Here is a 55,756-nt window from a genome sequence, read left to right as displayed (position 1 = left end):
CCAGAAGATGCCCGGAATGAACGACAGGAATTCGAACGGTGCGTCCCAGCCGCCGAGGAACAGCGTCGCGGCCAGCGCCGAGATCACGATCATGTTGATGTACTCGGCGAGGAAGAACAGCGCGAACGCCATGCCCGAGTAATCGATCATGTGACCTGCGACGATCTCCGACTCCCCTTCCACCACGTCGAACGGGTGACGGTTCGTTTCGGCGATGCCGGACACGAAGTAGACCACGAAGGCCGGCAGCAGCGGCAGCCAGTTCCACGACAGGAAGTTCACGCCGTGGCCGGCGAAGAAGCCGTGCTGTTGCGAGCCGACGATTTCCGACAGGTTCAGGCTGCCGGCCGTCATCAGCACGAGCACCAGCGCGAAGCCCATCGAGATTTCGTACGACACCATCTGCGCCGCAGCGCGCATCGCGCCGAGAAACGCGTACTTCGAGTTCGACGCCCAGCCGGCGAGAATCACTGCGTACACGCCGATCGACGAGATCGCCATCGCATACAGCAGGCCTGCGTTCACGTTGGCGAGCACGGCTTCGGCCTGGAACGGGATCACCGCCCACACGGCGAACGCCGGCACGACGGTCATGACCGGTGCGATCAGGTACAGCCAACGGCTGGCGGCGCTCGGCTGAATCACTTCCTTCAGCAGCAGCTTCAGCACGTCGGCGATCGGCTGCAGCAGGCCGCCGGGGCCGACGCGGTTCGGGCCGAGACGCACGTGCATCCAGCCGATCAGCTTGCGTTCCCACAGAATCAGGTACGCGACGCACAGCAGGATCACGACGGCGACGACGAGGATGCGCACGACGGCCCACACCGTCGGCCACGCGACGCCGAGAAGCTGGGCTCCGCCCGCGTTGATCGTATCGAACAAGCTCATTTACGCCTTCTCCACCACCAGTTCACCGGACAGGCTGCCGAGCGCTGCGCCGGCAGGCGTCGCCGCCGACACGCGAACGACCGTCTCCGCAAGATTCGCGTCGCGCACGGCCGGCAACTGCACCGCACGCTCGCCCTGGCGCACGCGCACAGCGTCGCCTTCCTTCAAGCCCAGCTTGTCGAACAGCGCGGCCGGCAGGGCTGCGGCATTCGCTGCCTTCGCGGCAGCCGTCAGGTGCAGCGCACCTGCGCGGCGCACCAGCGCGTCGGCGTGATAGATCGGCACATCGGCCAGGCGCTCGAAGCCGCCATTCGCGGCATTCGCCGCGACGCGCGCCGGAGCGACCGACGTCTGGTTCGACAGGCGGCCCGCGACGCCTGCGTCGCCGAGCGCCGCGAGACGCACTTCTTCCGCCGTCTCGTATTCGAAGTTCGGCAGGCCGAGCAGGCTGCCGAGCACGCGCAGCACCTTCCATGCCGGACGCGTGTCGCCGAGCGGGCGCACGACACCGTTGAAGCTCTGCACGGTGCCTTCCGCGTTGACGAACGTGCCGGACGTTTCCGTGAACGGCGCGATCGGCAGCAGCACGTCGGCGTAATCGAGGCCGTGCTTGAACGGCGACATCACGACGACCATTTCAGCCTGGTTCAGCGCGGCAAGCGCCTGCGCCGGATCGGCGGTGTCGAATTCCGGTTCGACGTTCAGCAGCACGTAACCCTTGCGCGGCTGTGCGAACGCTTCGCGTGCATTCAGGCCGCCTTCGCCCGGCAGCGCGCCGACGACGTGCGCACCGACCGTGTTCGCCGCTTCCGTGAGGAAACCGAACGTCGCGCCGGTGTTGTCGGCGATCCACTGGGCGACCGCGTGCAGCTTCGCGAATTCCGGATGGCGGACCGCGACGTTGCCGAGCAGCACCGCGCGGCGTTCGCCGTTCGCGAGCGACTGGGCGACCGCTTGCGCAGCCGGCGATGCCGTGACGCCCGCGAGCGTGTCGGGCAGCGCGACGCCGCGCAGTTGCGCGACGGCCGCGGCGATGCCGGCCAGCTCGTCGAGCCATGCCGACGGCGCGGCGACGATGCGCTGCGCCGTCGGGATCAGCGAGTCGTCGGCGGTCGCGTGCAGGAAGTGCAGCTTCGCGCCGTTCTTCGCGGCCTGGCGCAGGCGTGCGGCGAACAGCGGGTGGTCGCGGCGCAGGAACGAACCGACGACGAACGCGGCATCCACGCTCGACAGGTCGGTGATCGGCATGCCGAGCCACGGTGCGCCCTGGACCGGCGCCGAGAAATCCTGCTGCCGCAGACGGAAGTCGACGTTCGGCGTTTTCAGTTCGCTGGCGAGCTGCTTAACGAGGAACAGCTCTTCAGCGGTGCTGTGCGCGCTCGCGAGCATCGCCAGCGCGTTCGCGCCGTGATCCGCGGCGATGCCCTTCAGGCCCTTCGCGACATATTCGAGCGCGGTCTGCCAGTCGGTCTCGATCCACTGGCCGCCCTGCTTCAGCATCGGCTTCGTCAGGCGCTCTTCACTGTTCAGGCCTTCGTACGAGAATCGATCCTTGTCCGAGATCCAGCATTCGTTGATCGCTTCGTTCTCGAACGGCAACACGCGCATCACGCGGTTGTTCTTCACCTGCACGACGAGGTTCGCGCCGACTGAATCGTGCGGGCTCACCGACTTGCGGCGCGACAGTTCCCACGTACGGGCGCTGTAGCGGAACGGCTTGCTGGTCAGCGCGCCGACCGGGCACAGGTCGATCATGTTGCCCGACAGTTCGGAGTCGACCGTCTTGCCGACGAACGTCGTGATTTCCGAGTGCTCGCCGCGACCCAGCATGCCGAGCTCCATCACGCCGGCGATTTCCTGGCCGAAGCGGACGCAGCGCGTGCAGTGGATGCAGCGCGACATTTCTTCCATCGAGATCAGCGGGCCCACGTTCTTGTGGAACACCACGCGCTTTTCTTCCGAGTAGCGCGACGACGACTTGCCGTAACCGACCGCCAGATCCTGCAGCTGGCATTCGCCGCCCTGATCGCAGATCGGGCAATCGAGCGGATGGTTGATGAGGAGGAATTCCATCACCGACTGCTGCGCCTTCACGGCCTTGTCGGACTGCGTGCGCACGATCATGCCTGCCGACACGGGCGTCGCGCAGGCAGGCACGGCCTTCGGCATCTTCTCGACTTCGACGAGACACATCCGGCAGTTGGCCGCGACCGACAGTTTCTTGTGATAGCAGAAGTGAGGAATGTACGTATCCGCCTTGTGCGCAGCCTGGATCACCATGCTGCCTTCGGGCACCTCGACCTTCTTGCCGTCTATTTCAAGTTCAACCATGATGGTGAATGGTCCTTAACCTATTTCCGCCCGTTCGCGCCTTCGCCCGACCGTGCGCTCAAATTCCGCAACCGGTGCTTCGCTTCAGGCCGCCGCCGCGTGCGCGTGGCCGCCGACCATGCAGTGCTTATGCTCGACGTGGTACGCGAATTCGTCCCAGTAATGCTTCAGCATCCCGCGTACCGGCATCGCCGCCGCATCGCCGAGCGCGCAGATCGTGCGGCCCATGATGTTCTCGGCAACCGAGTTCAGCAGGTCCAGATCTTCCTGGCGGCCTTCGCCGTGCTCGATACGATTCACGACGCGATACAGCCAGCCGGTGCCTTCACGGCACGGCGTGCACTGGCCGCACGATTCCTCGTAGTAGAAGTACGACAGGCGCAACAGCGAACGCACCATGCAACGCGTCTCGTCCATCACGATCACCGCGCCGGAGCCGAGCATCGAGCCCGCCTTCGCGATCGAGTCGTAATCGAGATCGGTCTGCATCATGATGTCGCCCGGGATCACCGGTGCCGACGAACCGCCCGGAATCACGGCCTTGATCTTGCGACCGCCGCGCATCCCGCCGGCGAGCTCCATCAGCGTCGCGAACGGCGTGCCGAGCGGCACTTCATAGTTGCCCGGACGCTCGACGTCACCCGACACCGAGAAGATCTTCGTGCCGCCATTGTTCGGCTTGCCGATCTCGAGGTAATTCTGCGGCCCGATGGACAGCAGGAACGGCACCGCCGCGAACGTCTCGGTGTTGTTGATCGTGGTCGGCTTGCCGTACACACCGAAGCTCGCCGGGAACGGCGGCTTGAAGCGCGGCTGGCCCTTCTTGCCTTCGAGCGACTCGAGCAGCGCCGTTTCCTCGCCGCAGATGTACGCGCCGTAACCGTGGTGCGCGTGCAGCTGGAACGAGAATTCCGAGCCCATGATGTTGTCGCCGAGGAAACCCGCGGCACGCGCTTCATCGAGCGCGGCCTCGAAGCGTCGATACACTTCGAAGATTTCCCCGTGGATGTAGTTGTAGCCGACGGTGATGCCCATCGCGTACGCGCCGATGGCCATGCCTTCGATCAGTGCATGCGGGTTCCAGCGCAGGATGTCGCGATCCTTGAACGTGCCCGGCTCGCCTTCGTCCGAGTTGCAGACGAGGTACTTCTGCCCCGGGAACTGGCGCGGCATGAAGCTCCACTTCAGGCCGGTCGGGAAGCCCGCACCGCCACGGCCACGCAGGCCCGACGCCTTCACGTCGGCGATCACCTGCTCCGGCGGAATCTTTTCTTCGAGAATGCGGCGCAGCTGCTTGTAGCCGCCGCGCGCGACGTAGTCTTCGAGATGCCAGTTCTCGCCGTTCAGACCAGCGAGGATCAGCGGTTTGATGTGACGGTCGTGGAGGGACGTCATTTCGAGAGCTCCTCAAGCAGCTGGTCGATCTTCTCGCGGCTCATGAAGCTGCACATTCTGTGATTGTTCACCAGCAGCACCGGCGCATCACCGCAAGAGCCCATGCATTCGCCTTCCTTCAGCGTGAACTTGCCGTCGGGCGTGGTCTCGCCGAAGCCGATGCCCAGCTTCTGTTTCAGGTAGTCGGCAGTCGCTTCCGCGCCGCCGTGCGGGCCAAGCTGGCACGGCAGGTTCGTGCAGAGCGTGATCTTGTGCTTGCCGACCGGTTTGAGCTCGTACATCGTGTAGAACGTCGCGACTTCCTGCACGGCAACGGCCGGCATGCCGAGATAGTCCGCGACGAACTGCATCAGTTCGGGCGACAGCCAGCCGTGCTCTTCCTGAGCAACGGCCAACGCCGACATCACGGCGGACTGTTTCTGATCGGCGGGATACTTCGTCAACGCTCGATCGATTTCCTTCAGGCCTTCAGCTGAGATCATTTTCAGACACGACTCTTTCAATTCCTACCGAACGAACAACCTGCCGCACTGCTGTGCAAGGACGGCAGACCTGGCGCTCACTGTTGACAGCTTGCGAAGCCGCGCCGGTTCAGCGCGCATCGCGTGTGACTTACTGCTCGCCGCCCGCTCGCGCAGGCGGCGCAACCATTAGCGATCGATCTCGCCGAACACGATGTCCTGCGTACCGATGATCGTGACGGCGTCGGCAATCATGTGGCCGCGCGCCATTTCGTCGAGCGACGCGAGGTGCGCGAAGCCCGGTGCGCGGATCTTGAGGCGATACGGCTTGTTGGCACCGTCTGACACGAGGTAGATGCCGAATTCACCCTTCGGATGCTCGACCGCCGCGTACGCTTCGCCTTCCGGCACGTGAAAACCTTCGGTGAAGAGCTTGAAGTGGTGAATCAAGTCTTCCATGTTGGTCTTCATGCCGACGCGCGACGGCGGTGCAACCTTGTGATTGTCCGTCATCACCGGGCCCGGATTCTTGCGGAGCCACTCAATACACTGTTTCGCGATGCGGATCGACTGGCGCATTTCCTCGACGCGCACCAGATAGCGGTCGTAGCAATCGCCGTTCACGCCGACCGGCACGTCGAAATCCATGCGGTCGTACACTTCGTACGGCTGCTTCTTGCGCAGGTCCCACGCGATACCCGAGCCGCGCAGCATCGGACCCGTCAGGCCCATCTGCAGCGCACGCTCCGGGCTGACGACGCCGATCCCGACCAGACGCTGTTTCCAGATCCGGTTGTCGGTCAGCAGCGTTTCGTATTCGTCGACGCACTTCGGGAAGCGCGTGAAGAAGTCGTCGATGAAGTCGAGCACCGAGCCGCTGCGCGCTTCGTTCATCTTCGCGAGCGCCTTCTCGTTGCGAATCTTCGACGCCTTGTATTGCGGCATTGCGTCAGGCAGGTCGCGGTAGACGCCGCCCGGACGGTAGTACGCCGCGTGCATCCGGGCACCGGACACCGCTTCGTACACGTCCATCAGGTCTTCACGCTCGCGGAATGCGTACAGGAACACCGCCATCGCGCCGACGTCGAGTGCGTGCGCGCCGATCCACATCAGGTGGTTCAGTACGCGCGTGATCTCGTCGAACAGCACGCGGATGTACTGCGCGCGCTCAGGCACGTCGATGCCGAGCAGACGCTCGATTGCGAGCACGTAGCCGTGCTCGTTGACCATCATCGACACGTAGTCGAGACGGTCCATGTACGGCACGGACTGGATGAAGGTCTTGCTTTCCGCGAGCTTTTCAGTCGCGCGATGCAGCAAGCCGATGTGCGGATCGGCGCGCTGGATGACTTCGCCGTCGAGCTCGAGCACGAGACGCAGCACGCCGTGCGCTGCCGGGTGCTGCGGGCCGAAGTTGAGGGTGTAGTTCTTGATTTCTGCCATGACGCCCCCTTAATGTTTCAGACCGCCATAGCGATCCTCGCGGATCACGCGCGGCGTGATTTCGCGCGGCTCGATCGTCACCGGCTGGTAGACGACCCGTTTCTCTTCCGGGTCGTAACGCATTTCGACATAACCCGACACCGGGAAGTCCTTTCGGAACGGATGGCCGATGAAGCCGTAGTCGGTGAGGATGCGACGCAGATCGGGGTGACCCTCGAACACGAGGCCGTACAGGTCGAACGCCTCGCGCTCGTACCAGTTTGCGGAGGCCCAGATGTCGACGAGCGATGCCACGATCGGCAGATCGTCGTCCGGAGCGAACACGCGCAGACGCAGGCGCCAGTTGTTCGTGACCGACAGCAGCTGCGACACGGCCGCGAAACGCGGGCCGTCGTAGGCGCCGTCGCCGTAGGTCTGGTAATCGACGCCGCAGAGGTCGATCAGTTGCTCGAAACGGAGCTTCGGATCGTCGCGCAGCATCTTTGCGACTTCGAGGTAATCGCTCGCCTTCACGACGAGCGTCAGTTCACCGATCGCTTCGGTGAGGCTCACCACGCGCGCGCCGAGCGCTGCTTCGAGGTTTGCCTTGAGGGTCTCGATTTTGCTTGCCATATTGAGGGGGACGCTCGGGACTTTATTGACGGGCGATGGTGTTGGTGCGGCGGATCTTCGCCTGAAGCTGGATCACGCCGTAGACCAGCGCCTCGGCCGTGGGCGGACAGCCCGGTACGTAGACGTCGACCGGCACGATCCGGTCGCAACCGCGAACCACCGAGTACGAGTAGTGGTAGTAACCGCCACCGTTCGCGCACGACCCCATCGAGATCACCCAGCGCGGCTCGGCCATCTGGTCGTACACGCGGCGCAGTGCGGGCGCCATCTTGTTGCACAGTGTGCCGGCGACGATCATCACGTCCGATTGACGCGGGCTCGGACGGAACACGACCCCGAACCGGTCCAGGTCATAACGGGCCGCGCCCGCATGCATCATCTCGACGGCGCAACACGCGAGCCCGAACGTCATCGGCCACAGCGAGCCGGTACGCGTCCAGTTGATCAGCTTGTCAGCCGTCGTGGTGACAAACCCTTCCTTCAAGACCCCTTCGATACTCATTTGCTTTCCACTCCAGACGAGCGGCCCAGCGTGGCCGCCCATGCAAACCGGCGATTAACCCATCACTCCCAGTCGAGGCCGCCTTTCTTCCAGATATAGGCAAAGCCCAGCAGGAATTCGAGCAGAAAAATCATCATTGCGATGAAACCCGGCCAGCCGATGTCCCGGAGCGCGACGCCCCACGGAAACAGGAATGCGGTTTCGAGATCGAAGATGATGAACAGGATGGCGACGAGGTAGTACCGGACGTCGAATTTCATCCGGGCGTCTTCAAAGGCTTCGAAGCCGCACTCGTACGGTGCGTTCTTCTCGACGTCCGGCTTGTTGGGACCAAGGAGCTTGCCGATGCTGACCAGCGCTATACCTAAACCAGTGCCCACGAGGAGGAACAACAAGACGGGGTAATAGGCTGCGAGGTTCAAGGCAATCCTCTATCGGTTGGTTCTGAGCGTCCGGAGAATACCACTTCCGGCGGAAGGAATCATTTCGGAGTGCTCGCGATCACAAGACAATCGCAAGGCACACCCCAGAAATGAAAAATGCCAGCCACTAGAAGCGGCTGGCATTGAGTAACTTTGGTGCCGACGGCGAGACTCGAACTCGCACAGCTTTCGCCACTACCCCCTCAAGATAGCGTGTCTACCAATTTCACCACGTCGGCACTGCATGCAACTCGGGTTGTGCTGCTTGTTTCCCGCGAATCGCTTCAAGAATTAAATTCTAACCCGAGTTCCAGATTTGTTCAACGCACAAACGCAAAAATTTTGACCTTTTATTTCGGGACATCCTGGCCAGGCGCGCTTGCTGCCGAACCTGCAGCAGCGGACGCCGCGACGGCCGGCGCCGACGCTGCGGGCGCCGATGCCGGCGCGGTCGCGGCGGCACCGAGCACGCCCGCCGACGGCGTCGACTTGTACGAACCGAGGTACGTCAGCGCGAGCGTCGCGACGAAGAAGATCGTCGCGAGAATGCCCGTCGTGCGCGACAGGAAGTTGGCGGAGCCCGTTGCACCGAACAGGCTGCCCGACGCGCCGCTGCCGAATGCAGCGCCCATGTCCGCGCCCTTGCCGTGCTGCAGCAGCACGAGTCCGATCACACCGAGTGCAGACAGCACCTGCACGACAATAATCAGCGTCTTGAATAACAGCATCACACCCACCCGATTGGATCAGGCAACCGGACCAACCGGCCGCCATCATGGTTCAATTCGATCCCGGACCGCTCAACGTGCGGCCCGGCAGATCGCCAGGAAATCTTCCGCCTTCAGCGACGCGCCGCCGATCAGGCCGCCGTCGATGTCGGGCTGCGCGAACAGCTCTTCCGCGTTGTCCGGCTTCACGCTGCCGCCGTACAGCACCGATACGTCCGCCGCCCCCTTCGCCGCGAGACGCGCCCGCAGGAATGCGTGCACGTCCTGCGCCTGCGCCGACGTCGCGCTCTTGCCCGTGCCGATCGCCCAGACCGGCTCATATGCGATGACAATGCGGGCGGCTTCGTCAGCCGTCAGCACAGCCAGCACGGCGTCGAGCTGCGCACCGACTACCTGCTCGGTCGCGCCCGCTTCGCGCTCTTCGAGCGTTTCACCGACGCACACGACGGGCGTAAGGCCCGCCGCGAGCGCGCGTTGCGTCTTCGCGGCGACGGTTTCGTTGCGCTCGCCGTGATACGCGCGACGCTCCGAGTGACCGACGATCGCATACTGCGCGCCGAACTCCGCCACCATCGCGGCCGCCACTTCACCGGTGAACGCGCCCTGCTCGTGCGCGGACACGTCCTGCGCGCCGAACGCGACACGGCCGCCGCCGAGCTGCGCCTGAACCTGCGCGAGGTACGGGAACGGCACGCACACGCCGACCGACGTTTCGGCCGGCACCGCACCCGCGCCCTGCATCACTTCGTTCAGCAATGCCTGGTTGCCGGCCAGCCGGCCGTGCATCTTCCAGTTGCCGATCACTCGCTTCGTTCGTTGTTTCGACATCGTGTCTGTCTCGTCACTATCTTGTCATTAACGCACCGGAAACCGGCCCGTCAGGTTGGATCTGGCGAAGCAAACCCGCGATTTTACTGCGCGCGGCTTGAACCGGTCAAACCACACATGTCAAGCCCGTCGCACGGGCCGTCACGCGTTCGCACCCCAATCGAGCACGATCTTGCCGATGTGCTCACCGCTTTCCATCAGCGCATGCGCCTGGGCGGCCTCCCCTGCCGGCAGCACGCGGTAGATGACGGGTTTGATGCGACCGTCCGCGAGCAGTGGCCAGACACGCGCCTTCAGTTGCGCGGCGATGCGCGCCTTGAACTCGACCGGCCGCGGACGCAGCGTCGAGCCCGTCACCGTCAACCGGCGGCGCAGAATTTCATTCAGGTTGACCTCGGCCTTCGCGCCGCCCAGCAGCGCGATCAGCACGAGGCGGCCGCCATCCGCGAGCGCGGACAGTTCGCGCGGCACGTACGAACCCGCGACCATGTCGAGGATCACGTCGACGCCGCGATCATGCGTCAGCGACTTGACGACCTCGACGAAGTCTTCGGTCTTGTAGTTGATCGCACGCTCGGCGCCGAGCGCCTCGCATGCACGGCATTTATCGGCACTCCCGGCCGTCGCGAAGACACGAAAGCCGAGCGCGTGCGCGATCTGGATCGCCGTCACGCCGATCCCGCTCGAGCCGCCCTGCACGAGCAGCGTTTCCTGCTCGCCGCCCTCGCCCGCGCCGAGCAGCGCGCGGTCGAACACGTTGCTCCACACTGTGAAGAAGGTTTCGGGCAGCGATGCGGCCTCGATGTCAGTCAGCCCGTCGGGCACCGGCAGGCATTGCGGCAGCGGCGCGACCGCATATTCGGCGTAACCGCCGCCCGCGAGCAGCGCGCAAACGCGATCGCCCATCTTCAGGCCGAACGGGTTCAGTGCCGCATCCGACAGGTCGCCGCCGACAATCTCGCCCGCGACCTCGAGGCCCGGCAGATCCGACGCACCCGGCGGCGGCGCATACGCGCCCTTGCGCTGGAATACGTCCGGCCGGTTCACGCCGGAAGCCGCCACCTTGATCAGCACTTCGCCGCGCTTCGGTTCGGGGCGCGGACGCTCCGCGAGCTTCAGCACGTCGGGGGCGCCGAATTCGGTGATTTCGATGGCTTTCATGGTGGTCGCTCCAGGATCAGTCGGGGGCGCACCCGTGCGCGGCACGGGCGCCTCGCCGGCGCTGCTGCGCCGCACAACGATGCTACAGAAAAAACGGCCGGCACGCTTTCGCACTGCCGGCCGCTCTTACGCCCGTCCGCTTACTGCTGCGGCGGCGTATCCGACTGCGACGCTGCCGCTGCTTCGTTCAGCAGCGCCTTCGCCGACAGACGCACGCGGCCCTTCTCGTCCGTCTGGATCACCTTGACCTTCACCTGCTGACCTTCCTTCAGGTAGTCGTTGATGTCCTTCACGCGCTCGTTGACGATTTCCGAGATGTGCAGCAGGCCGTCCTTGCCCGGCAGCAGGTTCACGATCGCGCCGAAATCGAGCAGCTTGAGCACCGTGCCTTCGTACACCTGGCCGACTTCGATCTCGGCCGTGATGTTCTCGATGCGCTTCTTCGCTTCGGCCATGCCTTCGCTGCTCGTGCTCGCGATCGTCACGACGCCGTCATCCGAGATGTCGATGGTCGTGCCCGTTTCTTCCGTCAGCGCGCGGATCACCGAACCACCCTTGCCGATCACGTCGCGGATCTTTTCCGGGTTGATCTTGATCGTAATCATGCGCGGCGCGAATTCCGACAGTTGCGTGTTCGCACCCGAGACCGCCGACGTCATCTTGCCGAGGATGTGCATGCGGCCTTCCTTCGCCTGCGCGAGCGCGACCTGCATGATTTCCTTCGTGATGCCCTGGATCTTGATGTCCATCTGCAGCGCCGTCACGCCTTGCTCCGTGCCGGCCACCTTGAAGTCCATGTCGCCGAGGTGATCCTCGTCGCCGAGGATGTCGGTCAGCACCGCGAACTTGTTGCCTTCGAGGATCAGGCCCATCGCGATACCCGCGACGTGCGCCTTCATCGGCACGCCGGCGTCCATCAGCGCGAGGCAGCCGCCGCACACCGACGCCATCGACGACGAACCGTTCGATTCGGTGATTTCCGACACGACGCGGATCGAGTAGCCGAATTCGTCGGCGCTCGGCAGGCACTTGACCAGCGCGCGCTTCGCGAGACGGCCGTGGCCGATTTCACGACGCTTCGGCGAGCCGACGCGCCCCGTTTCGCCGGTCGCGAACGGAGGCATGTTGTAGTGGAGCATGAAGCGCTCGCGGTATTCGCCTTCGAGCGCGTCGATGATCTGCTCGTCACCCTTCGTGCCGAGCGTCGCGACGACGAGCGCCTGCGTTTCGCCACGCGTGAACAACGCCGAACCGTGGGTGCGCGGCAGCACGCCGGTGCGGATCTCGATCGGACGCACGGTGCGCGTGTCGCGACCGTCGATGCGCGGCTCGCCGTTCAGGATCTGCGAACGGACGATCTTCGCTTCGATGTCGAACAGGATGTTGCCGACGGTAGCCTTGTCGGCCGCGACCGTGCCGGCCGCCAGCGCGTCTTCCTCGAGCTTCGCCGAGGTCGCCGCGTAGACTTCCTTCAGCTTCGTCGAACGCGCCTGCTTGTCGCGCAGCTGGTAAGCGGCGAGCAGGTCGCCGTGCGCCAGTTCCGTCACGCGCGCGATCAGCGCCTCGTTCTTCGGTGCCGGCTGCCAGTCCCACTCGGGCTTGCCACCTTCGCGCACGAGTTCGTGGATCGCGTCGATCGCCGTCTGCATCTGCTCGTGACCGAACACGACCGCGCCCAGCATCACGTCTTCCGGCAGTTGGTCGGCTTCCGATTCGACCATCAGCACCGCGCGCTCCGTGCCGGCGACGACGAGATCGAGGCTCGATGCCTTGATCTGGTCACGCGTCGGGTTCAGCACGTATGCGTTGTCGATGTACGCGACGCGCGCGGCACCGACCGGACCGTTGAACGGCAGGCCCGACACGGCGAGCGCAGCCGATGCACCGATCAGCGCGGGGATGTCCGCCGGGATTTCCGGGTTCACGGACAGCACGTGGATCACGACCTGCACTTCGTTGTAGAAGCCTTCCGGGAACAGCGGGCGCAGCGGACGGTCGATCAGGCGCGACGTCAGCGTCTCGTGTTCCGACGGACGGCCTTCGCGACGGAAGAAGCCGCCCGGGATCTTGCCGGCCGAGTAGGTCTTTTCGAGGTAGTCGACGGTCAGCGGGAAGAAATCCTGGCCCGGCTTTGCCGACTTCGCGCCGACGACGGTTGCCAGCACGACGGTGTCTTCCACGTCGACGATCACGGCACCGCTCGCCTGGCGAGCGACTTCACCGGTTTCGAGGCGCACCTTGTGCTGGCCCCACTGGAATTCCTTCACGACCTTGTTGAACATGGACATGGTTGCTCCTTTGAATTCATTCATTTCATTCGCCGCCCGGGTCATCCCGTGCGGCGGCGTCCCGACCGAATTACCCGGAGCAAGGTGTGTTTTTTATGCCATTCCAGCGCGGTGCTCGTCGAGCGACGCGCTGGAATGACACAAATCCCGACCCCGGTATCAGCCGTTCCGGCAGCCGGCACTCACGTGCCGGACAACCTGCGGTGCGCGTGACGCTACGCACCGCGCAAAAACAAAATGCCTGCATCAGCGGACTGACACAGGCATCTTGCTGGCGGCAATCGCCTCGATTACTTACGCAGACCCAGCTTCTCGATCAGCGCGCGGTAACGGTCGGCATCCTTGCCCTTGAGGTAGTCGAGCAGCTTGCGGCGGCGGCTCACCATGCGCAGCAGGCCGCGGCGGCTGTGGTGGTCCTTCGCGTGGGTCTTGAAGTGACCCGTCAGTTCGACGATACGTGCGGTCAGCAGTGCGACCTGGACTTCGGGCGAACCCGTGTCGTTGGTACCGCGGGCGAACTGAGCAACGACTTCCGACTTCTTGATATCTGCAACAGACATGTGATTTCCTTTCTAACTGAACAGGCGGACACGGAAGAATGGCCGTGCCGTGACTTACAACCGGCGGGCATTGTAGCACAACTCCCCGCCGTTCTTACCGCCTCCTGTCACGGACGCGTCATCGAGCACGCCGACGGCATCTCCGTGCGCTGCGCCGGCACAGCCAGCACCGTCCGGAAGCCATAGCCCGACCCCTCGTTGTCGAAGCGCACGCCCGGCGTGCCAGCCTTGTCCATCTCCATTACGTAAAGGGGCTGGATCAGCTGGTGATCCTGCGCGCGCATCCGCGACGCATGGAAGCCGTCGTCGAACGACAGGCCCTCGAGCGACCGCGCGACCGCCACGGGGTCGGCCGACCCCGCCCGGTTCATCGCCGCGGCCAGCATCTCGATCATCAGGCTCATCCGCCGCACCGGATAGTCGTCCTGTGCGGCCGGGAATCGGGTCCGGAACGTGCGGTAGAACGCGTCGGATTTCGCGCCGCCCGCGTTCGGGTGCCAGTCGGCCACGGCCACGACGCGCCCGACCCCGGCATCGCCCAGGGCGGCCGGCGCGCCGAGACTGTTGCCGTAGAACGTATAGAACTTCGCGTTCAGCCCCTGCTCGCGCGCCGCCTTCACGAGCAGCGTGAGGTCGTTGCCCCAGTTGCCGGTCACGACGGCATCCGCGCCGCTCGCGCGGATTTTCGCGATGTACGGCGAGAAATCCTTGATCCGGCCGATCGGGTGGAATTCGTCGCCGGCGATCGTCACGTCCGGGCGCCGCGCGGCCAGCGCCTGCCGCGCGAGCGTGCTGACGTCGTGACCGAAGCTATAGTCCTGGTTCAGCAGGTAGACCTTGCGCAGCGCGCGGTCGCGCGCCATCACGTCCGCGAGCGCGGCCATCCGCATGCCCGCGTGCGCATCGAAGCGGAAATGCCAGAAGCTGCAGCGCGCGCCGGTGAGCGCGGGATCGTCGGCCGAATAGTTCAGCAACAGCATCCGGTTGTCCGGGTCGCGCGCGTTCAGCTTGTCGAGCGCCGCGACGAGCGCAGCCGCGACGGCCGAACTGTTGCCTTGCGCAACGAAGCCGATATGGCGGTCCGCGGCCGCGCGCAGTTGCACGAGCGCCTCCTCCGGGCTGCCCTTGCTGTCGAGCACGACGAGTTCGAGCGGGTGCGCGCCGTCGCGCAGCTTCACGCCGCCCGCCGCGTTGACCTGCTCGACGCCGAAGCGCAGGTTGCGCTCGACCGCCGCGCCCGCGTTCGCGAACGGGCCCGACATCCCCTCGATCAGCGCGATCCGCACCGGCTCGCCGCCGGCAAACGCGGACGACACCAGCATCCATCCTGTGCTCAACGCGAGCGCGCACCATTTCCACCCCTGCATCGGCCACCTGCCCTTCGATCTGCCCGAGAAGCGCGGATCATAGGCCGGCGCGCCCGCCGCCCGCAAGCTTCGCCACGCCGCCGATCCGCACCGATTTTTTCCGCGCGATGCACCGGCGCGCGCCGTCCGTGATACAACGGGGCCTGTTTCCGTGTTCTGGAGGATCCCATGCGCATTCGTATTCCCGCGCGCCTGCCGGTGCTGGTCGCCGGTGCCGCCGCACTGCTGGCCGGTTGCGCGCAACCGTGGCAGCAATATCAGGCCGGCCAGGACGAGTCGGCGATCGTCGCGCGCATGGGCCCGCCGCGCGAGATCTACGACCTGCCCGGCGGCGGCAAGCGGCTGATGTGGCCGACCCAGCCGATGGGCGAAATCACGATCGCGGCCGACGTCGACGCAGCCCACAGGATCGTCAACGTGCGCCAGGTGCTGCAGCCGAGCGAGTTCTATCGCGCGGAGATCGGCAAGTGGACGAAGACCGACGTGCTCGTCAATTTCGGCCGCCCGGTCGAGACGTCCTACTTCCCGCTGATGAAGCGCGAGGTGTGGACGTACCGGTATCTCGAGGACAACGTCTGGTACATGATGTACAGCTTCTATTTCGATCCGCAGGGCATCCTGCGCACCACGCAGAAAACACCGGACCCGCTGCACGATCCCGATCGCCGTAATCTGTTCTGACCGATTGCGCATTTACGCGCAATTTTCGCAATGGCCATTCACGAATTATTGCGTGAATGGCCATTTCGTTTTTTCCGCCACATTATTCAATGCACGGAATATGGCGGAAAACTTTTCCGGTCAATGACATCCCGATGGCAATCCGCTGAACGCCCCGTCATGCGGCCCTCTGCGCAGAAACCGGCATACGCGATGCATGTCATGCGTCGGGTTGGTGCACGCAATGCACTGCGCCAAATCAATTTGAAACAGTTTGTTTCAATGCCCCCGGAGCGCTAGGGCATACCCCTAATATCAGTCCAAATCCAACCTTTCAATTTAGAAAGAATGGAGTTGCGTCATTTCGTCGATATTTATTTGCCGTTGTCAGAAAGGAGTCCTCATGAATCGCCCCAAGAGCATGCTGGTTGCCAACATTGCCTGGGCCCGCGAGACGCGTGAACACACGCCTGGTTTCTTCGACGCGCTCGCGCGTGGCCAGAACCCGCGCGTGCTGTGGATCGGCTGCGCAGACAGCCGTGTGCCGGCCGAAACCATCACGCACTGCGCGCCCGGCGAACTGTTTGTCCATCGCAACATCGCGAACCTGTTCCATCCCGACGACGACAATTCCGCCAGCGTGCTCGAGTACGCGGTGCGCGTGCTGAAGGTCGACCACGTGATCGTGTGCGGCCACTACGGCTGCGGCGGCGTGCGCGCGTCGCTGCTGCCGCCGCCGGCCGACCTGCCGCACGTCGCGCGCCGCATCGCGCCGCTCTGCGCGCTCGCGCGGCGCCATCGCGACACGCTCGACGGGCTCGACGACACGGCCGCCGCCGACCGCCTCGCCGAGCTGAACGTGCTCGAGCAGGTGCGACTGCTGCGCGCATCGCCGATCGTGCGCGACCGCGAACGGCCGCCGCTCGTGCACGGCTGGATCTTCTCGCTCGCCGACGGTCGCCTGCTGGAGCTCGATTCCGGCTACGCGGCACCGCCCGTCGACGTCGAACCCGCGCTGGCCACGACCGCCGCCGCGCTCGGCTGATTCATCCCCCCGCCCCAACGCCCACGAAACCGCCCCAACCATGAAACTGAACGAGCGCCTGTCCACCCTGCCGCGCGACATCGTCGCCGGCATCGTCGTTTTCCTCGTCGCGCTGCCGCTCTGTCTCGGCATCGCCAACGCCTCCGGCGTCGAACCGTTCGCCGGACTCGTGTCCGGCATCGTCGGCGGCATCGTCGTCGCGCTGCTGAGCGGCTCGTCGCTGTCCGTCAGCGGGCCGGCCGCCGGCCTCGTCGTGATCGTCGTCGAAGGGATCGCGCAACTCGGCAGCTTCTCCGCGTTCCTGCTCGCGGTGCTGCTGTCCGGCGTGCTGCAGTTCGGGTTCGGCATGCTGCGCGCCGGCCGCTTCGCCGCCTACGTGCCGTCGCCTGTCATCAAGGGCATGCTCGCCGCGATCGGCCTGCTGCTCATCGTGAAGCAGATTCCGTTCGCGTTCGGCATCGGCGGCTCGGCCGCGCAATCGTTTGCGAACTGGCCGGGCCTGCCGGTCGCATGGGCTGCCACGGCCATCGCGCTCGCGTCGCTCGCGCTGCTGATCGCATGGGACACGCCCGCGCTGCGCCGCTTCGCGCTGGTGCGCTCGGTGCCCGCGCCGCTCGCGGTCGTCGTGCTCGGCATCGGCGCGACGCTCGTGCTGGGCTTCGTCGCGCCGGCCGTTGCGCCGGGCGCGGCCCATCGCGTGACGCTGCCCGAGCTCGGATCGTTCGCGGCGTTCGCGGCCTCGCTCAAGCATGCGGAGCTCGGCCCGAACTTCGCGCAGCTCGTCAATCCGGACGTGTGGCGCGTCGCGATCACGCTCGCGGTCGTCGCGAGCCTCGAGACGCTGCTGAGCCTGGAGGCGGTCGAGCAGATCGACCCGAAGCGCCGGCCGACGCAGCCCGATCGCGAACTGAAGGCCCAGGGCGTCGGCAATCTCGTCGCGGGTGCGTTCGGCGGGCTGCCGATCACGTCCGTGATCGTGCGCAGCTCGGTGAACGTGAACGCGGGTGCGCAAAGCCGGATGTCGGCGATCGTGCACGGGATCCTGCTGCTTGCCAGCGTGTTCGCGCTCACCGGGCTCATCAACCTGATCCCGCTCGCAAGCCTGGCCGCGATCCTGATCCATACGGGCTTCAAGCTCGCGAAACCGGCACTGTTCCGCTCGGTGCTGAAGCAGGGCCCGGCCGCGTTCGTGCCGTTCGCCGCGACGATCGCGGGCGTGCTCGCGGTCGACCTGCTGTTCGGCATTGCCGTCGGCCTCGCGTGCAGCGTGCTGGCGGTCGCCGTCGCGAACCTGAAGAGCCCCGTCACGCTCGCGCAGCACGACGACCACTTCCTGCTGTCGTTCCGCAAGGACGTCTCGTTCCTCGGCAAGGTGCAGGTCAAGCATCACCTGCGGCACATTCCCGACCGCGCGGCCGTGATCATCGACGCAACGCGCGCCGACTACATCGATCACGACGTGCTCGAACTGCTCGACGCGTTCGTCGCCGATGCGCCGCGGCGCGGGATCGCGGTGGAATTCCGCCGCCGCAGCCCGGCGCCTCGCCCTGCCGCGCGCCGCTGGCTGTTCCGCGCGCCGGCGGCCGAATGAATGGCGCATGAAAAAACGCCCCGGGCGGCGCAAGGCCGCACGGGGCGTTTCGTGTGCTTCGAGCGCTCGACGCGCAGCGCTTACGAGCGCTGCGGGTTGACCTTGTCGTCCTTCGAATGCAGTTTGTTCAGCGCCGAAATGTACGCCTTCGCGGACGCCGCGACGATGTCCGGATCGGTGCCAACGCCGTTGACGATCCGCCCGCTCTTCGACAGCCGGACGGTCACTTCGCCCTGCGCCTGCGTGCCGGTCGTGATCGCGTTCACCGAATACAGGAGCAGTTCGGAACCGCTGCCGACTTCGCCCTCGATCGCGTTGAACGTCGCATCGACCGGCCCGTTGCCGTGCGCCTCGCCGGTCACTTCCTTGCCCTCGACCGCGAACACGATCTTCGCCTGCGGCTGCTCGCCCGTCTCAGAATGCTGTGACAGCGACACGAACTTGAAGTGCTCCTGCTCCTGCGCGAGCGCCGATTCTTCGGAGACGATCGCGATGATGTCTTCGTCGAAGATCTCGGCCTTGCGATCGGCGAGGTCCTTGAAGCGCATGAACGCAGCGTTCAGCTCGGCTTCGCTGTCGAGCGACACGCCGAGCTCCTGCAGGCGCTGCTTGAACGCGTTGCGGCCCGACAGCTTGCCGAGCACGATCTTGTTCGCGGTCCAGCCCACGTCTTCCGCGCGCATGATCTCGTAGGTGTCGCGCGCCTTCAGCACGCCGTCCTGGTGGATGCCCGACGCGTGCGCGAATGCGTTCGCGCCGACCACGGCCTTGTTCGGCTGCACGACGAAACCGGTGATCTGCGACACGAGCTTCGACGTCGGCACGATCTGCGTGGTGTCGATGCCGACGTCGAGGCCGAAGTAGTCCTTGCGGGTCTTCACGGCCATCACGATTTCCTCGAGCGACGTATTGCCCGCGCGCTCGCCGAGACCGTTGATCGTGCACTCGACCTGCCGCGCACCGCCGATCTTCACGCCGGCGAGCGAGTTCGCCACCGCCATCCCGAGGTCGTTGTGGCAGTGCACGGAGAAGATCGCTTTGTCCGAGTTCGGAATGCGTTCGCGCAGCGTCTTCACGAGGTTGCCGTAGAGTTCCGGCACGCCGTAGCCGACCGTGTCGGCGATGTTGATCGTCGTCGCCCCTTCGGCGATCACGGCTTCCAGCACGCGGCACAGGAAGTCGAGATCCGAACGGCTGCCATCTTCCGGCGAGAATTCGACGTTGTCGGTGAACTTGCGCGCGAAGCGCACCGCGAGGCGAGCCTGCTCGAACACCTGGTCCGGCGTCATCCGCAGCTTCTTCTCCATGTGCAGCGGCGACGTCGCGATGAACGTGTGGATCCGCGAGCTATTGGCCGGCTTCAGGGCGTCGGCCGCACGCTGGATGTCCTTGTCGTTGGCGCGCGCCAGCGAGCAGATCGTGCTCTCCTTCACCAGGCCGGCGATCGTGTGGATCGCGTCGAAGTCGCCGTTCGAGCTGGCCGCGAAGCCGGCCTCGATCACGTCGACCTTCATCCGCTCGAGATGCTTCGCGATGCGGACTTTCTCTTCCTTCGTCATCGACGCACCGGGCGATTGTTCACCGTCACGCAACGTCGTATCGAAAATGATCAGCTTGTCTGTCATGGGGGGCTCCAGGGCTCTTTATACGGGAATCAAACGTAATGAGATCGCGCCACCGCTGGCGACGCTCAACAACAGACGAGGCTTGACGGAGGGCGAGAACGGTCAGCGCGGCAGGCGCGCCAAAGCTAGCGCGCGTAGCGGCGCACCGGCTAGAAGGAGGGAGAGGCGGGAAAATGCAGTCATGCCGAAGACTATAGCGGCATTCCGCTGGGTGCGCAATCGGACGGCACCCGGGATGCCAGACCGCGCCGCGCGAAAAAGGGGCAAATGAAAACGGCGGCCTCGTGGCCGCCGTTGCCGGGCAGGTTGCGCGTCAGTGATCGCGCTGCGACGAGCGCGCGGGGTTCGCCCGTCCGCGCACGGCCATGTAGGCCCAAAACACGTAGCCGGACAGCCCGTACAGCACGAACAGGCAGAACAGCATCAACGGCGGATCGGACGACACGAGCACGAACGCGACGACGACCAGCAGGATCGCCGCGAACGGCACGCGGTGCCGTACGTCGAGCGCCTTGCCGCTGTAGAACGGCGCGTTCGACACCATCGTCACGCCTGCATAGATCGTCAGTACAAACGCCACCCAGGGCAGCCAGCCGAGCTTCATCGGCACGCGGTTGTCGGTCGCGAGCCAGACGAAGCCGGCGATCAGCGCGGCGGCGGCCGGGCTCGGCAGCCCCTGGAAGAAGCGCTTGTCGACGACGCCGATGTTCGTGTTGAAGCGCGCGAGACGCAGCGCGGCGCCAGAACAGTAGACGAATGCAGCGAGCCAGCCCCAGCGGCCAAGATCCTTCAGCACCCACTCGTACATCACGAGCGCCGGCGCGACGCCGAACGACACCATGTCCGACAGGCTGTCGAACTGTTCGCCGAACGCGCTTTGGGTATGCGTCATCCGTGCGACTCGTCCGTCCATCCCGTCGAGCACCATCGCGACGAAGATCGCGATCGCGGCGATCTCGAAGCGCACGTTCATCGCCTGCACGACCGCGAAGAACCCGCAGAACAGCGCAGCGGTCGTGAACGCGTTCGGCAGCAGGTAGATGCCGCGCGTCTTCAGGAACCGCTGGCGCGCGGCGCGGCGGCTCTCGATGGGCGCCTGATCCGGCGCCATCACCTTGTTGCGGCGGAACGGGCGTGGCGTCTGGCCGGAGCCGTTGCGCGGACGACGCGGTTTGAATGCGGCCATCGTGCGTCCCGCCGCTTACTGTTCGAGCTCGGCGAGGATCGTCGACGACGCGTAGACCTTCTCGCCGATCGACACCTTCGCGCGGCTGCCGAGCGGCAGGTACACGTCGACGCGCGAACCGAAGCGGATGAAACCGTAGCGCTGACCGCGCGACAGCGGTTCGCCGGCACGCACGTAGCACAGGATCCGGCGGGCGACGAGGCCTGCGATCTGCACGGCGGTGACGGTCTTGCCGCTCGCCGTCTGGATCACGACCGCATTGCGCTCGTTCTCGGTCGACGCCTTGTCGATCGCCGCGTTCAGGAACGCGCCCGGGAAGTATTCGACCTTGGTGACCGCGCCGTCGACCGGCGAACGCTGCGAATGGACGTTGAAGACATTCATGAACACGCTGATCTTCAGCGCTTCGCGATTCGCGTACGGATCCTGGGTGGTCTCGACCGCGACGATGCGGCCGTCCGCCGGGCACAGCACCGCGTTCGGCTGCGCCGGGATCGGGCGCTGCGGATCGCGGAAGAACTGGACGACGAAGACGAGCAGCAGCCAGAACGGCCACGCGAAGCCGAAGCCCCCGACGGCGTGGATCAACAACGCGATGACGGCTGCAATCGCGATGAACGGCCAGCCTTCGCGCGCGATGATCGGATGAGGATAGTTCATGGGTTCGTTCGGTGTTCGGTGAATTGCAAAGCCCGTAGGATAGCAAAAGCCGCCCGGGGCACTGCTGCCTTCGGACGGCTTTTTGATACCGACCCTCCACTCGAAGGGCCGGAACAGCACGTGGTGCTTAGTTCTTCGTCTGGTCGACGAGCTTGTTCTTAGCGATCCACGGCATCATCGCGCGCAGCTTCGAGCCGACCTGCTCGATCTGGTGCTCGGCCGTCAGGCGGCGGCGCGACTGCAGCGTCGGCGCACCTGCCTTGTTCTCGAGAATGAAGCTCTTCGCGTATTCGCCCGTCTGGATGTCGGTCAGGCACTGCTTCATCGCCTTCTTCGTCTCTTCCGTGACGACGCGCGGGCCCGTCACGTACTCGCCGTACTCGGCGTTGTTCGAGATCGAGTAGTTCATGTTCGCGATGCCGCCTTCGTAGATCAGGTCGACGATCAGCTTCAGTTCGTGCAGGCACTCGAAGTACGCCATTTCCGGCGCGTAGCCCGCTTCGACCAGCGTCTCGAAACCTGCCTTGATCAGCTCGACGGTACCGCCGCACAGCACGGCCTGCTCGCCGAACAGGTCGGTTTCGGTCTCTTCACGGAAGTTCGTCTCGATGATGCCGGCACGGCCGCCACCGTTCGCTGCCGCATACGACAGCGCGATGTCGCGTGCCGCGCCCGACTTGTTCTGCGCAACCGCGATCAGGTGCGGCACGCCGCCGCCCTGCGAGTACGTGCCGCGCACGGTGTGGCCCGGTGCCTTCGGCGCGATCATGATCACGTCGAGGTCGGCGCGCGGGATCACCTGGCCGTAGTGGACGTTGAAGCCGTGTGCGAATGCCAGTGCGGCGCCCTGCTTGATGTTTGCGTGCACTTCCTTCGCGTACACGTCGGCGATCTGCTCGTCCGGCAGCAGCATCATGACGACGTCCGCGCCCTTGACCGCTTCCGCGACTTCCTTGACCGACAGGCCTGCGTTTTCGGCCTTGCTCCACGACGCGCCGCCCTTGCGAAGGCCGACCGTCACGTTCACGCCGCTGTCCTTCAGGTTCAGTGCGTGTGCATGGCCTTGCGAGCCGTAGCCGATGATCGTGACTTGCTTGCCCTTGATGAGGGAGAGGTCAGCGTCTTTATCGTAGAAAACGTTCATGATGGTTCCTTCGCCAATTCAAAAATTCAACAATTCGTTCAGATGGAGTACTGCGGGCCGGGACATGACGGCGCACCCGGCGTGCCTGTCTGGCATCACACCTTCAGGATGCGCTCGCCGCGTCCGATGCCGGAGCTGCCGGTGCGCACGGTCTCTAGGATCGCGGTCGCGTCCAGCCCCTGGATGAATGCGTCGAGCTTGTCGCTCGCGCCCGTCAATTCGATCGTGTAGGTCTTTTCGGTCACGTCGATGATGCGGCCGCGGAAAATATCCGACATCCGCTTCATTTCTTCGCGCTCCTTGCCCACTGCTCGTACCTTGATCAGCATCAGCTCACGTTCGATGTGTGCACCGTCGGTCAGGTCCACCACTTTCACCACCTCGATCAGGCGGTTCAGATGCTTCGTGATCTGTTCGATCACGTCGTCAGAGCCAATGGAAACGATGGTCAGCCGCGACAGCGATTGGTCTTCGGTCGGCGCCACCGTCAAGGTTTCGATGTTGTAGCCGCGTGCGGAAAACAGACCGACCACGCGCGACAGCGCGCCCGGTTCGTTTTCCAGCAGGACGGAAATGATGTGTCTCATGTTCGCTTCTTCCAGAATGTGTCCGTGTCGATTCACTCGCGCCGCGCGCCGCCCGGTGCAGCACCGCCCTTCGTGAAGGCGGCCGCCTCGGCCCTGGCGCGCGTCGCGCCGTTACAGATCTTCCGATCCGAGCAGCATCTCGGTGATGCCCTTGCCGGCCTGTACCATCGGCCAGACGTTTTCGGTCGGATCGGTCTGGAAGTCGAGAAACACGGTGCGGTCCTTCAGGCGCAGCGCTTCCTTCAGCGCCGGCTCCACATCCGAGGTCTTTTCGATCCGCATGCCGACATGGCCGTACGCTTCGGCGAGCTTCACGAAATCGGGCAGCGCATCCATGTACGAATGCGAATAGCGCTTGCTGTATTCGATCTGCTGCCACTGGCGGACCATGCCGAGATAGCGGTTGTTCAGCGAAATGATCTTCACGGGCGTGTCGTACTGCAGGCAGGTCGACAGTTCCTGGATGCACATCTGGATCGAGCCTTCGCCCGTGATGCACAGCACGTCGTCGTCCGGGTGCGCCATCTTGACGCCCATCGCTGCCGGCAGGCCGAAGCCCATCGTGCCGAGGCCGCCGGAATTGATCCAGCGACGCGGCTTGTTGAAACGGTAGAACTGCGCCGCCCACATCTGGTGCTGGCCGACGTCCGAGCACACGAACGCGTTGCCGTCCGTCAGCTCCCACGCCTTCTCCACCACGTACTGCGGCTTGATGATCTCGCTTTCGCGGTCGAACTTCAGGCAGTCCTTCGAGCGCCAGTCCTCGATGTCCTTCCACCATTGCGCGAGCGCCTCGGTGTCGGGGCCATGCTCGGCCGTCTGCAGTTGCTCGATCAGCTCCTTCAGCACTTCCTTCACGTCGCCGACGATCGGGATGTCGACCTTCACACGCTTCGAGATCGACGACGGGTCGATGTCGATGTGGATGATCTTGCGCGGACGCGACGCGAAGTGCGCCGGGTCGCCGATCACGCGGTCGTCGAAGCGGGCGCCGATCGCGATCAGCACGTCGCAGTGCTGCATCGCCATGTTCGCTTCGTACGTGCCGTGCATGCCGAGCATGCCGAGGAATTTCTTGTCCGATGCGCGATAGCCGCCGAGGCCCATCAGCGTGTTCGTGACCGGGTAGCCGAGCAGGTCGGCGAACTGGTTCAGTTCGCGCGCCGCGTCGGCCAGGATGATGCCGCCGCCCGTGTAGATATAGGGACGCTTTGCCGACAGCAGCAGCGACACGGCCTTGCGGATCTGGCCCGAATGGCCCTTCGTGACGGGGTTGTACGAGCGCAGCGACACGCTCTTGACCGGCTCGTACTGGCACGGCGTCTTCGAGATGTCCTTCGGGATGTCGATCAGCACCGGGCCCGGACGGCCGGTGCGGGCGATGTAGAACGCCTTCTTGACGGTTTCCGCGAGGTCGCGCACGTCCTTCACGAGGAAGTTGTGCTTCACGCACGGACGCGTGATGCCGACCGTATCGCATTCCTGGAACGCGTCCTGGCCGATCGCGGCAGTCGGCACCTGGCCGCTGATCACGACCATCGGGATCGAATCCATGTAGGCCGTTGCAATGCCGGTCACCGCATTGGTGACACCGGGGCCGGACGTCACGAGACAGACGCCGACGTTGCCGGTGGAACGCGCATACGCATCGGCTGCGTGCACGGCCGCCTGTTCGTGGCGCACCAGCACGTGCTGAATCTTGTCCTGCTTGTAAAGCTCGTCGTAGATGTAGAGTACCGAGCCGCCGGGATAGCCCCAGATGAATTCGACGTTCTCGTCGGCCAGTGCTTTCATGAGCACGGTGGCGCCGATGGAGTCGCTATCGGGAGGGGAAAGGGGTTCCGACGTGGAGAATTCCGCGCTGGGCATGTTCATTTTGACCTTTCGAATTTTCGGCAAAAAATTGATCGGGTGCTCTCTGCCGGGCTTGTGGCTCGGGTTCAAGCGGCGCGTCCAGTTTGAAGGGCGGGCTTCTTGGGCCAGCCTCAAATGAGACCATCACTTCATGTTGCGAATCGTTGACGATAGCGGGTCATGATTGGGTCGTCAAGCAAAATATCCCGCAGCGCATCATACGCCCCGCCCGGCGGCCCGCGGACGCTGCTCGCGCGCAACGTACCGAGCCGTCACCGGTGCCAAGTCGCGCGAAAATTTGTTAGCATCCGCGGGTTTTACGAAATTTTTCGACCTTTCACACGCCGCAGTCCGCAGCGCATACCTTTACGGAATGGCATCAGACAAGGAACTCGCCGACTTTCTGGCGGGCGTCGAAAGGCGCGCGTTCAAGCAGGCTGCGTACGCCGTGCGCGACGACGATGCGTCGCTCGACATCGTGCAGGACGCGATGATCAAGCTGGCGGAGAAGTACGGCGACCGGCCGGCGGCCGAGCTGCCGCTGCTGTTCCAGCGGATCCTGCAGAACGCGATCCATGACTGGTTCCGCCGGCAAAAGGTCCGCAATACCTGGGTCACGCTCTTTTCGTCGCTCAACAACACGGACGACGAGGACTTCGATCCGCTGGAAACGCTCGAGTCCGCGGACGACAACGCGGGCGTCGAGAGCACCGAGCACCGCCTCGAGCGGGAGCAGGTTCTGGCCCTGATCGACGCAGAAATCCAGAAACTTCCGACGCGTCAACGGGAAGCGTTCCTGATGCGTTATTGGGAAGATATGGATGTCGCCGAGACTGCCGCCGCAATGGGGTGCTCCGAAGGCAGCGTCAAGACGCACTGCTCGCGAGCCACCCACACCCTGGCGCAAGCGCTCAAGGCCAAAGGAATCACGCTATGAGCTCCGCTCCCGTAAATCGAGAATACGAATTCGCGCTGAAGGTCCGCCGCGCGCTGGACGAACGTGCCGCGGCGCTGCCTGCCGCGACCACTGACCGTCTGGCCGCCGCGCGCGGGGCCGCGCTCGCGCGCAAGAAGCCGGAACCCGCGACCGCGCCGGTGTTCGTGCCCGCCTTCGCCGGTGCCGCCGCCGCATACGGCACGCCGCCCGCGAGTCGCCCGCAGACGTCGTTCGCGCGCCGCCTGCTGCGCGCCTGGCCGCTCGCGCTGCTGCTCGCGGGGCTCGTCGGCATCGCGTACTGGGAAGACATGCAGCGCACCGCCGAACTCGCCGACATCGACGCGGCGATGCTCAGCGACGACCTGCCGCTCAACGCGTATCTCGATCACGGGTTCAACGCGTATCTTTCGCACGCACGCTAACAGAGAATAACGAGGGGATCGCACGGGTGAGTCAGAAACGCGGCCTGGCCGTATTTTTCGGATGCGTGATCGCGATCGCCGTTTCCTACGTCGCCACCTATTCCCGATTCAACCCGCCCGCCGCGACGGTCTCCGCGGCGGCCAGCAGCGCGCCCGCGCCGACCTCGGCCGCCGCCGGGCTGACCACCGAACTCGCCCCGCTGCCCCTGCCGCTGCCGGCCGCCAACGGCCCGCTGTCGTGGGCGCGCCTGACGCCTGCGCAACGCTCGGCACTCGCGCCGTTCGCCGACCAGTGGGACGGCTTCAGCGACGCTCGCAAGCGCAAATGGCTGAAGATCGCATCACGTTTCGCGAAATTGACGCCCGATGAGCAGAAGCACCTGCAGGACAGGATGTCCGAGTGGGTGCGGATGACGCCCGAGCAGCGCCGCGTCGCGCGTGAGAATTACCAGAGCGCGAAGGAGCTGTCCGCGCAGGCGCGCGAGCGTGCGTGGAAGGCCTACCAGCAACTTCCCGAGGAACAGAAGGAGCGCCTGGCCGCGACCGAGCGCCGTCGCCGACCGAGCGTCGTCAGCGCGCCGCCGACGGTCGCCGACCGCGATGTGCGCCGCCTCGTCAATTCGCACGAGCATCCGGCGAGCAACGCCGCGCCGGCATCGGCGCCCGCTACGGCCGGCGCCGGCACACCGCCCGTGGCGGCATCATCCACGTCCGGCACCGCACCCGCGACCGTCACGCCAGTCTCGCCGGCCGACGCGCCGTCGATGTTCAAGGGTTCCTGACCCGACGTGGCGAGCGCCCCCGCACCCCAGGCCCCGGCCGTCTTCGCCGTGCCGTCCGTGCGGCGGCGCCTCGCCGCGATGCTGTACGAAGCCGTGCTGCTGTTCGGCATCGTGTTCTTCGCCGGCCTCGCATTCAGCCTCGCGACGCAGCAGCGCAACGGCCTCGTTCATCACAACCTCCTCGCCGCGTGGATCGCGCTCGTCGTCGGCGGGTACTTCGTCTGGTTCTGGACCCACGGCGGCCAGACGCTGCCGATGAAGACCTGGCGGCTGCGGCTCGAATCGTCCAGCGGCCAGCCGCTGAACACCGGCCATGCGCTCGTCCGCTACGCGCTCGGGTGGCTGTGGTTCCTGCCGCCGCTCGCGCTGCATCCGCTCCTCGGCCTGTCGGTGCCCGTCACGCTCGCGCTGGCTGCCGCGTGGATCGTCGCATGGGCCAGCGCCGCCCGCCTGCACGCCGATCGTCAATTCCCGCACGACCGCATCGCCCGCACGCGCGTCGTCGCGATTCCGCGCTGACGCGCTCGCGCGATCCGCGCGAGCGCGACCGGTTCCGCGCGTCGGCGCATCCGTCAGACGAAATCCCTTGAAGGCACCGTCACAGCCACCCCGCTCGGCGTGCCCGATCATCGCAAAGGCGGTCGGTTCGGCAGATTGCGCAACGCCGCCGCATTCACTGCTAAACATGGCGGAACGACAGTAATAAGAACGTCTCGTGACTGTCACGGCATGGTCACGCCCGCATGGCGCAATGCCGGTAATGTCAACCGGCGCGAGTCATGCATGGGCCAGAAAACGTCCGCGACCTCCCTGTTCCGTCAACCCCTCGGCGCCCGCGCCGTCACCGCCTTCCTGTCCGGCTCGGCCGCAACCGATGCCCTTTCGTCGAACGAGCCGACGGCCGCGCACGCCAGGCAGCACGACGACCCCGAGCCGTCCGCCCATCGCTACCGCACGATCTGGCTGTCCGACATCCATCTCGGCTCGAGCGGATGCCAGGCGCCGTACCTGCTCGACTTCCTGCGCCACAACGATTCGGAATACCTGTACCTCGTCGGCGACATCATCGACGGCTGGCAGCTGAAGAAGGGCTGGTACTGGCCGCAGGCGCACAACGACGTCGTGCAGAAGGTCTTGCGCAAGGCGCGCAAGGGCACGCAGGTGGTCTACATTCCGGGCAACCACGACGAAGGCGCGCGGCAGTTCTGCGACCTCGCGTTCGGTGACATCCAGGTGCGGGGCGAGGCATTTCACACGACGCTCGCGGGCAAGCGCCTGTGGATTGTCCACGGCGACCTGTTCGACGGCGTGATCCAGCACGCGAAATGGCTCGCGTATCTCGGCGACACGCTCTACACGCTGATCCTCGTGCTGAACCGCTGGTTCAACCGGATCCGCAGCCGGCTGGGCTTCCAGTACTGGTCGCTGTCGCAGTACCTGAAGCATCAGGTGAAGAACGCGGTGAACTTCATCTCGCAGTTCGAGACCGTGATGACCGACGAAGCGCGCCGCCGCGGCTGCGACGGCGTCGTGTGCGGGCACATCCACAAGGCGGAGATCCGCGACATCGACGGCGTGCTGTACTGCAACGACGGCGACTGGGTCGAAAGCCTGTCCGCGCTCGTCGAAACGATGGAAGGCGAACTGAAGATCGTCTACTGGACGGCGATGCGCACCGCGCCGTCCGCTGCCCCGTCGCGCAAGGCCAAGGCCACCGCCTGACACAACTCCACTTACAGGACACATGCCGCGATGAAGATCATGATCGTCACCGACGCGTGGGAACCACAGGTCAACGGCGTCGTGCGCACGCTGAAGAGCACCTCCCGCGAACTCACCGCGCTCGGCCACCGGGTCGAAATGCTGACGCCGCTGGAATTCCGCACGGTGCCCTGCCCGACCTACCCCGAGATCCGCCTGTCGATTCTGCCGTACCGCAAGCTGCGCGCCCGGATCGATGCGTTCGCACCCGACGCGCTGCACATCGCGACCGAAGGCCCGCTCGGCCTCGCCGCGCGACGCTATGCGCGCGCACGCAAGCTGCCGTACACGACCGCGTACCACACGCGCTTTCCTGAATACGTGCAGGCGCGCTTCGGCATTCCGCTGTCGGCGACCTACAAGTTCCTGCACTGGTTCCACGGGCCGTCGCTCGCGGTGATGGCGCCGACCCCGGTCGTGAAGCAAGACCTCGAGAAGTTCGGCTTCACGAACGTCGTGCTGTGGACGCGCGGCGTCGACCTCGACATCTTCCGGCCGATGGAGTCGAAGGTGCTCAATACCGCGCGGCCGATCTTCCTGTACGTGGGCCGCGTCGCGATCGAGAAGAACGTCGAGGCATTCCTGCGCCTCGACCTTCCCGGCTCGAAGTGGGTCGCGGGCGAAGGTCCGGCGCTCGCCGAGCTGAAATCGCGCTATCCGGAAGCGAACTATCTCGGCGTGCTGTCGCAAGCCGAGCTCGCCAAGGTGTATGCTGCGGCCGACGTGTTCGTGTTCCCGAGTCGCACCGACACGTTCGGCCTCGTGCTGCTGGAGGCGCTCGCGTGTGGCACGCCGGTCGCCGCGTACCCGGTCACGGGCCCGATCGACGTGCTCGGCGGGGGCGACGCCGGCGCGATGCACGAAGACCTGCAGGAAGCCTGCCTCGAGGCGCTGAAGATCGAACGCGAGACTGCCCGCGCGTGGGCCGAGCGCTTTTCGTGGCGCGCGGCTTCCGAGCAGTTCGCGTCGCATCTGAAACCGCTGCCGAAGACTGCGTACTCGCCCGCCGAAGGTGCCGCCGTTTGAAACGAGACCTGAACGACAAGACCCCGCCCCCTGCCACGACGGCGCAACCACATCGTCCGTTCGACGAAGAAGAGCCGCACGCCGACGCGGACGTGCACCCGCACGAGCCGCTCGGCCCCGACGATCGGCTCGCGCCGCTGCCGCCGAACCCGTACAAGCGCCACCGCGGCATCACGCGTGCGTGGTACGCGCTCAAGCATTCGCTGAACGGGTTTCGCGTCGCGATCCGCGAGGAGAGCGCGTTTCGCCAGGAGCTCACGCTCGCCGCGCTGATGCTGCCGATCGGTGCGTTCTCGCCGGTCCCCGCCGCATCGCGCGCGCTGCTGATCGCGTCGGTGCTGCTCGTGCTGATCGTCGAGCTGCTGAACTCGAGCGTCGAGGCCGCGATCGATCGCATCTCGCTCGAGCGCCACGAATTGTCGAAGCGCGCGAAGGATCTCGGCAGCGCGGCGGTCACGGTCGCGCTGTTCGCGTGCGTGACGACGTGGGGCTTCGTGCTCGGCCCGGTGATCGCACGCTGGCTCGGCTTCTAGCGGCATCCGCGGCATCGCCGCCGTGCGGCGGTGCACCATGCGCGGGGAACGCGCCGCGATCACGAAATGCGCCCGTTGTCAGGAAACAGCGGTTTATAATCGTCCGCTAGACTTAGAACAGCAACCCGCGCCGGACGAATCTCGCAGCATCGATTGCAGCGCCCGCCAGTCCGGCACACACAGGGCCGGACGACATGGAAGCGAAACCTCCCCGCCGCACCCGCGAACGGATTCTCGAGTTGTCGTTGAAACTCTTCAACGAGATCGGCGAGCCGAACGTCACGACCACGACGATCGCCGAGGAAATGGAAATCAGTCCAGGCAACCTGTACTACCATTTCCGCAACAAGGACGACATCATCAACAGCATCTTCGCGCAGTTCGAGCAGCAGATCGAACGACGGCTGCGCTTTCCCGAAGATCACCGTCCGACGATCGACGAAACCTGGTCGTACCTGCAGTACATGGCCGACTTCATGTGGACCTACCGGTTCCTGTATCGCGACCTCAACGACTTGCTCGCGCGCAACCGCACGCTCGAGACGCACTTCAAGCAGATCATCAGCCACAAGGTGCGCTTCGCGCACGACATGTGCGAGCTGCTCGTGTCCGACGCCGAAATGGTCGCGACGCCCGCCGAGATCGAGGTCATCGCCACCAACATGGCCGTGATCTCGACGTACTGGCTGTCGTATCAGTACGTGATGCACCCGCGCAAATACAACGACCAGGACGCGATCCGCGAAGAGCTGCACCAGGTGAGCATGCATGTGATCTCGGTCATGGCCCCGTACCTGCGCGGCCGTTCGCGCCAGCTGTTCGACGATCTCGTCTCCGGCAAGCTGCCCAAGCGCCAGTTCACCGACTACCTGCCGCCGCGCGACGGTTCGCCGCGTCCGGCGGGCAGCCCGGTCGCCGCCAAGCCCGCCGCGAAGGATACGAAACAATGAAGGCAGTCTGTGTTTACTGCGGCTCGTCGTCCGGCGTGCGGCCCGTCTATGCGGACGCCGCGCGCGCGTTCGGCCGCGCGCTCGTCGATGCGGGCCTCACGCTCGTCTACGGCGGCGGCCGCGTCGGCCTGATGGGCGTGATCGCCGATGAAGTGATGGCGGCCGGCGGCCATGTGGTCGGTGTGATCCCCGAGTTGCTGGTCGACAAGGAAGTCGGCCACACCGGGCTGTCCGAGCTGCACGTCGTGCCCGACATGCACCACCGCAAGAAGATGATGGCCGACCTCGCGGATGCGTTCGTCGCGATGCCCGGCGGCGCCGGCACGCTCGAGGAATTCTTCGAGGTCTATACCTGGGCGCAGCTCGGCTATCACCGCAAGCCCGTCGCGCTGTACAACATCGATTCGTTCTACGATCCGCTGATCGCGCTGCTGCGCCATACGGTCGACGAAGGCTTCATGCGCCCGACTTACTTCGACGCGTTGTGCATCGACGCCGAACCGGTCGCGCTGATCGAACAGCTGCGCCGCTACCAGCCGCCCGTCCGCGACAAGTGGGCGCCGGACGCAGCCAAGTAACGTTTATCGGGAACCGCACGCGATGCCCGCACCGTCGTCCGAGCGCAAGGCCGTCCTCATCACCGGCGCGAGCCGCGGCATCGGCCGCGCGACCGCCGTGCTCGCGGCCGAGCGCGGCTGGGACGTCGGCATCAACTACGCACGCGACGCGGCGGCAGCCGAACTGACCGCGCAAGCCGTTCGCGACGCCGGCGCTCGCGCGTGCGTCGTGGCCGGCGACGTCGCGAACGAAGCGGACGTCATCGCGATGTTCGACACCGTGGCGGCGGCGTTCGGTCGCTTCGACGCGCTCGTCAACAATGCAGGGATCGTCGCGCCGTCGATGCCGCTCGCCGACATGCCGGTCGACCGGCTGCGGCGGATGTTCGATACCAACGTGCTCGGCGCCTACCTGTGCGCGCGCGAAGCCGCGCGCCGGCTGTCCACCGATCGCGGCGGGCACGGCGGCGCGATCGTCAACGTGTCGTCGATCGCGTCGCGACTCGGTTCGCCGAACGAGTACGTCGACTACGCGGGCTCGAAGGGCGCGGTCGATTCGCTGACGATCGGCCTCGCGAAGGAACTCGGGCCGCACGGCGTGCGCGTCAACGCGGTGCGGCCCGGCCTCATCGAGACGGATATCCATGCGAGCGGCGGCCAGCCGGGCCGCGCGGCACGCCTCGGCGCGCAGACCCCGCTCGGCCGTGCGGGCGAGGCCCAAGAGATCGCGGAAGCGATCGTCTGGCTGCTCGGCGACACGGCGTCATACACGACGGGCGCCCTGCTCGACGTCGGCGGCGGCCGGTAATCGCGCCCCAGAAGGCGGAAAAACCGACCGGCTGAAGCGGTCCGTGGTCACGACACCACAAATCTCCACAATATCGTGACCATTTCAGTAAACATCCGTAACAGTTCCGTGCTTTACTAGCGCCAAGCCAAAAACAGCCGGTCATCCGGCTGTCATCTCGCCTTGATGCGACCCTTACTGGGTCCGGCCCATGTCGCCGGACCAGCTTGACCCGACCGAGATCTTTTCCATGCCAGGAACCGCAGCGCCCGGCCGCCGGCGACGCACGTCCGTGCCCGCTTCGGCCACGCACGCCCGATCAGCCGCCGACCCCGACCTCAGCGCGACGCTCCATGCCGCCGGCACGCCTGCCGTGGCCGGCACCGCCGCGACGGATGCGGCCGGCGATCGCATCGTCCGGCTCGGCTGGCGCGTCTGGCTGCTGGTTGCCGCGCTGGTCTGCGCGTACATGCTGCCGGGCGTGCTCGGCCACGATCCGTGGAAGCAGGACGAAACCTATACCTTCGGCATCATCCAGCACATGCTCGAGACGGGCGACTTCGTCGTGCCGACCAACGCCGGCCAGCCGTTCATGGAAAAGCCGCCGCTTTACGCGTGGGTCGCGACGAGCCTCGCGTGGCTGCTGCAGCGGGTGATGCCACTGCACGACGCGGCACGGCTCGCGAGCGCGCTGTTCGCAGCGCTCGCGTTCGGCTTCATCGCACGCGCGGCACGCAGTGCCAGCCGGGCCGACAGCTGGCTCGACCTGCGCGTGATCGGCCCCGTCGTGCTGAGCGCGAGCACGCTCGTCGTCGTCAAGCACGTGCACGACATGATGACGGACGTCGCGCTGTTCGCGGGCACCGCGATGGGCTTCTGCGGCCTGCTCGAGCTCGTGATGCAGCATGTCGCGCGCGCGCGCCGGATGCGGCATGGGCTGCCGGTGCGGCCGTCCGGCCGCTGGGCCGCGCCGATCTTCGGCGCGGGCGTCGGCATCGCGCTGATGGCAAAGGGTCTGTTCGTGCCGCTCGTGTTCGCGGCCACGCTCACGGGCGCGCTGATGCTCTACCCTGCCTGCCGTACACGTGCGTTCGCGCGCTCGCTCGGCGTCGCCGCGCTCGTGTTCGCGCCGTTCGCGCTCATCTGGCCGACCGCGCTGTTCCTACGTTCCGAGACGCTGTTCATGACCTGGTTCTGGGACAACAACGTCGGCCGCTTCTTCGGTTTCTCGGTGCCGGAACTCGGCGCGGAAAACGACAAGCCGTTCTTCATCCTGCGTGCGTTCCTGCTGCTCGGCTTCCCGGTCGCGCCGCTCGCGATCGTCGCGCTGGCACGCGGCGCATGGCGCGAGTGGCGCACGCCGCGCATCGCGCTGCCCGTCCTGTTCGCCGGGATTGGCCTCGCGGTGCTGCAAGTGTCCGCGACCTCGCGCCAGCTCTACATCCTGCCGTTCTTCGCGCCGCTCGCGCTGGTTGCCGCACAGGCGATCGAGCGCCTGCCGCGCGGGCTGCATCTTGCATGGGATTATCTGAGCCGCCTGCTGTTCGGCACCGTCGTCGCGCTCGCGTGGGGGATCTGGGCAGTGATGGCCGATCCGGGTGCATCGCGTGCAGGCCTCGCGCCGCTCGGCCGATGGCTGCCGCTCGACTGGACGATGCCGATCGTGCCCGGGCTCGTGGTCGGCGCGCTCGTGCTGACGGTCGGCTGGCTGTGGCTGCTGCCGAAGCTGCGCACGACCGGCCTGTGGCGCGGCGCGCTGTCGTGGGGCGCGGGTGCGCTGGTTGCGTGGGGCCTCGTGTATACGCTGTTGCTGCCGTGGCTCGACGTCGCGAAGAGTTACCGGTCGGTATTCGACGACCTGAATGCGCATATCGCCCTCGAATGGAGCGACGGCGACTGCATGGCGAGCCTGCACGGGCTCGGGGAATCGGAAGCGCCGATGCTGTATTACTTCTCCGGTATCCAGCACACGCCGATCGACGACGCGAAGACGACACGCTGCACGTGGATGATCGTCCAGGGCGTGCGGGCAGTCGATCCGGCGCCGGGCAGCGACTGGAAACTGTTCTGGACGGGCGCTCGCCCGGGCGACGACGAGGAACTGCTGCGCGTCTACGTGCGCACCCCCGAAGAGCACGAAACGCAGTAATGCAAGGCGGCGCCGCGAAACGGCGCCGTCGTCATTTCCGGGAGGCCAGGCAAGCGGCGCTCAAGCGCGCTTTCACGCCCGCCGCCCCACCGCCCCGCACGTCAGAACGACGAGCCCGGCTCGCGCAGGAATGCCGTCTCCGCATCGGTCGACACACGGCCGAGAATCGCGTTCCGGTGCGGAAAACGACCGAAGCGCTCGACCACGGCCGCATGACGCAACGCGAAGTGGTGATAGCTCTCGCACCCGGCCTCGCCGCGAATGCCCGCGCAAAGGCGCACTGCCTCACGCTGGCTCTCGTCCGACTCGTCATGTTCGAACGGCAGGTACGCAAAGGCGCGGTGATGGCCGCTCGGCAATTGCGCGTCCCACCCTGCCGCCACGACGCGCCGCGCGAGCGCCAGCGCCTTCGAATCGGCGGCGAACGCACGCGGCGTGCCGCGATGAATGTTGCGCGAGAACTGGTCGAGCACCACGATCAGCGCGAGCGCGCCGAGCGGCGTGTCGGCCCAGTGATCGTGGGCGCCGTCGCACGCGGCGTCGAGCAAGGCGCCGTAGCGCGTCCGCAGTACCTCGTCGAACGCCGCACCGCCGTTGAACCACACCTTGCGCGCGTGGCCGAACTCGACCGACCCCGGCTCGCCGAACCAGAAATCGAGAATCTCGCGCGCTTGCGGATCGAGCGCCGCGGCACTGTCCGTCAGGTTTTCGACCGTCATGCAAACTCCAGTACGAGGCGCCGTGTCCGCGCGCTCTTCTTTTCAAGTTTGGCGACCCGCAGGTCGCCGATTTCCGACGTATTGCGCACATGCGTGCCGCCGCACGGCTGCAGATCGACGCCTTCGATGCGCAGCAGCCGCACGCGGCCCAGCCCCATCGGCGGCTTCACGCTCATCGTGCGCACGAGGTCGGGCCGCTCGGCCATCTCGGCGTCGGTGATCCATTCGGTGGTGACCGCATGCGCGCCGTGGACCAGCGCCGCGAGACGGCGCTCGACGTCGACGCGGTCGATCGCGTCCGACGTCGCGAAATCGAGCCGCACGTAGTCGGCTGTCACGCTGCAGCCGTCGACCGGGTACGGCAGCACCGCGCACATCAGGTGCGCGGCCGTATGCAGCCGCATGTGCCGGTAGCGGCGCAGCCAGTCGATGTCCGCGACCACGCGCGCGCCGGTGGCGAGCGCCGCGACGCGCGCTTCCTGGCCCTTCGCCGGCACGTGCACGGCATCGTCGGGCGTTGCACCGTCGAACTTCGCCTTGCGCGTGTCGGCGATCGTGATCGTGCTGCCGTCGGGCAGCGTCAGCGTGCCGCTGTCGCCGGCCTGCCCGCCGCCAAGCGGATAGAACACGGTGCGGTCGAGGCGGATGCCGTCGTCGCCGACGGCCGCGACGATGGCCTCGCATTGCGTCAGATAGGCATCTTCACGAAACAGTGCGTGGGTCGTCATCGGGCGAGCCTCGTATCGATGGGGAAGCGGTCAGTGTCGCGCCGCACGGGCCAGGCGCCCAGACGCAGATCGTCCGGCGTCCGGACAGCGGCGTACCGGTCGATCAACCGGGCCGGTTGCGCATCCAGTCGGCCGTGTCGTAGAACGAATGCATGAGCCGTTCGCGCAGCGGCTCGGCCAGCCCGATGTCCTCCATCGCCCACGCCATGCAGCGCAGCCACTGATCGCGCTCGACCGACGCGATCGGGAACGGCAGGTGCCGCGCGCGCAGCCGCGGATGGCCGAACCGGCTGATGTAGTGATCGGGACCGCCAAGCCAGCCGCACAGGAACCAGAACAGCTTGTCGCGCGAGCCGTCGAGCGACGCCGGATGCAGCGCGCGAATCTCCGCGAACTCGGGCTCGAGGTCCATCAGGTCGTAAAAGCGGTCCACCATTTCGCGCACGCGGGCTTCGCCGCCCACGAGCTCGAACGCCGTCGGTTGCGACGGCGCCTCATCATTCACATCGGTCATACGGATAATCGGAAACGGGATAGTCGGGGCCGCCGGCGACGCTCAGGCGTCGCGCAGCGACTGCAGCGCCGGGCGCCGCAACACATTATGCAGGCTCAGCCAGCCGGCCGCACCGGCACACGCGACGCCGGCCGCGATGCCGGCCGGCACGAGCCACGGATCGACGGCGAGCCGGAAGTCGAACACGCGCGACGCGAGCACCCAGCCGACCGCGATCGCACCGGCCGACGCCAGCGCGCCGGCCAGCGCGCCGACGACGATGAATTCCGCGCGCTGCACGGCATTGATTTGCGCGCGCGACGCGCCGAGCGCGCGCAGCAGCGCAGCCTCGCGCACGCGCTCGTCGCGCGAGCCGGCGAGCGCCGTGTACAGCACGAGCACACCCGCCGCGAGCGTGAACGCAAACAGGAACTGCACCGCGCCGACCACTTGCAGCATCATCCGCTGCAACTGAGCGAGGATCGGTGCAACGTCGATCGCGGTCAGGTTCGGGTAGCGCGCGATCAGCGGATCGAGCAGCGCCGCCTGCTCGGCCGGCAGGTGGAAGCTCGTCAGGTAGACGGCCGGGAAATCCTTCAGCACGGGCGGCGGCATCAGCACGAAAAAGTTGACGCGGAACGAGCCCCAGTCGAGCTTGCGCACGCTGGTGATCGGCGCATCGACCGTCAGCCCCGTCACGTCGAAGCGCAGCGTGTCGCCCGGCTTCACGTTCAGCGTCTTCGCGAGCCCGGCCTCGATCGATATCTGCGGGCTGGCCGAGCGGCCGAACCAGTCGCCTGCGACGATCCGGTTGTCCGACGGCAGCTCGGTCGTATACGACAGGTTGAACTCGCGGTCGACGAGCCGGCGCGCCTCGTCCGAAGGATACGCGTCCGGGTTCACCGGCTTGCCGTTGATCGCGACGAGCCGGCCGCGCACCATCGGCGCGGGCACCGCATCGCGTACGCCGTGCGCGGCGAGCCATGCCGCGACGTCGTCGCGCTGGTCGGGCTGGATGTCGATCAGGAACTGGTTCGGCGCATCGGGCGGCGTCGACTGCCGCCAGCCCGCGACGAGGTCGTTGCGCGTGATCGCGATCAGCAGCAGGCACATCAGGCCCAGCGCGAGCGCGGTGATCTGCAGCGCGCTGGCCGTGCCGCGCCGGTGCAGCGACGCGAGCGCATAGCGCCAGCCGACGCCCGCTGCCACGCGCGCATCGCGCACCGCGCGCGCCGCCGCGTACAGCGCGAGCCGCGCGATCAGCGAGAAGCCGACCAAGGCGCCCGCGAACCCGCCCGCGACGATCAGGCCGAGCTTCAGGTTGCCTGCCGCGACGATCAGCAGCCCCGCGAACAGCACGACACCGAGCGCGTACAAGGCCCAGGCCGTGCGCGACGCGTCGCCCCAGTCGCGCCGCAGCACGCGCACCGGCGGCACGCGGGTGAGCGGTGCAAGCGGCGGCAGCGCGAAGCCGAGCAGCAGCACGAGCGCGGCGCCGATCCCGACGAGCGCGGGCCAAGGCGTGGGCGGCGGCAGCGCAACGTCGATCAGGCTGCCGAGCGCCGCGAGGAGCGCCCAGTGGCCGGCGTAGCCGAGCACCGCGCCGGCGACGCCCGAGACGATGCCGATGCCGGCGAATTCGAGCGCGAACAGCGCGCCGAGCGTGCGGCGGCTCACGCCGAGGCAGCGCATCGTCGCGCAACCGTCCAGATGGCGCCGCATGTAGCGCTGCGCGGCCATCGCGATCGCGACCGCCGCGAGCAGCGCGGTGAGGAGCGCGACGAGGGTCAGGAAATGGCGTGCGCGATCGAGCGTCTGGCGCACCTGCGGCTGGCCTTCCTGCAACGATTCGAGACCGACGCCGCGCAGCTTGCCGCCGTCGACGCGCGCGTGCGCGTAGGCCTCGAAGCGCGCGACGGCCGGTGTGTCGCCGGCCACGAGCAGCCGGTACGTGACGCGGCTGCCGTAACCGGTGAGCCCAGTCGCGGCGAGCTCGTCCGCGCGCATCATCAGCCGCGGCGAGAAATTGACGAACGAGAAACCGCGATCGAGTTCGCGGGAGATCGACGCGGCCACCGTGAACGTGCGCAGCCCGACACGCACGGTGTCCCCCGCCTTCAGATGCAATGCGTCGAGCAGCGCGGGATCGGCCCACACGGTACCGGGCGCGGGAATCGCGGTCGCCTTGTGCGCGGCGGTCGTGCCGGCCGGCACGATCTCGACCGCGCCGCGCAGCGGATACCCGGGCGAGACGGCCTTCACGGCCGCGAGGCGCGCCGGCGCCGCGTCGCTCGCCTGCCCGCCCGCGGTCGATGCGATCATGCTCGGGAAGATTGCGGTCGTCGCGGTACGCAGCCCGAGTGCGCGCGCCTCGCGGTCGAACGACGGATCGACGGGATGGTCGGCGCGCACGACGAAATCGGCGCCGAGCATCTGGCGCGCGTCGCGCTCGAGCCCCTGGCGCAGCCGGTCGGCGAGGAAGCCGACGCTCGTCAGCGCGGCGACCGCGAGCACCAGCGCCAGCACGAGCAGCGTCAGTTCGCCGGCGCGCCAGTCGCGCGCGGTCATCCGCGCGGCCTGGCGAATCAGGTCGTGCAGGCCGAAGCGGCCGGCATGGCCGGGCCGCCCGGCCGGCGACGGGTCAGCGTGCTGCCGCTCGACGGGTGACGGCGCCTTCAATCGCGCTTGCCCCCGATCGAATTGAGCCGCGACACCATGTGGTTCGCCATCCCGCGAAAGCCGCCCGACACGCCGCGCCACAAACGCGGCAGCGCCCAGGCCGACGCCGCGATGAACGCCGCGAGCAGGACGAGGAACGCGAGCGGAACGAAGAACGCGAGTGCGAGGCCGCCGAACACGAGGCCGTCCTCGGTGGACGACGCGACCCAGTTCGAGATCGGCTCGGGAGACAGGTTGATCAGCGCGCGCGTGCCGGCCTTCGCGACGTGGGCGGCACCGGCGAGCGAACCGCCTGCCAGCCCGGCGACCGCGAGCACGGTCGGGTCGGCATGGCCGAGCGCACCGGCGGCCAGCACCGCGCCGGCCGGAATGCGGATGAAGGTGTGCACCGCGTCCCACAGCGAATCGAACGCGGGAATCTTGTCGGCAAGGAATTCGGTGACGGCGAGCACGGCGGCGGCGCCGATGACCCATGGCGACATCAGGACCGCGAGCGTGTCTGGCAGATGGAGCCAGCCGACCCGCGCGAGCACGCCGGCGATCAGCACCGTCAGGTAAAGGCGCAGCCCGCTCGCCCACGCGAGCCCCGCGCCGAGCGAAATGGCTTCGATCATGGCCCTCTCCTTGCACTTTTCCGTGCGCTTTGCCGATTGATCGGATCGAGTCGGTACGACCGGCCGCGCGGCGCGTGGCGACCAGCGCCGCGTGCCGAGAACGGCACGGCGACATTCAGGCCCGAATCCGTTCCATTATAGACAGGCTGGCAGGAGGGCCGCCGCAATTCCGCAGTGCGTCACGACCGGGCGCGGACGCCGGCCGGCGCCCGGCGCGTCGGCGTCAGGCAGCCGACGACAGCTTCAGGCCGACCAGCCCGAGCACGATCAGCGACGCGCTCGCGACGCGGGCGGCGGTGAGCGCCTCGCCCATCATCACGATCCCGAACACGAACGCGCCGACCGCGCCGATGCCCGTCCACACCGCATACGCGGTGCCGAGCGGCAACTGGCGCATCGCGACCGCGAGCAGCCCGAAGCTGGCGAGCGCCGTCACGATCGTAAACACCGACGGTCCGAGCTTCGTGAAACCCTCGGACGATTTCATGCCGGCCGCCCAGGCCACTTCCAGCAAACCGGCAATCAACAACAATACCCACGCCATCTCGACGTACTCCGGATCGGATGGGGCCGTCCCCGTTGAAGCGAATGACCCGGGGTCGTCCCCGAGCGGCGCCGAGTATAACAAGACGCTTACAGGCATGCCGGATGCACCGGCCTCGGGGGCGAACGGGGATGAACGGGGGCAGGCCGGCGCATGGCGCGGCCACGCCCGCCCTGCCGCGCCCGGTCTCAGTTCGACACGCGCTTGGCGCCGCCACCGCCGATGCAGCGGTCGTCGCGGTACAACGCCCATTCGTCGCACACGCGGCCGTCCTTGAACACGCACATGCCGACCTGCCCGCTCGGCAGGTTGCGGATCACGTGGCGGCCGCCGAGCTTTTCGCAATTGACTGACGCGGGATTGGCCATCGCCTGCTGCGGGGCCGAAGGCTGCTGCCCGGGCGGCAGCGGCTGCGCGAACGCGCCGGGCGCGGCAAGCGCCAGCGCACTGATGACGACGAGACGGACGGACATGGCACGCTCCTCGGTTTCGTTCGCGGAACGATCAGCATAGCGGGGAATCCGGGGCCGGTGTGCGCGGCCGGCGCATGCGGCCGCAATGTCGCGCCGATGCAACTTCACCGGCGTGCGGCCTTGCATTCGGGCCGCATCACGCGGCATGCCGCGGACGTCACGCAGCGCCGACGAGCCGGTAGCCGACGCCCGTTTCGGTAATGATGTGCTCGGGCTGCGCGGGATCGCGCTCGAGCTTCTGGCGCAGATGCGCCATGTAGATCCGCAGATAGTGATGGCTCTCGACGTGCGACGGCCCCCATACGTCGCGCAACAGTTGACGGTGCGTGAGCACGCGCCCCGCATGCCGCACGAGCGTCGCGAGCAGCCGGTATTCGAGCGGCGTCAGGTGCACGATCTCGCCGTCGCGCCACACCTGGCGCAGCGCGAGATCGACGGTCACGCCGCCGAAGCCCACCTTCGGCGATTCGTTCGCACCACCCTGGTTGCGCCGGCGCAGTTGCGCACGGATCCGCGCGCGCAGCTCGGACACGCCGAACGGCTTGGTCAGATAGTCGTCTGCGCCCGCGTCGAGCGCGGCGACCTTCTCCTCTTCCTGCGTGCGCGCGGACAGCACGATCACCGGCACCTCCGACCAGCCGCGCAGCTCGCGGATCACGTCGAGGCCGTCGGTGTCGGGCAGGCCGAGATCGACGATCACGAGATCGGGCTTGCGGGTCGCCGCGTCGATCAGCCCCTGCTTGCCCGTCTCCGCCTCGAACACGGCGATGTCCTCCTCTTCGAGCGCGGCGCGCACGAAGCGGCGGATCTGTTTCTCGTCCTCGATCAGGACGACGGTCAGGCTCGGTTCACTCATGGTCTGGCAATGGCTCGGAGGGGGACGATGCGCCGGGCACGTCGATTTCGTCGTCGGGTACGGCAGGCACGGCCGGCGGCGTGTCGACCGGCAGCGTGAACCAGAAGCGCGCGCCCGTCACGCGGCCGTCGGGCGCGGTACGGTTGAGCGCGCCGATTTTACCGCCATGCGCCTCGACGATCGCGCGGCAGATCGCGAGGCCGAGCCCGATGCCCGGCGTCGCCGATTCCTTCTCGCCGCGCGTGAACTTGTCGAAGATCCGCGTTTCCATGCCGGCCGGCAGGCCCGGGCCGTGATCGTCGACGTGCACGCGCACGAACGGCTGGCCGTCGTCGGTCACGCGCTCGGCGCCGATGTCGATCGACGTATCGGGCGGCGTGTATTTCGCCGCGTTCTCGAACAGGTTGGTGAACAGCCGCTCCATCAGCACCGCGTCCATCTGCAGGAGCGGCAGGTCGGCCGGCAGCGACACGCGCGCGGGATGCCGCGCGAGCACGCGCTTGCACGCGGCGAGCGCGGCGCCGACGGTTTCCTCGAGCAGCGACCACTGGCGCTTGAGCTGCAGGCTGCCGGCCTGCAGCCGCGCCATGTCGAGCAGGTTCGTGACGATGCCCGTCATCCGCAGCGCCTCGTCGTGGATCGCGTCGACGAGTTCGCCTTCGCGCTGCGCGAAGCGTTCGGCTGCCGCCGCGTCGCCGCCCTGCGCGGCCGCGCGCCCGTTCGCGAGCATCGACGAGAAGCCGACGATCGTCGTGAGCGGCGTGCGCAGATCGTGCGAGATCGCCGACAGCAGCGAGTTGCGCAACCGCTCGGATTCCATGTTGACGAGCGCGTCGCGTGCAATCTCGACGTAGTGCACGCGCTCGAGCGCGAGCGCGATCTGCGCGGCGAACGCATCGAGCATCCGCAACTGCTCGGGCACCTCGAGCTCACGCGGGTCGCGCGACGCGACCGCGAGCACGCCGCGCGTGCGCATCGGCGCCTTCAGCGGCAGGTACAGCGCGGCGGTCGCGGGCAGCGTGTCGGTGCCGCGGCCGGCCGGCTTCTGCTGGTCGTACACCCACTGGCCGACGTCGCTGTCGAGATCGGCGCCCGTCAGCGTGACGGCCGCATCGGGCTCCTCGATCTTCTGCCGCACCTTGTCCGCGCTGTCGGGGAGCAGGAACGCCACGCGCGCGCGGAACACCTCGCCCACGTGGCGGCTGCCGATCTCGACGATCTGCTCGGTCGTCAACGCCGCGCCGAGCTCGCGCGCCATCGCGTAGATCGCGCCGGTGCGGCGCTCGCGGCGCTGCGCGATGCTCGCCTGACGCGTCAGCGTCGACGTCAGGTGGCTGATCACGAGCGACGTCAGCAGCATTCCGAAGAAGGTCAGCAGGTACTGCGTGTCGCTGACCGAGAACGACATGCGCGGCGGCACGAAGAAGAAATCGAACGCGGCGACCGACAGGAACGACTGCAGCACGCCCGGGCCACGCCCGAGCCGCACGGCCGAGAACACGACGCCGAGCAGGTACAGCATCACGAGGTTCGTCAGGTCGAGCCGCTCGGACACGATGCTCGCGACGCCGGTGATCGCCGCGCAGATCGCGGCCGCGTACAGGTAGTGACGCGGCGGCGATCGCCGCATGCCGAATTGCGCGAACGCGTCGCGCCAGTCGCGTGCGCGCGCGTCGAGCGGCGCCGCGCGCACTTCGTCGCTCGCCGACGCGCGGATCAGCATCAGGTCGACGTCGCCCGCGCGCTCGGCGAGCTTTTCGCCGAATGGCCGCGCGAAGCGGCGCGCGAGCCCGACCTTCGGCGAGCCGCCCGCGACGAGCTTCGACACGTTGCGCACCTTCGCATAGCCGATCAGCGCGGCGACCGCGTCGTCGCCGGCGAGCGTGGCCGTCTCCGCGCCGAGCTCGACCGCGAGCTTCAGCGCGTCGAGCGTGCGCTGCCGCCGCGCGTCGGGCAGCCGCTGCAGGCGCGGCGTCTCCACATAGACGGCGATCCAGTCGGCCTTCAGGCTCGCGGCGAGCCGCGCGGCCGCGCGCACGAGCGTCGGCGCCTCGGGGCCGGGCCCGACGCACACGAGTAGCCGCTCGCGCGCCTGCCAGATGCGCTGAATCGAACGGTCGGCGCGGTATTCGCGCATCTGCGCGTCGACGCGGTCTGCCGTGCGCCGCAGCGCCAGTTCGCGCAGCGCGATCAGGTTGCCCTTGCGGAAGAAATTGCGCACCGCGCGCTCGGCCTGCTGCGCGAGATACACCTTGCCGTCGCGCATCCGCGCGAGCAGTTCCTCGGCCGGCAGGTCGACCAGCGTGACCTCGTCGGCCGCGTCGAACACGCGGTCGGGCACGGTCTCCCACACGCGGATGCCGGTGATCGCGCCGACCACGTCGTTCAGGCTTTCGAGATGCTGGACGTTGACGGTGGTGTACACGTCGATGCCCGCGTCGAGCAGTTCGTAGACGTCCTGCCAGCGCTTCAGGTGACGCGCGCCCTGCACGTTCGAATGCGCGAGTTCGTCGACGAGGATCAGTTGGGGCGCACGCGCGAGCGCACCGTCGAGATCGAATTCGGCGAGCGTGCGGCCGCGATAGTCGATGCGCGCGAGCGGCAGCACGTCGAGGCCGTCGAGCAGCGCGGCGGTTTCGCCGCGGCCGTGGGTCTCGACGATGCCGACGACGACGTCGACACCATCCTGCAGCCGCTGGCGCGCGGCCTGCAGCATCGCGTAGGTCTTGCCGACGCCGGCGGACGCACCGAAGAAGATCTTGAGCTGGCCGCGCCGCTGCTTTTCTTCGTCTCGCTGCAGCTTGTCGAGGAGTTGGTCGGGATCGGGGCGGTTCATGCGTCAGGAAGGCGAAGCGCGGGATTGCGAACGAGTACCGTCATTGTTGTTCCAAATCGCCGCAAAAGGCAAAGACGGCGCATGCGCCGTCGGAAAAGCCGTCCGACGCGGATCGGGCCGCGCCGGACGCAGGTTGTCGCATACGCTCAGTGCGCGGCCTGGGCCGCGTCGAGCGCGAGATTCAGCTTCAGCACGTTCACGCGCGGCTCGCCGAGCACGCCGAACTGGCGGCCCGTCGTGTTCGCGGCGACGAGTTGCGCAACCGCATCGGCCGTCAGGTTGCGCGCCTTCGCGACGCGCTCGACCTGGTACGCGGCGGCGGCCGGCGTGATCTCCGGATCGAGGCCGCTCGCCGACGCCGTCACGAGGTCGACGGGCACGGGCTTCGACATGTCGGTGCCCGCGTCGCGCAACGCGGCGATGCGCGCCTTCACCTGGTCGGCCAGCGACGGGTTCAGCGGGCCGAGGTTCGAGCCGCCGGAGCCGGTCGCGTTGTACGGCATCGGCGACGTGGCCGACAGCCGGCCCCAGAAGTACTTCGGCGCATCGAACGGCTGGCCGATCAGCGCGGAGCCGACCGCCTTGCCGTCCTTCTCGATCAGGCTGCCGTTCGCCTGCGACGGGAACACGGCATGGCCGAACACGGTCATCACGGCCGGGTAGGCGAGACCCGTCACGACGGTCAGTACGATGAAGATCACGACGAGCGGGCGAATCAACGATTTCATGATGGTTCTTCCTTCAGGTACGGCGCATCAGGCCCAGCCGAGCGCGGCGAGCGTCATGTCGATCAGCTTGATGAACGGGAACGGCAGCAGCACGCCGCCGAGGCCGTACACCAGCAGGTTGCGGCGCAGCAGCGACGCGGCGCCGAGCGGCCGGTAGGTGACGCCCTTCAGCGCGAGCGGGATCAGCGCGACGATGATCAGCGCGTTGAAGATCACCGCCGACAGGATCGCCGACGCCGGGGACGTCAGATGCATGATGTCGAGCACGCGCAGTTGCGGGTACGTCGTCACGAACGCGGCCGGGATGATCGCGAAGTACTTCGCGATGTCGTTCGCGATCGAGAACGTGGTCAGCGAGCCGCGCGTCATCAGCATCTGCTTGCCGATCTCGACGATCTCGATCAGCTTCGTCGGGTTCGAGTCGAGGTCGACCATGTTGCCGGCTTCCTTCGCCGCCTGCGTGCCGGTGTTCATCGCGACCGCCACGTCGGCCTGCGCGAGCGCCGGTGCGTCGTTGGTGCCGTCGCCCGTCATCGCGACGAGGCGCCCCGCCGCCTGGTGCTCGCGGATCGTCGCCAGCTTGGTTTCCGGCGTCGCTTCCGCGAGGAAGTCGTCGACGCCCGCTTCCGCCGCGATCGCCGCGGCGGTGAGCCGGTTGTCGCCCGTCACCATCACGGTCTTGATGCCCATCTTGCGCAGTTCCGCGAAGCGCTCCTTGATGCCGCCCTTCACGATGTCCTTCAGCTCGATCACGCCGAGCACACGCGCCACGCCGTCATGCAGGTCGGCCACGACGAGCGGCGTGCTGCCGCGGCGCGCGACGTCGTCGACCGCGCGGCGCACCTCTTCCGGGAAGCGGCTGCCGTGCGTCTCGACGTAGCGGCGGATCGCATCGGCCGCGCCCTTGCGGATTTCACGACCGGGCAGATCGACACCGCTCATCCGCGTCTGCGCGGAGAAGCCGATGAACGTCGCATGCAGTTGCGCCATGTCGCGCTGGCGGATGTTGAAGCGTTCCTTCGCGAGCACGACGATGCTGCGGCCCTCCGGCGTTTCGTCGGCGAGCGACGACAGCTGCGCGGCGTCGGCCAGCGCTTCCTCGGTCACGCCCGGCGCGGGCACGAACATCGACGCCTGGCGGTTGCCGAGCGTGATCGTGCCGGTCTTGTCGAGCAGCAGCACGTCGACGTCGCCGGCCGCTTCGACCGCGCGGCCCGACGTCGCGATCACGTTCGCCTGCATCATCCGGCTCATACCGGCCACGCCGATCGCCGACAGCAGCCCGCCGATCGTCGTCGGGATCAGACACACGAGCAGCGCAACGAGCGCGGTGATCGTCACCACGTGGCCGGCCTTCATCGCCTCGACCGAGAACATCGAGAACGGCAGCAGCGTCGCGGTCGCGAGCAGCATCACGATCGTCAGCGCGACGAGCAGGATCGTCAGCGCGACCTCGTTCGGCGTCTTCTTGCGCTTCGCGCCTTCGACCATCGCGATCATCCGGTCGAGGAACGCCTCGCCGGGGTTCGCGGTGACCTTCACGACGATCCAGTCGGACAGCACGCGCGTGCCGCCCGTCACCGACGAGAAGTCGCCGCCCGATTCGCGGATCACCGGCGCGGATTCGCCGGTGATCGCCGATTCGTCGACCGATGCGACGCCCTCGACGACTTCGCCGTCGGCCGGGATCACGTCGCCGGCCTCGACCAGCACGACGTCGCCGCGACGCAGGTCGGACGCGGTCGTGATGCGGATCGGCGACTTCGGATGCGGCTCGTTGAGCTTCTTCGCCATCACATCTTTCTTCGCGCTGCGCAGCGATGCGGCCTGCGCCTTCGAGCGCCCTTCGGCGAGCGCTTCGGCGAAGTTCGCGAACAGCACCGTGAACCACAGCCACAGCGCGATCGCGAGGATGAAGCCCGCCGGCGCCTCGGCCTGGCCGGCGAGCGCCGCGATCCACAGGATCGTGGTCAGGATGCTGCCGACGTACACGCAGAACATCACCGGGTTGCGGAACTGCGTGCGCGGCGTGAGTTTCTTGAACGAATCCACGATCGCCGGACGCAGCAGCGCCGGATCGAACATGGACCGTGTTGCGGAATGTTGAGTCATTGCGATCTCTTCAATCTCTTCAGTCTTTGCAAGGTGTCGCCATGCGGGCGCGCATCACGCGCCCAGCCACATCATCAGATGCTCGACGCCGGGGCCGAGCGCGAGCGCCGGCACGTAGGTCAGCGCGCCCACCAGCATCACGGTGCCGAGCAGCAGCACGACGAACAGCGGGCCATGCGTCGGCAGCGTGCCGCTCGTCACCGCGATGCGCTTCTTCGCGGCGAGCGAGCCGGCGATCGCCAGCACCGGCACGATCGTGCCGAAGCGGCCGAACCACATCGCGATCGCGGTCATCCAGTTGTAGAAGGGCGTGCCGACCGTCAGGCCCGCGAACGCGCTGCCGTTGTTGTTCGCGGCCGAGCTGAACGCGTACAGGATTTCCGAGAAGCCGTGCGGGCCCGGGTTCGCGATGCCGGCACGGCCCGCATCGGCGAGCACCGCGATCGACGTGCCGACCAGCACGAGCAGCGGCGTGAGCAGCACGACGATCGACACCATCTTCATCTCGTACGACTCGATCTTCTTGCCGACGTATTCCGGCGTGCGGCCGATCATCAGGCCGGCGACGAACACCGCGAGCAGCGCGAACACGAGCATCCCGTAGAGGCCGGAACCGACACCGCCGTAGATCACCTCGCCGAGTTGCATCAGCAGCATCGGCACGAGACCGCCGAGCGGCGTCAGCGAATCGTGCATCGTGTCGACCGCGCCGCACGACGCGGCCGTCGTCGCGACCGTGAAGATGCCGGTCTGCGCGATGCCGAAGCGCGTTTCCTTGCCTTCCATGTTGCCGCCCGGCTGGAGCGCGCTCGTCGACTGGTCGACGTGCAGCGCGGCGAGCGTCGGGTTGCCGGCCTGCTCGGCGCTCACCTCGACGCCGATCGCGATCGCGAACGCGACCGTCATCGCCGCGAGCACCGCGATGCCCTGCCGGCGGTCGCCGATCATCCGGCCGAACACGAGGGCCAGCGCGGCCGGGATGATCAGGATCGAGAAGATCTGCAGGAAGTTCGAGAACGGCGTCGGGTTCTCGTACGGGTGCGCCGAGTTCGCGTTGAAGAAGCCGCCACCGTTGGTGCCAAGCATCTTGATCGCTTCCTGCGACGCGACCGGGCCCATCGCGAGCGTCTGCTTCGTGAGCGGCGTGGGCACCGTCACCGGGTTGCCCTTCTCGTCCTTGACCGGGTTGCCCTGCGCGTCGAGCTTCGGCGCCGCGTAGGTGCTCGCCTGCAGCACCGGCACGTCCTGGTAAGCCTTCATGTTCTGGATCACGCCCTGGCTCATCAGCAGCGCGGCGATGATCATCGACATCGGCACGAGCACGTACATCGTCACGCGCGTGAGGTCGACCCAGAAGTTGCCGATCGTCTGCGCGGTATGACGCGCGAAGCCGCGGATCAGTGCGATCACGACGACGATGCCCGTTGCCGCCGACAGGAAGTTCTGCACGGTCAGGCCGAGCATCTGCGTCAGGTAGCTGACGGTCTGCTCGGGCGTGTAGTCCTGCCAGTTGGTGTTGGTGACGAAGCTGACGGCCGTGTTGAAGGCACCGTCGGCCGTCATCGCGCCGAATTGCTGCGGATTGCCGGGCAGGAAGCCCTGCAGGCGCAGCAGACCGTACAGGAACAGCGCGCCGAGCGCGTTGAACGCGATCGTGGCGATCGCATACTGCCTCCAGTTCATTTCGGTGCCGGCGTCGACGCCGGCGATGCGGTACAGCGCGCGCTCGAGTGGCCCGAACACGCGCACGACGCGCGAACTGCCGTCCATCACGCCCGTCAGGTAGCGCGCGACCGGCACGGCCGCCGCGAGCAGCACGACGATGAACAGCAGTATCTGCAACAGGTTGTTCGCGTTCATTCGATGTCCTCCGCGCGCAGCAGCGCAAAGACGAGATACGCGAACAGCAGGGCCGTCGAGGCACCCGCGAGCCAAAGCATCCAGGTCATGCGCGCCCCCCGCGACCGTATTGCACGAGCTTCTCGCAACCGGCAAGCAAACCGAGGATCAGCGCGGTGAACAACACCAGTGCGCCGATGAAAACCCCATCCATTTTTTGTTCTCCGTCGTCGAAATCGGACGACTAGAACCTTATGGGAACGCGCGTAAAGGTCGGGTCAAAGGTCATCGGGCCGGTATAAAAAACGCGTAAACGCGTGCGGTGGGAAACGGCGGCCGGATGAAGACGGGACGGGCGGCGGCCAGCGCCGCCCGTCAGGATGCGTGCCGGCGTGGTGTCGGCACGAAGGGATGCGTCAGGGAACGAGGATCGTCGAGCCGGTCGTCTTGCGCGCTTCGAGATCTTCATGCGCGCGGCCGACTTCCGCGAGCGGATAGCGCTGGTTGATGCTCGTCTTCACCTTGCCCGACAGGATCACGTCGAACAGCTCGGCGGCCGCGGATTCGAGATCCGCACGCTTCGCGATGTACGAGAACAGCGTCGGCCGCGTGAAGAACAGCGAGCCGCGCGACGAAAACTCCTTCGAGTCGATCGGCGGCAGCGGGCCCGACGCATTGCCGAAGCTGACGAACAGACCGAGCGGCGCGAGGCAGTCGAGCGAGCCGATGTAGGTGTCCTTGCCGATCGAGTCGTAGACGACCGGCACGCCCGCGCCGTTCGTGATCTCCTTCACGCGCTGCGTGAAGTTCTCGCGCGTATAGACGATCGGATGATCGCAGCCGTGCGCCTTTGCGAGCGCGGCCTTCTCGTCGGAGCCGACCGTCCCGATCACGGTCGCGCCGAGCGCCTTCGCCCACTGGCACACGAGCAGGCCGACACCGCCGGCCGCGGCGTGGATCAGGATCGTGTCACCGGCCTTCACCGGGTACGTGCGGCGCAGCAGGTAGTGCGCGGTCAGTCCCTGCAGCATCACCGATGCCGCGTCGTCGTAGCTGATCCCGTCGGGCAGCTTCACGAGCCGCTCGGCCGGCATCACGCGCTCCTGCGCGTACGCGCCCGGCGGCTGCCCGACGTAGGCGACGCGGTCGCCCGCCTTGAGCGCGGTCACGCCGTCGCCGACGGCCGTCACCTCGCCCGCCGCCTCCATCCCGAGGCCACCGGGCAGCGGCTGCGGGTAAAGGCCGGTGCGGAAATACACGTCGATGTAGTTGAGCCCGACCGCATGCTGCCGGATGCGGACTTCGCCCGCCTTCGGTTCGCCGACCTCGACATCGACCCACTTCATCACGTCCGGGCCGCCCGGCTGGTCGTATCGGATTGCTTTCGGCATCGTTTCGCTCCTCGTTTCTGAATCGGTCAGGGGAAATTCGGGTCGCCGACGCCAGCCGGTGCCGATCGGTACAGGACCGGTGGCGGTGCGCGTCGCGACGCCCGATTCTCGCGCGTCACCGCCGGGCGTGCATGGCCCTGCCACCAGCAAGGGCAATCAGGCTGGCGGGCGACTAGCAGACGTCTTGCATGTTCCGCGCCAGGTCGTCGAGCAGCATCCGCGCGGTCGCCACGTTCGTCGCGACCGGCACGTCGTGCACGTCGCACGCGCGCACCAGCGCGGTGATGTCCGGATCGTGCGGCTGCGCGGTCATCGGGTCACGCAGGAACACGACGATGTCGACGCGGCCTTCGGCCAGTTCCGCACCGATCTGCAGGTCGCCGCCGAGCGGCCCCGACAGCTTGCGCTCGACCTCGAGCCCGTGCGCGGCGGCGATGCGGCCGCCCGTCGTGCCCGTTCCGACCAGCCTGCATTGCGCGAGCGTCTCGCGGTACTGGCCCGCGAGCGCGACGATCTCGTCCTTCTTCGCGTCGTGTGCGATCAATGCGATGCGGGGTTTGCTCATCTCCGTTTCCTTCGTGGGTCGATTGTTGTCATATGCGTGAATGGCGGTGCGCGCGTCAGAACGTACCCGGATACGCGCCGCCGTCGAGCAGCCAGTTCTGCCCGGTGATGTAGCCGGCGTGGACGCTGCAGAGGAACGCGCACGCCGCGCCGAATTCGGCACGCGTGCCGAGGCGCCCGGCCGGGATTTCCTTCGCGCGACGCGCGCGCATCTCGTCGACCGTCACGCCCTGCGCCTTCGCCGACGCGGCGAGCGTCGTCGCGATCCGGTCGGTGTCGAACAGCCCGGGCAGCAGATTGTTTATCGTCACGCCCTGCCCCGCGACCTTGCGCGACAGCCCCGCGACGAAGCCGGTCAGTCCCGAGCGCGCGCCGTTCGACAGCGCGAGCACGTCGATCGGCGCCTTCACGGCCGAACTCGTGATGTTGACGATCCGGCCGAAACCGCGCCCGATCATCCCGTCCACGGTCGCGCGGATCAGTTCGATCGGCGTCAGCATGTTCGACTCCAGCGCGCGGATCCAGTCGTCGTGCGAGAAATCACGGAAGTCGCCGGGCGGCGGCCCGCCGGCATTCGTCACGAGAATGTCCGGCTGCGGGCAGGCGGCGAGCGCGGCCGCGCGGCCGTCGGGCGTCGTGATGTCGCAGGCGACGGCGGTGACCGACACGTTCGACCCGGCGCGGATCTCCTCCGCGGTTTCCTCCAGCGTGTCGCGCGTGCGCGCGACGATCACGAGATTCACGCCCTCGGCGGCCAGCGCTTCCGCGCAGCCGCGCCCGAGCCCCTTGCTCGCCGCGCACACGAGCGCGGTCTTTCCTGCGATGCCGAGATCCATCGTCGATTCCCTTATGGCGACGCGCGCCGGCGCAGCCGCCCGCATCGCCGGACGGGCGAGCGATCGGAAACGTGCGAACACGGCGCGCGGATTGTCGTGAGACGTCGATAATATCCGGATCAGGTGGCGCGCCTTGGTAAAATTGCGACCATAAGCGGCGGCCGGCCTCGCGCCATCGCCGCCCCCGATCCCCTTTTGCCGCCAAGGCACCCCGTCATGAAACAGGACAGCCGTTTCCCGAATCTCTTCATCACTGATCACCCGCTGATCCAGCACAAGCTGACCCACATGCGCGACAAGGACACGTCGACGCGCACGTTCCGCGAACTGCTGCGCGAGATCACGCTGCTGATGGGCTACGAGATCACCCGTAACCTCCCGATCACGACCAAGCGGGTCGAAACCCCGCTCGTGGCGGTCGACGCGCCGGTGATCGCGGGCAAGAAGCTCGCGATCGTGCCCGTGCTGCGCGCCGGCATCGGGATGTCGGACGGCCTGCTCGACCTGGTGCCGTCCGCGCGCGTCGGCCACATCGGCGTCTACCGCGCCGAGGATCACCGCCCGGTCGAATACCTGGTGCGCCTGCCCGATCTCGAGGATCGCATCTTCATCCTGTGCGACCCGATGGTCGCGACCGGCTATTCGGCCGTGCACGCGGTCGACGTGCTCAAGCGCCGCAACGTGCCGGCCGCGAACATCATGTTCGTCGCACTGGTCGCCGCGCCCGAGGGCGTGCAGGTGTTCCAGGACGCGCACCCGGACGTGAAGCTGTTCGTCGCATCGCTCGACTCGCACCTGAACGAGCACGCGTACATCGTGCCGGGCCTGGGCGACGCGGGCGACCGCCTGTTCGGCACCAAGAACTGACGCACGGCGGCGCCGGGGCGCGCGGCACGGCGCTCCGAGCGGCCCTCCCGGCCGTTCGGCCATGCACGGCGGCCCCGAAGCGACGGTCGCCGCGTGATAAAATCACGTTCCACTCGACACGCGCGGCCCCGCGGCATCATGCCCGCCCAGACGGCCGCCGATTCAACGACACATTGGCACAATCGCCCGCGCAGCGCGCCCGGGCACGGAGAAAGGTATGGCTGGTCATTCGAAATGGGCCAACATCAAGCATAAGAAGGCAGCGGCCGACGCGAAGCGCGGCAAGATCTGGACCCGCCTGATCAAGGAAATCCAGGTCGCGGCCCGCCTCGGCGGCGGCGACGCCAGCTCGAACCCGCGTCTGCGTCTCGCGGTCGACAAGGCAGCCGACGCGAACATGCCGAAAGACAACGTCAAGCGCGCGATCGACCGCGGCGTCGGCGGCGCGGACGGCGCGAACTACGAAGAAATCCGTTACGAAGGCTACGGCATCAGCGGCGCGGCGATCATCGTCGACACGCTGACCGACAACCGCACCCGCACGGTCGCGGAAGTCCGTCACGCATTCTCGAAGTTCGGCGGCAACATGGGCACCGACGGTTCGGTCGCGTTCATGTTCGATCACGTCGGCCAGTTCCTGTTCGCGCCCGGCACGTCGGAAGACGCGCTGATGGAAGCGGCGCTCGAAGCCGGCGCGGACGACGTCAGCACGAACGACGACGGCTCGATCGAAGTGCTGTGCGACTGGCAGGCCTTCTCGGCGGTGAAGGACGCGCTCGAAGCCGCGGGCTTCAAGGCCGAACTCGCCGAAGTGACGATGAAGCCGCAGAACGAAGTCGAATTCACCGGCGACGATGCGGCGAAGATGCAGAAGCTCCTGGACGCGCTCGAAAACCTCGACGACGTGCAGGAGGTGTATACGAACGCCGTCATCGTCGAGGAATGAGATGCCGGCCGCCGTGCGCATTGTCGCGGCGGCGGCCCGACCGATTTCGCGGCCGGCGCGCCTGAGCGTGCCGGCCGCCCTGTTTTCTAGTCTGCGGGGAATCCCATGAAACTACTCGTCGTCGGTTCCGGCGGCCGCGAACATGCGCTGGCGTGGAAGCTCGCGCAGTCGCCGCGTGTCCAGATGGTCTACGTCGCGCCCGGCAATGGCGGCACGGCGCAGGACGAGCGTCTGAAGAACGTCGACATCACGGCGCTCGACGAACTCGCCGATTTCGCGGAACGCGAAGGCGTCGCGTTCACGCTCGTCGGGCCGGAAGCGCCGCTCGCGGCCGGCATCGTCAACCTGTTCCGCGCGCGCGGCCTGAAGGTGTTCGGCCCGACCCGCGAAGCCGCGCAGCTCGAAAGCTCGAAGGATTTCGCGAAGGCGTTCATGAAGCGCCACGGCATCCCCACCGCCGAGTACGAAACGTTCTCCGACGTGGCTGCCGCACACGCGTACATCGACGCGAAGGGTGCGCCGATCGTCGTGAAGGCCGACGGCCTCGCGGCCGGCAAGGGCGTCGTCGTCGCGATGACGCTGGAAGAAGCACACGAAGCCGTCGACATGATGCTGTCGGGCAACAAGCTCGGCGACGCCGGCGCGCGCGTCGTGATCGAGGAATTCCTCGACGGCGAGGAAGCGAGCTTCATCGTGATGGTCGACGGCAAGCACGCGCTGGCGCTGGCCTCGAGCCAGGACCACAAGCGCCTGCTCGACGAGGACCGCGGCCCGAACACGGGCGGCATGGGCGCCTACTCGCCCGCGCCGATCGTCACGCCTCAGATGCACGCACGCGTGATGCGCGAAATCATCATGCCGACGGTGCGCGGGATGGAGAAGGACGGCATCCGCTTCACGGGCTTCCTGTATGCGGGCCTGATGATCGACAAGGAAGGTAATCCGCGCACGCTCGAGTTCAACTGCCGGATGGGCGACCCCGAGACGCAGCCGATCATGGCGCGCCTGAAGAGCGATTTCTCGAAGGTCGTCGAACAGGCGATCGCGGGCACGCTCGACACGGTCGAGCTCGACTGGGACCGCCGCACTGCGCTCGGCGTCGTGCTGGCCGCGCACGGTTATCCGGACGCGCCGCGCAAGGGCGACCGCATCAACGGGATCCCGGCCGAGACCGAACAGGCCGTGACGTTCCATGCGGGCACGACGCTCGCCGAAGGCGACAAGCTCGTCACGTCGGGCGGCCGCGTGCTGTGCGTGGTCGGTCTCGCCGATTCGGTGCGCGAAGCCCA

Annotated in this window: 53 protein-coding genes and 1 tRNA gene (2 of these 54 cut by a window edge); 17 read left to right on the top strand and 37 right to left on the bottom strand. The window is 66.9% G+C overall.

Annotated elements, in window-relative coordinates; all coding sequences use genetic code 11:
- From nuoH to DIE11_RS21355, 15 genes are all read right to left on the bottom strand, one after another.
- A protein-coding gene (gene nuoH, locus DIE11_RS21430; protein WP_059533202.1) for an NADH-quinone oxidoreductase subunit NuoH crosses the window boundary here: on the bottom strand, positions 1–888 show its 5' portion. The gene continues 180 nt to the left of window position 1, outside the view; 888 of the gene's 1,068 nt are visible here — the first part of the coding sequence; the start codon lies at positions 886–888; its stop codon lies beyond the left edge, outside the window.
- On the bottom strand, positions 889–3,219 hold the full coding sequence (nuoG, locus tag DIE11_RS21425; RefSeq protein ID WP_124626879.1) for an NADH-quinone oxidoreductase subunit NuoG: 2,331 nt from the start codon (positions 3,217–3,219) through the stop codon (positions 889–891). It abuts the gene before it with no gap.
- Positions 3,220–3,303: 84 nt separating this feature from the next.
- Entirely contained in the window at positions 3,304–4,614 is a 1,311-nt protein-coding gene (nuoF, locus tag DIE11_RS21420; protein WP_006756904.1) for an NADH-quinone oxidoreductase subunit NuoF, read from the bottom strand.
- Complete coding sequence (gene nuoE / locus DIE11_RS21415) at positions 4,611–5,096, bottom strand: NADH-quinone oxidoreductase subunit NuoE (RefSeq protein ID WP_006478266.1); 486 nt, start codon at positions 5,094–5,096, stop codon at positions 4,611–4,613. The genes nuoF and nuoE overlap by 4 nt, the downstream gene beginning before the upstream one ends.
- 168 nt (positions 5,097–5,264) lie before the next feature.
- Complete coding sequence (locus DIE11_RS21410) at positions 5,265–6,518, bottom strand: NADH-quinone oxidoreductase subunit D (protein ID WP_006750459.1); 1,254 nt, start codon at positions 6,516–6,518, stop codon at positions 5,265–5,267.
- 9 nt (positions 6,519–6,527) lie between these two features.
- Positions 6,528–7,130 carry an NADH-quinone oxidoreductase subunit C gene (locus tag DIE11_RS21405; protein WP_059600431.1) on the bottom strand — a complete coding sequence of 201 codons (603 nt, stop codon included), beginning with the start codon at positions 7,128–7,130 and terminating at the stop codon, positions 6,528–6,530.
- 22 nt (positions 7,131–7,152) lie between these two features.
- Positions 7,153–7,632, bottom strand: coding sequence for an NADH-quinone oxidoreductase subunit B family protein (locus DIE11_RS21400; RefSeq protein WP_006398799.1), 480 nt, complete (start codon positions 7,630–7,632; stop codon positions 7,153–7,155).
- A 62-nt stretch (positions 7,633–7,694) separates the two neighbouring features.
- Positions 7,695–8,054, bottom strand: a complete 360-nt coding sequence (locus DIE11_RS21395; RefSeq protein ID WP_006398798.1) for an NADH-quinone oxidoreductase subunit A — start codon at positions 8,052–8,054, stop codon at positions 7,695–7,697.
- A gap of 154 nt (positions 8,055–8,208) precedes the next feature.
- Positions 8,209–8,293 (bottom strand) — tRNA-Leu (locus DIE11_RS21390).
- A 111-nt stretch (positions 8,294–8,404) separates the two neighbouring features.
- A complete protein-coding gene (gene secG, locus DIE11_RS21385) occupies positions 8,405–8,782 on the bottom strand; it encodes a preprotein translocase subunit SecG (protein ID WP_047898610.1) in 378 nt (125 codons plus the stop codon).
- Between the two features lie 72 nt (positions 8,783–8,854).
- On the bottom strand, positions 8,855–9,610 hold the full coding sequence (gene tpiA / locus DIE11_RS21380) for a triose-phosphate isomerase (protein ID WP_124626877.1): 756 nt from the start codon (positions 9,608–9,610) through the stop codon (positions 8,855–8,857).
- A 141-nt stretch (positions 9,611–9,751) separates the two neighbouring features.
- Positions 9,752–10,771 carry an NAD(P)H-quinone oxidoreductase gene (locus DIE11_RS21375; protein WP_124626875.1) on the bottom strand — a complete coding sequence of 340 codons (1,020 nt, stop codon included), beginning with the start codon at positions 10,769–10,771 and terminating at the stop codon, positions 9,752–9,754.
- A gap of 140 nt (positions 10,772–10,911) precedes the next feature.
- Positions 10,912–13,059 carry a polyribonucleotide nucleotidyltransferase gene (pnp, locus tag DIE11_RS21370; RefSeq protein ID WP_059600427.1) on the bottom strand — a complete coding sequence of 716 codons (2,148 nt, stop codon included), beginning with the start codon at positions 13,057–13,059 and terminating at the stop codon, positions 10,912–10,914.
- Positions 13,060–13,349: 290 nt separating this feature from the next.
- Positions 13,350–13,619, bottom strand: coding sequence for a 30S ribosomal protein S15 (gene rpsO, locus DIE11_RS21360; protein ID WP_006398792.1), 270 nt, complete (start codon positions 13,617–13,619; stop codon positions 13,350–13,352).
- Between the two features lie 107 nt (positions 13,620–13,726).
- Positions 13,727–14,986: a branched-chain amino acid ABC transporter substrate-binding protein gene (locus DIE11_RS21355; RefSeq protein ID WP_124626873.1), complete on the bottom strand. Its 1,260-nt coding sequence runs from the start codon at positions 14,984–14,986 to the stop codon at positions 13,727–13,729.
- A gap of 168 nt (positions 14,987–15,154) precedes the next feature.
- Here DIE11_RS21355 and DIE11_RS21350 point away from each other — a divergent pair, with 168 nt between their 5' ends.
- The 3 genes from DIE11_RS21350 (at position 15,155) to DIE11_RS21340 (ending at position 18,282) form a co-directional block, all read left to right on the top strand.
- Entirely contained in the window at positions 15,155–15,667 is a 513-nt protein-coding gene (locus DIE11_RS21350) for a hypothetical protein (protein ID WP_124626871.1), read from the top strand.
- A gap of 382 nt (positions 15,668–16,049) precedes the next feature.
- Complete coding sequence (locus tag DIE11_RS21345) at positions 16,050–16,691, top strand: carbonic anhydrase (protein WP_059600424.1); 642 nt, start codon at positions 16,050–16,052, stop codon at positions 16,689–16,691.
- Positions 16,692–16,731: 40 nt separating this feature from the next.
- Complete coding sequence (locus tag DIE11_RS21340) at positions 16,732–18,282, top strand: SulP family inorganic anion transporter (RefSeq protein ID WP_124626869.1); 1,551 nt, start codon at positions 16,732–16,734, stop codon at positions 18,280–18,282.
- 80 nt (positions 18,283–18,362) lie between these two features.
- Here the strand turns inward: DIE11_RS21340 and DIE11_RS21335 are convergent, their stop codons facing one another.
- The 6 genes from DIE11_RS21335 to DIE11_RS21305 all read right to left on the bottom strand — a co-directional run bounded on the left by DIE11_RS21335 (position 18,363) and on the right by DIE11_RS21305 (position 25,359).
- Entirely contained in the window at positions 18,363–19,907 is a 1,545-nt protein-coding gene (locus DIE11_RS21335) for a 2-isopropylmalate synthase (protein WP_124626867.1), read from the bottom strand.
- 313 nt (positions 19,908–20,220) lie between these two features.
- Positions 20,221–21,093, bottom strand: a complete 873-nt coding sequence (gene pssA, locus DIE11_RS21325; RefSeq protein ID WP_059680589.1) for a CDP-diacylglycerol--serine O-phosphatidyltransferase — start codon at positions 21,091–21,093, stop codon at positions 20,221–20,223.
- A gap of 15 nt (positions 21,094–21,108) precedes the next feature.
- On the bottom strand, positions 21,109–21,753 hold the full coding sequence (locus DIE11_RS21320) for a phosphatidylserine decarboxylase (RefSeq protein WP_059468119.1): 645 nt from the start codon (positions 21,751–21,753) through the stop codon (positions 21,109–21,111).
- Between the two features lie 127 nt (positions 21,754–21,880).
- Positions 21,881–22,897: a ketol-acid reductoisomerase gene (gene ilvC, locus DIE11_RS21315; RefSeq protein ID WP_059533228.1), complete on the bottom strand. Its 1,017-nt coding sequence runs from the start codon at positions 22,895–22,897 to the stop codon at positions 21,881–21,883.
- Positions 22,898–22,992: 95 nt separating this feature from the next.
- A complete protein-coding gene (gene ilvN, locus DIE11_RS21310; RefSeq protein WP_034207977.1) occupies positions 22,993–23,484 on the bottom strand; it encodes an acetolactate synthase small subunit in 492 nt (163 codons plus the stop codon).
- A 111-nt stretch (positions 23,485–23,595) separates the two neighbouring features.
- On the bottom strand, positions 23,596–25,359 hold the full coding sequence (locus DIE11_RS21305; protein WP_124626865.1) for an acetolactate synthase 3 catalytic subunit: 1,764 nt from the start codon (positions 25,357–25,359) through the stop codon (positions 23,596–23,598).
- Positions 25,360–25,711: 352 nt separating this feature from the next.
- Between DIE11_RS21305 and DIE11_RS21300 the strand changes: the two genes are divergently transcribed.
- From DIE11_RS21300 to DIE11_RS21250, 11 genes are all read left to right on the top strand, one after another.
- Positions 25,712–26,275, top strand: coding sequence for an RNA polymerase sigma factor (locus tag DIE11_RS21300; protein ID WP_124626863.1), 564 nt, complete (start codon positions 25,712–25,714; stop codon positions 26,273–26,275).
- A complete protein-coding gene (locus DIE11_RS21295; protein WP_124626861.1) occupies positions 26,272–26,697 on the top strand; it encodes a DUF3619 family protein in 426 nt (141 codons plus the stop codon). The genes DIE11_RS21300 and DIE11_RS21295 overlap by 4 nt, the downstream gene beginning before the upstream one ends.
- A 26-nt stretch (positions 26,698–26,723) precedes the next feature.
- Complete coding sequence (locus DIE11_RS21290) at positions 26,724–27,479, top strand: DUF3106 domain-containing protein (RefSeq protein WP_124626859.1); 756 nt, start codon at positions 26,724–26,726, stop codon at positions 27,477–27,479.
- Between the two features lie 78 nt (positions 27,480–27,557).
- Positions 27,558–27,998: an RDD family protein gene (locus DIE11_RS21285; RefSeq protein ID WP_409364579.1), complete on the top strand. Its 441-nt coding sequence runs from the start codon at positions 27,558–27,560 to the stop codon at positions 27,996–27,998.
- Between the two features lie 264 nt (positions 27,999–28,262).
- A complete protein-coding gene (locus tag DIE11_RS21280) occupies positions 28,263–29,201 on the top strand; it encodes a UDP-2,3-diacylglucosamine diphosphatase (RefSeq protein ID WP_124626855.1) in 939 nt (312 codons plus the stop codon).
- 30 nt (positions 29,202–29,231) lie between these two features.
- Positions 29,232–30,266: a glycosyltransferase family 1 protein gene (locus tag DIE11_RS21275; RefSeq protein WP_059533238.1), complete on the top strand. Its 1,035-nt coding sequence runs from the start codon at positions 29,232–29,234 to the stop codon at positions 30,264–30,266.
- The gene (locus DIE11_RS21270) at positions 30,263–30,799 is read left to right on the top strand and encodes a diacylglycerol kinase (RefSeq protein WP_059600413.1); all 537 of its coding nucleotides are present in this window, start codon (positions 30,263–30,265) and stop codon (positions 30,797–30,799) included. The genes DIE11_RS21275 and DIE11_RS21270 overlap by 4 nt, the downstream gene beginning before the upstream one ends.
- A gap of 194 nt (positions 30,800–30,993) precedes the next feature.
- Positions 30,994–31,749 carry a TetR/AcrR family transcriptional regulator gene (locus tag DIE11_RS21265; protein WP_059600412.1) on the top strand — a complete coding sequence of 252 codons (756 nt, stop codon included), beginning with the start codon at positions 30,994–30,996 and terminating at the stop codon, positions 31,747–31,749.
- Positions 31,746–32,327 carry a TIGR00730 family Rossman fold protein gene (locus DIE11_RS21260; RefSeq protein WP_059600411.1) on the top strand — a complete coding sequence of 194 codons (582 nt, stop codon included), beginning with the start codon at positions 31,746–31,748 and terminating at the stop codon, positions 32,325–32,327. The genes DIE11_RS21265 and DIE11_RS21260 overlap by 4 nt, the downstream gene beginning before the upstream one ends.
- A gap of 22 nt (positions 32,328–32,349) precedes the next feature.
- A complete protein-coding gene (locus DIE11_RS21255; RefSeq protein ID WP_124626853.1) occupies positions 32,350–33,114 on the top strand; it encodes an SDR family oxidoreductase in 765 nt (254 codons plus the stop codon).
- Positions 33,115–33,343: 229 nt separating this feature from the next.
- Positions 33,344–35,242 (top strand): glycosyltransferase family 39 protein, encoded by a 1,899-nt coding sequence (locus DIE11_RS21250; RefSeq protein ID WP_124626851.1) that lies wholly within the window; start codon positions 33,344–33,346, stop codon positions 35,240–35,242.
- A 101-nt stretch (positions 35,243–35,343) separates the two neighbouring features.
- On the opposite strand, the gene DIE11_RS21245 is transcribed toward DIE11_RS21250, so the two are convergent.
- The 16 genes from DIE11_RS21245 to DIE11_RS21170 all read right to left on the bottom strand — a co-directional run bounded on the left by DIE11_RS21245 (position 35,344) and on the right by DIE11_RS21170 (position 52,654).
- A complete protein-coding gene (locus DIE11_RS21245) occupies positions 35,344–35,961 on the bottom strand; it encodes a DUF924 family protein (RefSeq protein WP_059600409.1) in 618 nt (205 codons plus the stop codon).
- Positions 35,958–36,689: an alanyl-tRNA editing protein gene (locus DIE11_RS21240; RefSeq protein ID WP_124626850.1), complete on the bottom strand. Its 732-nt coding sequence runs from the start codon at positions 36,687–36,689 to the stop codon at positions 35,958–35,960. Before DIE11_RS21240 ends, DIE11_RS21245 begins: the two co-directional genes overlap by 4 nt.
- 103 nt (positions 36,690–36,792) lie before the next feature.
- Positions 36,793–37,203, bottom strand: a complete 411-nt coding sequence (locus DIE11_RS21235) for a group II truncated hemoglobin (protein WP_059533253.1) — start codon at positions 37,201–37,203, stop codon at positions 36,793–36,795.
- Positions 37,204–37,245: 42 nt separating this feature from the next.
- The gene (locus DIE11_RS21230) at positions 37,246–39,750 is read right to left on the bottom strand and encodes an ABC transporter permease (RefSeq protein ID WP_124626904.1); all 2,505 of its coding nucleotides are present in this window, start codon (positions 39,748–39,750) and stop codon (positions 37,246–37,248) included.
- 107 nt (positions 39,751–39,857) lie between these two features.
- Entirely contained in the window at positions 39,858–40,475 is a 618-nt protein-coding gene (locus DIE11_RS21225) for a DUF4126 domain-containing protein (protein WP_059600405.1), read from the bottom strand.
- A 223-nt stretch (positions 40,476–40,698) separates the two neighbouring features.
- Positions 40,699–41,019, bottom strand: a complete 321-nt coding sequence (sugE, locus tag DIE11_RS21220) for a quaternary ammonium compound efflux SMR transporter SugE (RefSeq protein ID WP_059533257.1) — start codon at positions 41,017–41,019, stop codon at positions 40,699–40,701.
- A 188-nt stretch (positions 41,020–41,207) separates the two neighbouring features.
- Positions 41,208–41,492, bottom strand: a complete 285-nt coding sequence (locus DIE11_RS21215; RefSeq protein ID WP_124626848.1) for a DUF333 domain-containing protein — start codon at positions 41,490–41,492, stop codon at positions 41,208–41,210.
- 157 nt (positions 41,493–41,649) lie between these two features.
- Entirely contained in the window at positions 41,650–42,348 is a 699-nt protein-coding gene (gene kdpE / locus DIE11_RS21210) for a two-component system response regulator KdpE (RefSeq protein WP_124626846.1), read from the bottom strand.
- Positions 42,341–45,184, bottom strand: a complete 2,844-nt coding sequence (locus DIE11_RS21205) for a sensor histidine kinase KdpD (protein ID WP_124626844.1) — start codon at positions 45,182–45,184, stop codon at positions 42,341–42,343. The genes kdpE and DIE11_RS21205 overlap by 8 nt, the downstream gene beginning before the upstream one ends.
- Before the next feature lie 146 nt (positions 45,185–45,330).
- Positions 45,331–45,912, bottom strand: a complete 582-nt coding sequence (gene kdpC, locus DIE11_RS21200) for a potassium-transporting ATPase subunit KdpC (RefSeq protein ID WP_124626842.1) — start codon at positions 45,910–45,912, stop codon at positions 45,331–45,333.
- 27 nt (positions 45,913–45,939) lie between these two features.
- Positions 45,940–48,024 carry a potassium-transporting ATPase subunit KdpB gene (kdpB, locus tag DIE11_RS21195; RefSeq protein WP_124626839.1) on the bottom strand — a complete coding sequence of 695 codons (2,085 nt, stop codon included), beginning with the start codon at positions 48,022–48,024 and terminating at the stop codon, positions 45,940–45,942.
- Between the two features lie 54 nt (positions 48,025–48,078).
- Positions 48,079–49,884 (bottom strand): potassium-transporting ATPase subunit KdpA, encoded by a 1,806-nt coding sequence (kdpA, locus tag DIE11_RS21190; RefSeq protein WP_124626837.1) that lies wholly within the window; start codon positions 49,882–49,884, stop codon positions 48,079–48,081.
- Positions 49,881–49,973, bottom strand: a complete 93-nt coding sequence (gene kdpF, locus DIE11_RS21185; protein WP_006752209.1) for a K(+)-transporting ATPase subunit F — start codon at positions 49,971–49,973, stop codon at positions 49,881–49,883. Before kdpF ends, kdpA begins: the two co-directional genes overlap by 4 nt.
- A gap of 306 nt (positions 49,974–50,279) precedes the next feature.
- The gene (locus DIE11_RS21180) at positions 50,280–51,254 is read right to left on the bottom strand and encodes a quinone oxidoreductase (RefSeq protein ID WP_124626835.1); all 975 of its coding nucleotides are present in this window, start codon (positions 51,252–51,254) and stop codon (positions 50,280–50,282) included.
- Positions 51,255–51,426: 172 nt separating this feature from the next.
- Positions 51,427–51,819, bottom strand: a complete 393-nt coding sequence (locus DIE11_RS21175) for a methylglyoxal synthase (RefSeq protein ID WP_059533273.1) — start codon at positions 51,817–51,819, stop codon at positions 51,427–51,429.
- A 55-nt stretch (positions 51,820–51,874) separates the two neighbouring features.
- Positions 51,875–52,654, bottom strand: a complete 780-nt coding sequence (locus DIE11_RS21170; protein WP_059600397.1) for an SDR family oxidoreductase — start codon at positions 52,652–52,654, stop codon at positions 51,875–51,877.
- Positions 52,655–52,870: 216 nt separating this feature from the next.
- On the opposite strand from DIE11_RS21170, the gene upp reads away from it, so the two are divergent.
- The 3 genes from upp to purD form a co-directional block, all read left to right on the top strand.
- Entirely contained in the window at positions 52,871–53,521 is a 651-nt protein-coding gene (upp, locus tag DIE11_RS21165; RefSeq protein ID WP_006478229.1) for a uracil phosphoribosyltransferase, read from the top strand.
- Between the two features lie 217 nt (positions 53,522–53,738).
- Positions 53,739–54,467: a YebC/PmpR family DNA-binding transcriptional regulator gene (locus DIE11_RS21160; protein WP_044844700.1), complete on the top strand. Its 729-nt coding sequence runs from the start codon at positions 53,739–53,741 to the stop codon at positions 54,465–54,467.
- A gap of 105 nt (positions 54,468–54,572) precedes the next feature.
- Positions 54,573–55,756: the 5' portion of a phosphoribosylamine--glycine ligase gene (gene purD / locus DIE11_RS21155; protein ID WP_059600396.1), read on the top strand. Its footprint extends 97 nt past the window's final position; the window shows 1,184 of its 1,281 coding nt (coding positions 1–1,184); its start codon is at positions 54,573–54,575; its stop codon lies off the right edge, out of view.

Origin of the sequence: Burkholderia sp. Bp9012 (assembly GCF_003853825.1) — a bacterium.
GTDB classification, from domain to species: domain Bacteria; phylum Pseudomonadota; class Gammaproteobacteria; order Burkholderiales; family Burkholderiaceae; genus Burkholderia; species Burkholderia diffusa.
Note: the sequence above shows the minus strand (reverse complement) of the source record. Positions and strands in the feature narration are given on the sequence as shown.

What these genes read in the sequence shown, in the direction of transcription:
- nuoG (WP_124626879.1), bottom strand. Translation starts at nt 3,219, where the DNA reads ATGGTTGAACTTGAAATAGACGGCAAGAAGGTCGAGGTGCCCGAAGGC.
- nuoF (WP_006756904.1), bottom strand. Translation starts at nt 4,614, where the DNA reads ATGACGTCCCTCCACGACCGTCACATCAAACCGCTGATCCTCGCTGGT.
- nuoE (WP_006478266.1), bottom strand. Translation starts at nt 5,096, where the DNA reads ATGATCTCAGCTGAAGGCCTGAAGGAAATCGATCGAGCGTTGACGAAG.
- DIE11_RS21410 (WP_006750459.1), bottom strand. Translation starts at nt 6,518, where the DNA reads ATGGCAGAAATCAAGAACTACACCCTCAACTTCGGCCCGCAGCACCCG.
- DIE11_RS21405 (WP_059600431.1), bottom strand. Translation starts at nt 7,130, where the DNA reads ATGGCAAGCAAAATCGAGACCCTCAAGGCAAACCTCGAAGCAGCGCTC.
- DIE11_RS21400 (WP_006398799.1), bottom strand. Translation starts at nt 7,632, where the DNA reads ATGAGTATCGAAGGGGTCTTGAAGGAAGGGTTTGTCACCACGACGGCT.
- secG (WP_047898610.1), bottom strand. Translation starts at nt 8,782, where the DNA reads ATGCTGTTATTCAAGACGCTGATTATTGTCGTGCAGGTGCTGTCTGCA.
- tpiA (WP_124626877.1), bottom strand. Translation starts at nt 9,610, where the DNA reads ATGTCGAAACAACGAACGAAGCGAGTGATCGGCAACTGGAAGATGCAC.
- DIE11_RS21375 (WP_124626875.1), bottom strand. Translation starts at nt 10,771, where the DNA reads ATGAAAGCCATCGAAATCACCGAATTCGGCGCCCCCGACGTGCTGAAG.
- pnp (WP_059600427.1), bottom strand. Translation starts at nt 13,059, where the DNA reads ATGTCCATGTTCAACAAGGTCGTGAAGGAATTCCAGTGGGGCCAGCAC.
- rpsO (WP_006398792.1), bottom strand. Translation starts at nt 13,619, where the DNA reads ATGTCTGTTGCAGATATCAAGAAGTCGGAAGTCGTTGCTCAGTTCGCC.
- DIE11_RS21355 (WP_124626873.1), bottom strand. Translation starts at nt 14,986, where the DNA reads ATGCAGGGGTGGAAATGGTGCGCGCTCGCGTTGAGCACAGGATGGATG.
- DIE11_RS21350 (WP_124626871.1), top strand. Translation starts at nt 15,155, where the DNA reads ATGCGCATTCGTATTCCCGCGCGCCTGCCGGTGCTGGTCGCCGGTGCC.
- DIE11_RS21345 (WP_059600424.1), top strand. Translation starts at nt 16,050, where the DNA reads ATGAATCGCCCCAAGAGCATGCTGGTTGCCAACATTGCCTGGGCCCGC.
- DIE11_RS21340 (WP_124626869.1), top strand. Translation starts at nt 16,732, where the DNA reads ATGAAACTGAACGAGCGCCTGTCCACCCTGCCGCGCGACATCGTCGCC.
- DIE11_RS21335 (WP_124626867.1), bottom strand. Translation starts at nt 19,907, where the DNA reads ATGACAGACAAGCTGATCATTTTCGATACGACGTTGCGTGACGGTGAA.
- pssA (WP_059680589.1), bottom strand. Translation starts at nt 21,093, where the DNA reads ATGGCCGCATTCAAACCGCGTCGTCCGCGCAACGGCTCCGGCCAGACG.
- DIE11_RS21320 (WP_059468119.1), bottom strand. Translation starts at nt 21,753, where the DNA reads ATGAACTATCCTCATCCGATCATCGCGCGCGAAGGCTGGCCGTTCATC.
- ilvC (WP_059533228.1), bottom strand. Translation starts at nt 22,897, where the DNA reads ATGAACGTTTTCTACGATAAAGACGCTGACCTCTCCCTCATCAAGGGC.
- ilvN (WP_034207977.1), bottom strand. Translation starts at nt 23,484, where the DNA reads ATGAGACACATCATTTCCGTCCTGCTGGAAAACGAACCGGGCGCGCTG.
- DIE11_RS21305 (WP_124626865.1), bottom strand. Translation starts at nt 25,359, where the DNA reads ATGAACATGCCCAGCGCGGAATTCTCCACGTCGGAACCCCTTTCCCCT.
- DIE11_RS21300 (WP_124626863.1), top strand. Translation starts at nt 25,712, where the DNA reads ATGGCATCAGACAAGGAACTCGCCGACTTTCTGGCGGGCGTCGAAAGG.
- DIE11_RS21295 (WP_124626861.1), top strand. Translation starts at nt 26,272, where the DNA reads ATGAGCTCCGCTCCCGTAAATCGAGAATACGAATTCGCGCTGAAGGTC.
- DIE11_RS21285 (WP_409364579.1), top strand. Translation starts at nt 27,558, where the DNA reads ATGCTGTACGAAGCCGTGCTGCTGTTCGGCATCGTGTTCTTCGCCGGC.
- DIE11_RS21280 (WP_124626855.1), top strand. Translation starts at nt 28,263, where the DNA reads ATGGGCCAGAAAACGTCCGCGACCTCCCTGTTCCGTCAACCCCTCGGC.
- DIE11_RS21275 (WP_059533238.1), top strand. Translation starts at nt 29,232, where the DNA reads ATGAAGATCATGATCGTCACCGACGCGTGGGAACCACAGGTCAACGGC.
- DIE11_RS21265 (WP_059600412.1), top strand. Translation starts at nt 30,994, where the DNA reads ATGGAAGCGAAACCTCCCCGCCGCACCCGCGAACGGATTCTCGAGTTG.
- DIE11_RS21260 (WP_059600411.1), top strand. Translation starts at nt 31,746, where the DNA reads ATGAAGGCAGTCTGTGTTTACTGCGGCTCGTCGTCCGGCGTGCGGCCC.
- DIE11_RS21255 (WP_124626853.1), top strand. Translation starts at nt 32,350, where the DNA reads ATGCCCGCACCGTCGTCCGAGCGCAAGGCCGTCCTCATCACCGGCGCG.
- DIE11_RS21250 (WP_124626851.1), top strand. Translation starts at nt 33,344, where the DNA reads ATGCCAGGAACCGCAGCGCCCGGCCGCCGGCGACGCACGTCCGTGCCC.
- DIE11_RS21245 (WP_059600409.1), bottom strand. Translation starts at nt 35,961, where the DNA reads ATGACGGTCGAAAACCTGACGGACAGTGCCGCGGCGCTCGATCCGCAA.
- DIE11_RS21240 (WP_124626850.1), bottom strand. Translation starts at nt 36,689, where the DNA reads ATGACGACCCACGCACTGTTTCGTGAAGATGCCTATCTGACGCAATGC.
- DIE11_RS21235 (WP_059533253.1), bottom strand. Translation starts at nt 37,203, where the DNA reads ATGACCGATGTGAATGATGAGGCGCCGTCGCAACCGACGGCGTTCGAG.
- DIE11_RS21230 (WP_124626904.1), bottom strand. Translation starts at nt 39,750, where the DNA reads ATGACCGCGCGCGACTGGCGCGCCGGCGAACTGACGCTGCTCGTGCTG.
- DIE11_RS21225 (WP_059600405.1), bottom strand. Translation starts at nt 40,475, where the DNA reads ATGATCGAAGCCATTTCGCTCGGCGCGGGGCTCGCGTGGGCGAGCGGG.
- sugE (WP_059533257.1), bottom strand. Translation starts at nt 41,019, where the DNA reads ATGGCGTGGGTATTGTTGTTGATTGCCGGTTTGCTGGAAGTGGCCTGG.
- DIE11_RS21215 (WP_124626848.1), bottom strand. Translation starts at nt 41,492, where the DNA reads ATGTCCGTCCGTCTCGTCGTCATCAGTGCGCTGGCGCTTGCCGCGCCC.
- kdpE (WP_124626846.1), bottom strand. Translation starts at nt 42,348, where the DNA reads ATGAGTGAACCGAGCCTGACCGTCGTCCTGATCGAGGACGAGAAACAG.
- DIE11_RS21205 (WP_124626844.1), bottom strand. Translation starts at nt 45,184, where the DNA reads ATGAACCGCCCCGATCCCGACCAACTCCTCGACAAGCTGCAGCGAGAC.
- kdpC (WP_124626842.1), bottom strand. Translation starts at nt 45,912, where the DNA reads ATGAAATCGTTGATTCGCCCGCTCGTCGTGATCTTCATCGTACTGACC.
- kdpB (WP_124626839.1), bottom strand. Translation starts at nt 48,024, where the DNA reads ATGACTCAACATTCCGCAACACGGTCCATGTTCGATCCGGCGCTGCTG.
- kdpA (WP_124626837.1), bottom strand. Translation starts at nt 49,884, where the DNA reads ATGAACGCGAACAACCTGTTGCAGATACTGCTGTTCATCGTCGTGCTG.
- kdpF (WP_006752209.1), bottom strand. Translation starts at nt 49,973, where the DNA reads ATGACCTGGATGCTTTGGCTCGCGGGTGCCTCGACGGCCCTGCTGTTC.
- DIE11_RS21180 (WP_124626835.1), bottom strand. Translation starts at nt 51,254, where the DNA reads ATGCCGAAAGCAATCCGATACGACCAGCCGGGCGGCCCGGACGTGATG.
- DIE11_RS21175 (WP_059533273.1), bottom strand. Translation starts at nt 51,819, where the DNA reads ATGAGCAAACCCCGCATCGCATTGATCGCACACGACGCGAAGAAGGAC.
- DIE11_RS21170 (WP_059600397.1), bottom strand. Translation starts at nt 52,654, where the DNA reads ATGGATCTCGGCATCGCAGGAAAGACCGCGCTCGTGTGCGCGGCGAGC.
- upp (WP_006478229.1), top strand. Translation starts at nt 52,871, where the DNA reads ATGAAACAGGACAGCCGTTTCCCGAATCTCTTCATCACTGATCACCCG.
- DIE11_RS21160 (WP_044844700.1), top strand. Translation starts at nt 53,739, where the DNA reads ATGGCTGGTCATTCGAAATGGGCCAACATCAAGCATAAGAAGGCAGCG.